Annotated in this window: 73 protein-coding genes (2 of these 73 only partly in view); 8 read left to right on the forward strand and 65 right to left on the reverse strand. The window is 64.2% G+C overall.

Annotated elements, in window-relative coordinates; all coding sequences use genetic code 11:
• From DWQ67_RS02610 to DWQ67_RS02885, 55 genes are all read right to left on the reverse strand, one after another.
• Nucleotides 1-93 carry the start of a hypothetical protein gene (locus tag DWQ67_RS02610; RefSeq protein WP_121484000.1) on the reverse strand. It extends 318 nt beyond the left edge of the window, so 93 of the gene's 411 nt are visible here — the first part of the coding sequence; it begins with the start codon at nt 91-93; its stop codon lies beyond the left edge, outside the window.
• 13 nt (nt 94-106) lie between these two features.
• Complete coding sequence (locus DWQ67_RS02615) at nt 107-1,042, reverse strand: metallophosphoesterase family protein (RefSeq protein ID WP_147433586.1); 936 nt, start codon at nt 1,040-1,042, stop codon at nt 107-109.
• Between the two features lie 53 nt (nt 1,043-1,095).
• The gene (locus tag DWQ67_RS02620; RefSeq protein ID WP_121484002.1) at nt 1,096-2,490 is read right to left on the reverse strand and encodes a hypothetical protein; all 1,395 of its coding nucleotides are present in this window, start codon (nt 2,488-2,490) and stop codon (nt 1,096-1,098) included.
• A gap of 19 nt (nt 2,491-2,509) precedes the next feature.
• The gene (locus DWQ67_RS02625; protein WP_121484003.1) at nt 2,510-3,133 is read right to left on the reverse strand and encodes a hypothetical protein; all 624 of its coding nucleotides are present in this window, start codon (nt 3,131-3,133) and stop codon (nt 2,510-2,512) included.
• A gap of 8 nt (nt 3,134-3,141) precedes the next feature.
• Entirely contained in the window at nt 3,142-3,825 is a 684-nt protein-coding gene (locus DWQ67_RS02630; protein WP_121484004.1) for a hypothetical protein, read from the reverse strand.
• Nucleotides 3,815-4,930, reverse strand: coding sequence for a hypothetical protein (locus DWQ67_RS02635; RefSeq protein ID WP_147433587.1), 1,116 nt, complete (start codon nt 4,928-4,930; stop codon nt 3,815-3,817). The genes DWQ67_RS02630 and DWQ67_RS02635 overlap by 11 nt, the downstream gene beginning before the upstream one ends.
• Nucleotides 4,930-5,952 carry a hypothetical protein gene (locus tag DWQ67_RS02640; protein ID WP_147433588.1) on the reverse strand — a complete coding sequence of 341 codons (1,023 nt, stop codon included), beginning with the start codon at nt 5,950-5,952 and terminating at the stop codon, nt 4,930-4,932. The genes DWQ67_RS02635 and DWQ67_RS02640 overlap by 1 nt, the downstream gene beginning before the upstream one ends.
• Nucleotides 5,952-6,806 (reverse strand): phage tail family protein, encoded by an 855-nt coding sequence (locus DWQ67_RS02645; RefSeq protein WP_147433589.1) that lies wholly within the window; start codon nt 6,804-6,806, stop codon nt 5,952-5,954. Before DWQ67_RS02645 ends, DWQ67_RS02640 begins: the two co-directional genes overlap by 1 nt.
• Before the next feature lie 59 nt (nt 6,807-6,865).
• The gene (locus tag DWQ67_RS13845) at nt 6,866-10,600 is read right to left on the reverse strand and encodes a tape measure protein (protein WP_199712577.1); all 3,735 of its coding nucleotides are present in this window, start codon (nt 10,598-10,600) and stop codon (nt 6,866-6,868) included.
• An 81-nt stretch (nt 10,601-10,681) separates the two neighbouring features.
• Entirely contained in the window at nt 10,682-11,080 is a 399-nt protein-coding gene (locus tag DWQ67_RS02655) for a DUF5361 domain-containing protein (protein WP_147433590.1), read from the reverse strand.
• 104 nt (nt 11,081-11,184) lie between these two features.
• On the reverse strand, nt 11,185-11,532 hold the full coding sequence (locus tag DWQ67_RS02660; protein WP_121484009.1) for a hypothetical protein: 348 nt from the start codon (nt 11,530-11,532) through the stop codon (nt 11,185-11,187).
• A 104-nt stretch (nt 11,533-11,636) separates the two neighbouring features.
• On the reverse strand, nt 11,637-12,176 hold the full coding sequence (locus DWQ67_RS02665; RefSeq protein WP_121484010.1) for a phage tail tube protein: 540 nt from the start codon (nt 12,174-12,176) through the stop codon (nt 11,637-11,639).
• 76 nt (nt 12,177-12,252) lie between these two features.
• Entirely contained in the window at nt 12,253-12,651 is a 399-nt protein-coding gene (locus DWQ67_RS02670; protein ID WP_121484011.1) for a hypothetical protein, read from the reverse strand.
• Nucleotides 12,652-12,879: 228 nt separating this feature from the next.
• Complete coding sequence (locus DWQ67_RS02680; RefSeq protein ID WP_147433591.1) at nt 12,880-13,251, reverse strand: hypothetical protein; 372 nt, start codon at nt 13,249-13,251, stop codon at nt 12,880-12,882.
• Nucleotides 13,218-13,622 (reverse strand): hypothetical protein, encoded by a 405-nt coding sequence (locus DWQ67_RS02685; RefSeq protein ID WP_121484014.1) that lies wholly within the window; start codon nt 13,620-13,622, stop codon nt 13,218-13,220. Before DWQ67_RS02685 ends, DWQ67_RS02680 begins: the two co-directional genes overlap by 34 nt.
• Before the next feature lie 2 nt (nt 13,623-13,624).
• Nucleotides 13,625-13,909, reverse strand: a complete 285-nt coding sequence (locus DWQ67_RS02690; protein WP_121484015.1) for a hypothetical protein — start codon at nt 13,907-13,909, stop codon at nt 13,625-13,627.
• A 62-nt stretch (nt 13,910-13,971) separates the two neighbouring features.
• Nucleotides 13,972-14,988: a major capsid protein gene (locus tag DWQ67_RS02695; RefSeq protein WP_121484016.1), complete on the reverse strand. Its 1,017-nt coding sequence runs from the start codon at nt 14,986-14,988 to the stop codon at nt 13,972-13,974.
• Nucleotides 14,989-15,000: 12 nt separating this feature from the next.
• Nucleotides 15,001-15,378 (reverse strand): head decoration protein, encoded by a 378-nt coding sequence (locus DWQ67_RS02700; protein ID WP_121484017.1) that lies wholly within the window; start codon nt 15,376-15,378, stop codon nt 15,001-15,003.
• Nucleotides 15,379-15,397: 19 nt separating this feature from the next.
• On the reverse strand, nt 15,398-15,922 hold the full coding sequence (locus DWQ67_RS02705; RefSeq protein ID WP_121484018.1) for a hypothetical protein: 525 nt from the start codon (nt 15,920-15,922) through the stop codon (nt 15,398-15,400).
• A 101-nt stretch (nt 15,923-16,023) separates the two neighbouring features.
• Nucleotides 16,024-16,764 (reverse strand): VG15 protein, encoded by a 741-nt coding sequence (locus tag DWQ67_RS02710; RefSeq protein WP_121484019.1) that lies wholly within the window; start codon nt 16,762-16,764, stop codon nt 16,024-16,026.
• Nucleotides 16,764-18,062 carry a phage portal protein gene (locus DWQ67_RS02715; protein ID WP_158595339.1) on the reverse strand — a complete coding sequence of 433 codons (1,299 nt, stop codon included), beginning with the start codon at nt 18,060-18,062 and terminating at the stop codon, nt 16,764-16,766. The genes DWQ67_RS02710 and DWQ67_RS02715 overlap by 1 nt, the downstream gene beginning before the upstream one ends.
• A gap of 105 nt (nt 18,063-18,167) precedes the next feature.
• The gene (locus DWQ67_RS02720; RefSeq protein WP_121484021.1) at nt 18,168-19,697 is read right to left on the reverse strand and encodes a hypothetical protein; all 1,530 of its coding nucleotides are present in this window, start codon (nt 19,695-19,697) and stop codon (nt 18,168-18,170) included.
• 11 nt (nt 19,698-19,708) lie between these two features.
• On the reverse strand, nt 19,709-20,107 hold the full coding sequence (locus tag DWQ67_RS02725) for a hypothetical protein (protein WP_121484022.1): 399 nt from the start codon (nt 20,105-20,107) through the stop codon (nt 19,709-19,711).
• A gap of 27 nt (nt 20,108-20,134) precedes the next feature.
• Nucleotides 20,135-20,527, reverse strand: coding sequence for a DNA primase (locus DWQ67_RS02730; protein ID WP_147433594.1), 393 nt, complete (start codon nt 20,525-20,527; stop codon nt 20,135-20,137).
• Between the two features lie 477 nt (nt 20,528-21,004).
• Entirely contained in the window at nt 21,005-21,313 is a 309-nt protein-coding gene (locus tag DWQ67_RS14295) for an HNH endonuclease (RefSeq protein WP_121484024.1), read from the reverse strand.
• 21 nt (nt 21,314-21,334) lie between these two features.
• Nucleotides 21,335-21,523, reverse strand: coding sequence for a hypothetical protein (locus DWQ67_RS02740; RefSeq protein WP_121484025.1), 189 nt, complete (start codon nt 21,521-21,523; stop codon nt 21,335-21,337).
• A 551-nt stretch (nt 21,524-22,074) separates the two neighbouring features.
• Nucleotides 22,075-22,707, reverse strand: coding sequence for a hypothetical protein (locus DWQ67_RS02745; RefSeq protein WP_121484026.1), 633 nt, complete (start codon nt 22,705-22,707; stop codon nt 22,075-22,077).
• A complete protein-coding gene (locus DWQ67_RS02750) occupies nt 22,704-22,925 on the reverse strand; it encodes a hypothetical protein (protein ID WP_121484027.1) in 222 nt (73 codons plus the stop codon). Before DWQ67_RS02750 ends, DWQ67_RS02745 begins: the two co-directional genes overlap by 4 nt.
• Before the next feature lie 31 nt (nt 22,926-22,956).
• Nucleotides 22,957-23,139: a hypothetical protein gene (locus DWQ67_RS02755; protein ID WP_121484028.1), complete on the reverse strand. Its 183-nt coding sequence runs from the start codon at nt 23,137-23,139 to the stop codon at nt 22,957-22,959.
• Entirely contained in the window at nt 23,136-23,495 is a 360-nt protein-coding gene (locus DWQ67_RS02760) for a hypothetical protein (RefSeq protein WP_121484029.1), read from the reverse strand. Before DWQ67_RS02760 ends, DWQ67_RS02755 begins: the two co-directional genes overlap by 4 nt.
• The gene (locus DWQ67_RS02765) at nt 23,492-23,674 is read right to left on the reverse strand and encodes a hypothetical protein (protein ID WP_121484030.1); all 183 of its coding nucleotides are present in this window, start codon (nt 23,672-23,674) and stop codon (nt 23,492-23,494) included. Before DWQ67_RS02765 ends, DWQ67_RS02760 begins: the two co-directional genes overlap by 4 nt.
• A 65-nt stretch (nt 23,675-23,739) precedes the next feature.
• Nucleotides 23,740-24,996 carry a replicative DNA helicase gene (locus DWQ67_RS02770; protein ID WP_121484031.1) on the reverse strand — a complete coding sequence of 419 codons (1,257 nt, stop codon included), beginning with the start codon at nt 24,994-24,996 and terminating at the stop codon, nt 23,740-23,742.
• 31 nt (nt 24,997-25,027) lie between these two features.
• Entirely contained in the window at nt 25,028-25,834 is an 807-nt protein-coding gene (locus DWQ67_RS02775; protein ID WP_121484032.1) for a hypothetical protein, read from the reverse strand.
• Between the two features lie 25 nt (nt 25,835-25,859).
• Nucleotides 25,860-26,567 (reverse strand): HNH endonuclease, encoded by a 708-nt coding sequence (locus DWQ67_RS02780; RefSeq protein ID WP_121484033.1) that lies wholly within the window; start codon nt 26,565-26,567, stop codon nt 25,860-25,862.
• A gap of 432 nt (nt 26,568-26,999) precedes the next feature.
• Complete coding sequence (locus tag DWQ67_RS13695) at nt 27,000-27,176, reverse strand: hypothetical protein (protein ID WP_158595340.1); 177 nt, start codon at nt 27,174-27,176, stop codon at nt 27,000-27,002.
• Complete coding sequence (locus DWQ67_RS02790; protein ID WP_147433595.1) at nt 27,173-27,544, reverse strand: hypothetical protein; 372 nt, start codon at nt 27,542-27,544, stop codon at nt 27,173-27,175. Before DWQ67_RS02790 ends, DWQ67_RS13695 begins: the two co-directional genes overlap by 4 nt.
• Entirely contained in the window at nt 27,534-27,686 is a 153-nt protein-coding gene (locus DWQ67_RS13700) for a hypothetical protein (protein ID WP_158595341.1), read from the reverse strand. The genes DWQ67_RS02790 and DWQ67_RS13700 overlap by 11 nt, the downstream gene beginning before the upstream one ends.
• Nucleotides 27,683-27,919 carry a hypothetical protein gene (locus DWQ67_RS02795; protein ID WP_121484036.1) on the reverse strand — a complete coding sequence of 79 codons (237 nt, stop codon included), beginning with the start codon at nt 27,917-27,919 and terminating at the stop codon, nt 27,683-27,685. Before DWQ67_RS02795 ends, DWQ67_RS13700 begins: the two co-directional genes overlap by 4 nt.
• 178 nt (nt 27,920-28,097) lie before the next feature.
• The gene (locus tag DWQ67_RS02800; protein WP_147433596.1) at nt 28,098-28,481 is read right to left on the reverse strand and encodes a hypothetical protein; all 384 of its coding nucleotides are present in this window, start codon (nt 28,479-28,481) and stop codon (nt 28,098-28,100) included.
• 402 nt (nt 28,482-28,883) lie between these two features.
• Nucleotides 28,884-29,489 carry an HNH endonuclease signature motif containing protein gene (locus DWQ67_RS14300; RefSeq protein WP_121484039.1) on the reverse strand — a complete coding sequence of 202 codons (606 nt, stop codon included), beginning with the start codon at nt 29,487-29,489 and terminating at the stop codon, nt 28,884-28,886.
• 266 nt (nt 29,490-29,755) lie between these two features.
• Nucleotides 29,756-29,992 (reverse strand): glutaredoxin domain-containing protein, encoded by a 237-nt coding sequence (locus DWQ67_RS02815; protein ID WP_121484040.1) that lies wholly within the window; start codon nt 29,990-29,992, stop codon nt 29,756-29,758.
• Nucleotides 29,993-30,091: 99 nt separating this feature from the next.
• Nucleotides 30,092-30,718: an HNH endonuclease signature motif containing protein gene (locus DWQ67_RS14305; protein ID WP_121484041.1), complete on the reverse strand. Its 627-nt coding sequence runs from the start codon at nt 30,716-30,718 to the stop codon at nt 30,092-30,094.
• Nucleotides 30,639-31,121 (reverse strand): single-stranded DNA-binding protein, encoded by a 483-nt coding sequence (locus DWQ67_RS02825; RefSeq protein ID WP_121484042.1) that lies wholly within the window; start codon nt 31,119-31,121, stop codon nt 30,639-30,641. The genes DWQ67_RS14305 and DWQ67_RS02825 overlap by 80 nt, the downstream gene beginning before the upstream one ends.
• A 3-nt stretch (nt 31,122-31,124) precedes the next feature.
• Nucleotides 31,125-31,856 (reverse strand): hypothetical protein, encoded by a 732-nt coding sequence (locus DWQ67_RS02830; protein WP_121484043.1) that lies wholly within the window; start codon nt 31,854-31,856, stop codon nt 31,125-31,127.
• Nucleotides 31,853-32,695, reverse strand: coding sequence for a PD-(D/E)XK nuclease-like domain-containing protein (locus DWQ67_RS02835; protein ID WP_158595343.1), 843 nt, complete (start codon nt 32,693-32,695; stop codon nt 31,853-31,855). Before DWQ67_RS02835 ends, DWQ67_RS02830 begins: the two co-directional genes overlap by 4 nt.
• Nucleotides 32,696-32,798: 103 nt before the next feature.
• Entirely contained in the window at nt 32,799-33,014 is a 216-nt protein-coding gene (locus tag DWQ67_RS02840; RefSeq protein ID WP_121484045.1) for a DUF3039 domain-containing protein, read from the reverse strand.
• The gene (locus DWQ67_RS02845) at nt 33,011-33,235 is read right to left on the reverse strand and encodes a hypothetical protein (protein ID WP_121484046.1); all 225 of its coding nucleotides are present in this window, start codon (nt 33,233-33,235) and stop codon (nt 33,011-33,013) included. Before DWQ67_RS02845 ends, DWQ67_RS02840 begins: the two co-directional genes overlap by 4 nt.
• Nucleotides 33,232-33,825 carry a hypothetical protein gene (locus DWQ67_RS02850; protein ID WP_121484047.1) on the reverse strand — a complete coding sequence of 198 codons (594 nt, stop codon included), beginning with the start codon at nt 33,823-33,825 and terminating at the stop codon, nt 33,232-33,234. Before DWQ67_RS02850 ends, DWQ67_RS02845 begins: the two co-directional genes overlap by 4 nt.
• Nucleotides 33,822-33,992 carry a hypothetical protein gene (locus DWQ67_RS13710; RefSeq protein WP_158595344.1) on the reverse strand — a complete coding sequence of 57 codons (171 nt, stop codon included), beginning with the start codon at nt 33,990-33,992 and terminating at the stop codon, nt 33,822-33,824. The genes DWQ67_RS02850 and DWQ67_RS13710 overlap by 4 nt, the downstream gene beginning before the upstream one ends.
• A 277-nt stretch (nt 33,993-34,269) precedes the next feature.
• Entirely contained in the window at nt 34,270-35,010 is a 741-nt protein-coding gene (locus tag DWQ67_RS02860; RefSeq protein ID WP_121484049.1) for a phage antirepressor, read from the reverse strand.
• On the reverse strand, nt 35,007-35,933 hold the full coding sequence (locus DWQ67_RS02865) for a hypothetical protein (protein WP_121484050.1): 927 nt from the start codon (nt 35,931-35,933) through the stop codon (nt 35,007-35,009). Before DWQ67_RS02865 ends, DWQ67_RS02860 begins: the two co-directional genes overlap by 4 nt.
• 525 nt (nt 35,934-36,458) lie before the next feature.
• Nucleotides 36,459-36,635, reverse strand: coding sequence for a hypothetical protein (locus tag DWQ67_RS13715; protein ID WP_158595345.1), 177 nt, complete (start codon nt 36,633-36,635; stop codon nt 36,459-36,461).
• Nucleotides 36,632-36,871 (reverse strand): hypothetical protein, encoded by a 240-nt coding sequence (locus DWQ67_RS02875; protein WP_121484052.1) that lies wholly within the window; start codon nt 36,869-36,871, stop codon nt 36,632-36,634. Before DWQ67_RS02875 ends, DWQ67_RS13715 begins: the two co-directional genes overlap by 4 nt.
• 132 nt (nt 36,872-37,003) lie before the next feature.
• Nucleotides 37,004-37,222, reverse strand: coding sequence for a MerR family transcriptional regulator (locus DWQ67_RS02880; protein ID WP_121484053.1), 219 nt, complete (start codon nt 37,220-37,222; stop codon nt 37,004-37,006).
• Between the two features lies 1 nt (nt 37,223).
• The gene (locus DWQ67_RS02885) at nt 37,224-37,466 is read right to left on the reverse strand and encodes a helix-turn-helix domain-containing protein (protein WP_121484054.1); all 243 of its coding nucleotides are present in this window, start codon (nt 37,464-37,466) and stop codon (nt 37,224-37,226) included.
• Between the two features lie 95 nt (nt 37,467-37,561).
• Here DWQ67_RS02885 and DWQ67_RS02890 point away from each other — a divergent pair, with 95 nt between their 5' ends.
• From DWQ67_RS02890 to DWQ67_RS02900, 4 genes are all read left to right on the forward strand, one after another.
• Nucleotides 37,562-37,801 (forward strand): helix-turn-helix domain-containing protein, encoded by a 240-nt coding sequence (locus tag DWQ67_RS02890; protein WP_158595346.1) that lies wholly within the window; start codon nt 37,562-37,564, stop codon nt 37,799-37,801.
• Between the two features lie 992 nt (nt 37,802-38,793).
• Nucleotides 38,794-39,513 (forward strand): site-specific integrase, encoded by a 720-nt coding sequence (locus DWQ67_RS02895; protein WP_147433597.1) that lies wholly within the window; start codon nt 38,794-38,796, stop codon nt 39,511-39,513.
• Between the two features lie 503 nt (nt 39,514-40,016).
• Entirely contained in the window at nt 40,017-40,193 is a 177-nt protein-coding gene (locus DWQ67_RS13720) for a hypothetical protein (RefSeq protein WP_158595347.1), read from the forward strand.
• Between the two features lie 9 nt (nt 40,194-40,202).
• Nucleotides 40,203-40,760, forward strand: coding sequence for a GNAT family N-acetyltransferase (locus tag DWQ67_RS02900; protein ID WP_121484057.1), 558 nt, complete (start codon nt 40,203-40,205; stop codon nt 40,758-40,760).
• Between the two features lie 50 nt (nt 40,761-40,810).
• Here the strand turns inward: DWQ67_RS02900 and DWQ67_RS02905 are convergent, their stop codons facing one another.
• Genes DWQ67_RS02905 through DWQ67_RS02920 form a run of 4 tightly spaced genes read right to left on the reverse strand, consistent with a single transcriptional unit; the run spans nt 40,811 to nt 43,430 of the window.
• Entirely contained in the window at nt 40,811-41,131 is a 321-nt protein-coding gene (locus tag DWQ67_RS02905) for a holin (protein ID WP_121484058.1), read from the reverse strand.
• A 9-nt stretch (nt 41,132-41,140) separates the two neighbouring features.
• Nucleotides 41,141-42,382 carry a peptidoglycan DD-metalloendopeptidase family protein gene (locus DWQ67_RS02910; RefSeq protein WP_121484059.1) on the reverse strand — a complete coding sequence of 414 codons (1,242 nt, stop codon included), beginning with the start codon at nt 42,380-42,382 and terminating at the stop codon, nt 41,141-41,143.
• On the reverse strand, nt 42,379-42,810 hold the full coding sequence (locus DWQ67_RS02915; RefSeq protein ID WP_121484060.1) for a hypothetical protein: 432 nt from the start codon (nt 42,808-42,810) through the stop codon (nt 42,379-42,381). The genes DWQ67_RS02910 and DWQ67_RS02915 overlap by 4 nt, the downstream gene beginning before the upstream one ends.
• Nucleotides 42,807-43,430, reverse strand: a complete 624-nt coding sequence (locus DWQ67_RS02920; RefSeq protein WP_121484061.1) for a hypothetical protein — start codon at nt 43,428-43,430, stop codon at nt 42,807-42,809. The genes DWQ67_RS02915 and DWQ67_RS02920 overlap by 4 nt, the downstream gene beginning before the upstream one ends.
• Before the next feature lie 294 nt (nt 43,431-43,724).
• On the opposite strand from DWQ67_RS02920, the gene DWQ67_RS13580 reads away from it, so the two are divergent.
• Together DWQ67_RS13580 and DWQ67_RS02935 are read left to right on the forward strand one after the other, a co-directional pair.
• Nucleotides 43,725-44,333, forward strand: a complete 609-nt coding sequence (locus DWQ67_RS13580) for a hypothetical protein (protein WP_147433598.1) — start codon at nt 43,725-43,727, stop codon at nt 44,331-44,333.
• A 611-nt stretch (nt 44,334-44,944) separates the two neighbouring features.
• Nucleotides 44,945-46,486, forward strand: coding sequence for an alanine/glycine:cation symporter family protein (locus DWQ67_RS02935; RefSeq protein ID WP_121484064.1), 1,542 nt, complete (start codon nt 44,945-44,947; stop codon nt 46,484-46,486).
• A 356-nt stretch (nt 46,487-46,842) separates the two neighbouring features.
• Here DWQ67_RS02935 and DWQ67_RS02940 read toward each other — a convergent pair whose 3' ends face one another.
• Genes DWQ67_RS02940 through DWQ67_RS02965 form a run of 6 tightly spaced genes read right to left on the reverse strand, consistent with a single transcriptional unit; the run spans nt 46,843 to nt 51,554 of the window.
• The gene (locus tag DWQ67_RS02940; RefSeq protein ID WP_121484065.1) at nt 46,843-47,298 is read right to left on the reverse strand and encodes a fluoride efflux transporter FluC; all 456 of its coding nucleotides are present in this window, start codon (nt 47,296-47,298) and stop codon (nt 46,843-46,845) included.
• Nucleotides 47,295-47,726, reverse strand: coding sequence for a fluoride efflux transporter FluC (locus DWQ67_RS02945; RefSeq protein ID WP_158595348.1), 432 nt, complete (start codon nt 47,724-47,726; stop codon nt 47,295-47,297). The genes DWQ67_RS02940 and DWQ67_RS02945 overlap by 4 nt, the downstream gene beginning before the upstream one ends.
• On the reverse strand, nt 47,719-48,552 hold the full coding sequence (gene hisN, locus DWQ67_RS02950) for a histidinol-phosphatase (RefSeq protein WP_121484067.1): 834 nt from the start codon (nt 48,550-48,552) through the stop codon (nt 47,719-47,721). The genes DWQ67_RS02945 and hisN overlap by 8 nt, the downstream gene beginning before the upstream one ends.
• 14 nt (nt 48,553-48,566) lie before the next feature.
• On the reverse strand, nt 48,567-49,655 hold the full coding sequence (gene rsgA, locus DWQ67_RS02955; protein WP_121484068.1) for a ribosome small subunit-dependent GTPase A: 1,089 nt from the start codon (nt 49,653-49,655) through the stop codon (nt 48,567-48,569).
• A complete protein-coding gene (gene aroA / locus DWQ67_RS02960) occupies nt 49,652-51,067 on the reverse strand; it encodes a 3-phosphoshikimate 1-carboxyvinyltransferase (RefSeq protein ID WP_121484069.1) in 1,416 nt (471 codons plus the stop codon). The genes rsgA and aroA overlap by 4 nt, the downstream gene beginning before the upstream one ends.
• A 4-nt stretch (nt 51,068-51,071) precedes the next feature.
• A complete protein-coding gene (locus DWQ67_RS02965) occupies nt 51,072-51,554 on the reverse strand; it encodes a DoxX family protein (protein ID WP_121484070.1) in 483 nt (160 codons plus the stop codon).
• A gap of 209 nt (nt 51,555-51,763) precedes the next feature.
• Between DWQ67_RS02965 and DWQ67_RS02970 the strand changes: the two genes are divergently transcribed.
• A complete protein-coding gene (locus tag DWQ67_RS02970) occupies nt 51,764-52,426 on the forward strand; it encodes a sigma-70 family RNA polymerase sigma factor (RefSeq protein WP_233555875.1) in 663 nt (220 codons plus the stop codon).
• Nucleotides 52,423-52,574, forward strand: partial view of a mycothiol system anti-sigma-R factor gene (gene rsrA, locus DWQ67_RS02975; RefSeq protein WP_121484072.1) — the 5' portion only. 133 nt of this gene lie beyond the right edge of the window; only the first 152 of its 285 coding nucleotides appear in the window; the start codon lies at nt 52,423-52,425; its stop codon lies off the right edge, out of view. The genes DWQ67_RS02970 and rsrA overlap by 4 nt, the downstream gene beginning before the upstream one ends.

Genomic DNA, 52,574 nt, shown 5'->3' on the forward strand with positions numbered 1-52,574 from the left:
CGGTCGGATCGCCCAGTTCCATCCGGAGACGATCTGCCACGCGCCGATGAGGACCAGGAGCCCCGGCAACGGGGTGCGTAGGTAGTGCTTCATGGTGTGGCTCCTCTCAGAGCGTGATGCGGCGGTATTTGCCGCCTTGTGGCTGGACCCATGTGCCGTTGTTGTGGTTGCGCCACCGCAGCGTGATGTCCGTTCCGTCGTAGCCAATGAACATCGACTTCGCGTACTCGGGCCCGAGGGTGCCGTCACCGTATTGGAGTTGCTTCGCATTCCAACCACTTCGGAGCCCCTGCGAGCTGGGTGCATTGATGGCGGTGATGGACCGCGAGCCAACATTGATTTTCGCCACCCCGTCAGCGCGGGCCGGGTCGATGTGCCAGTGCCCGGAGATCCAGCCCAAGACGTTCGGGTGAGCATCCAACACTTCCGCGATTCGACTCCACGGGCGCAGGTACTCATCCACTCCGCCAGGATTGCTAGCGAACTGGCCGAGCGGAAGCTGATGGGACATGAGCCATGTGGGTTTGGATCCCAGGGCCGTGAGTTGTTGATCCATCCACGTCAGCGTCGCCTCCGTCAGCGGGTCGGGCGGCGCATAATTTGGTGAGGCGATGTTGGGTCGGTAGGCCCACAGGTCTGAGGACACGCCCATCACTGCGATATCCGATGTGGATGCCACGGCGTTGGCTGAGCCGCGCGCCGGTACGTCACGCGCCCACTCGTCAGCGGTGCGCGCCATCCGCTCGAAGATCCCGTCAGCGGTGGTGCGCGTGTACGGGAACTTCGCGGCGTTGTTGTACGTGGTTAGGTCGTGATTGCCTGGCACGTCCAAGTAAGGCAGCCCGTCCCCGGTGAGGACATTCCGAAACGCTTTGTAGTCGGCATCTTCTGGCGTCGCCGTGTTCCATTCGATGCAGTCCCCAGCGTTGGCGCGCATCCCCACGTACGGTTTGAGCGACAACGAATCCGTGGCCGCGCGCATGTTCCAGTTCGTGGAGTGCCCAGAGAATGCGCCAAATTGATTGTCTGCGAACACCTGCACCGTCGCCGATGATCGCAGGTCCGGGACGTACTGATCAGAGAGAGCGGGAACAGTCACAGCGGCAGATACCTCACCGTCACGTAGATGGGGAACAGGTAGTAACCAGTTCCTGCAACAGAGAAGGACAGGTTCAGGCCCTCGCCCGCCGCCATTGTCTTGTTCGCCTCGGTCTGCGTCTCGCTGTCATAGGACCACGGCTTGTGCACTTCCCAGGCCGTGGCGTTGGTCCGCTTGTTCGCCACCGTTGAGAACGTCGTCCCATTGGTGCCGACCTTCCGCCAGCCCACCGCCATGAAATTTGTGGCGTCCACAGGGATAGTGGCGATGGACTGCACCAGGGTGACGGACACGATTTTCAGGGGGAAAGGCGCTGTGAAGATCGTGAAGTTTGACGCGATTGACGGCCTCACGTTGTACGCGCCGGAGACGATTGCGCCGGGCATGGAGGCGGTGGCGACGAGCATGTTGGTGGTGGCCATCGTGGCGACCTGATTGCCTACCAGCCCATCCGTGTACGTCTTGGCGGACGCGACCGCGTTGGTCTGTGCGGCGGTGACATTCGCCGTTGTCGGGGCGGCGTCCAGCTTCGCCTTGTCGGCGGCGCTGAGTAGGCCGGGCACTGACGTGGTGGCGGGAGGGACGAGGGACGCGGCGGTTGCCCATGCGGTGCCGCCGTCGGAAGCGCGGACCGGAACCTGGTTGGTGGTGCCACCCGAGGGGAGACCGCCTCCTGAACCAGTCGCACCACGGGGGAGAGTGAGATTGAGCTTGAAGTCAGGCGCCGCCCCGGTGACAGTGGCGGATGCGGGCGCACCCTCAGCGCCAGTGGTGACCGTGCCGATACCCAGGTTTGATGCCGGGCCGGGGACGGTGGACGCGGGCAAGTCGAAGGGCCCGACCGTGCGCCCGTTCTCAAGCTCCACGAGCAGGTCGCCGTCAACCTGCACCATGTCCTTGATGCCAGGTCCGGCGTCGCCCTTGTCGCCCTTGACCCACACTGTGCCGGTGGATGGGTCCACCCCGGCGGGCAGGTAGTCGGCAATGTGCGTCGTAGTGCCCGGCTCCACGGGGATGTCGAACGGTGCGACCCGCAACCGGTTCTCAGCCACTCCGGTCTGCCACGGGTACGCTGGCACGCGCAGATCAAAGCTCACCTGCCAGGTCATGCCCTCCGCCGCCGGGAGGTCAATCGTGCGCACATCAGACGGGCCGCCCGAAGAATCGGGCATCACCGCCCACCCATCCACATCCACCACAAGGGAGATCTCGTCGGGGATGACGATCACGCCAGGATCGGACGCCACGAAAGCAGTCTTACGGGGGCGTAGATACACGTACCCGGTCGGCGCAATGGTGTCGAAGAGCGGGTTCGGTGCGTTCTGGTCGTTGGTGGTGACCGCCAGGCGGCAGTCCACCTTGCCCGTGGTCACCGTGAGAATGTCGGCCATGATGCCTCCTAGTGCTGGGTCACCGCATGAACGTGCACGAGACCTGGAGGTCAGCACGGCGGGGAGTGAGCGTGGTGTCAGAGAAGAATGTGCGAGTGTCAATGGCGGCTGTGATGGACGCCGCCGTGGTGACGCCGCCCCACGCCAGGGACGCGGACGTATCCGAGTCCGAGCGTGAGCTGCGCGGCGTCGTGCAAATGTCGAGAGTCGAGCCCGAGCCGGTCAGGTATCCGCGCATCGCCCCATACACGGGGAGGTTGACGGCGGCCTGGCATGAAACAACCGTGCGAGTAGCCCACGCGGGACGAGTGACCGTAATGCTCACCGACCGGACCCACGCCGTAGACACCTCAAAAGATGTAGACGTGGTGCTCTGAAAATCAGTGAGGATCTGTCCCTTGAGTGCTGTGCCACGGACGGACCCGGCCCCAAGCACAAGGTTTCCTTGGTCCACGTACAGCGACCCGCCATCCTCTACGCGGATGGAACCGCCCCCGTAGACGCGCAGCCCGCCGTTACCGATAGCCGAGCCGGTCAGGGAACGGGCGGCCGCCCCCAGCGCCGTCAGGCGTTCCAAGACAGTTAGGCGACGCTGCATGTCAGCGGGGTCCAACGTGGTCGGGTACCCGGATTCGTCAAGCATGGGGCCTCCTACCTGTAGTGCTGTACCACCACGTAAATATCTGCCCGCGACGACGCCGTGGTCGGCATTGCGGCGGCCGAATTTGCGCGCGCCTGCAAGGCGACCGAGATGTTTTTGTTAGTGGATACGTCTACTGATCGCGCGTAAGACACGGCTCCGGTCGCCCGAAATGCTGTACCCGTGGTGGAGGTATTAACCGCCGTGAGTGACACTTCTAGTGACGTGTCCCCGGATACCTGCACCCTCACCTGACCGTTTACGTCCTGATCGGATGTGAGCGCATCGGTGCTTACAGCCAGATTCCCGACCCCGTATGCCTGGACCACAGTCGTTTTGGCCCACGATGGGGCCGTGATTGTCAGTGAGACTTTCGTGACCCAGCTCGTAGTGAGTCCCAGGTTTGAGGCCGTCGCCGTCTGGTATCCCGCCTCAAGCTGGGACGCCAGCGCGGCGCCGTCGATCTGCCCCTCACCGAGCACCAGGTTTCCGGTCTCGATGATGAGCGACCCGCCGCCCTCGATGCGGATGTTTCCGCCCTTGTTGACGCGCAGGCCACCCCGGCCGATGGCCGCCTTGGCCAAAGACCTCATCCCCGCGCCAAGTTGCACGAGCCGTTCGAGCTGGACTAGCCGCCGCCCCAGCGCGCCGAGGTCGTCGGGCTGGGACGGCATCCCTGACGGATCAACCGGCATCGTCGTCCTCGATTCCCTCGGTGTCGCCAATGCGTGCGATGACCGGCGTCCATTTACCCTCGGCGGGGCTGATGGAGTAGCCGATGATCCGCCACACCTGCGAGATGGTCAGCTGATCCGTGTCAATCTCGATCCGCGCAGAGTCGCCCAGGGTCACATCGGCAGGGGAGGGCCACTGATCCACCAGCGCGTCGAAGGAGATCACGGACTGGCCAGCGAAATAGGTTTGCGCCATGCCCTGCGCGTACTGCGCCAGCGTGTCGTCCTCGATGACGCCTTGCTTGGATTGGCGTTCCTCAAGGCGTGGCCACCCCGCGGCCTCACGGGTGCTGTCAATGATCGGCACCGAATAAGGCTTGTCCTCGCCCTGTCCGTCGCCGACCGCCTGTACCAGCGTGGCCGCGTCCCCGTCCCCCCATTGGTTCTCGTGGGAGAACGACGTCACCGGACCCTGTACGCCAGCGATCACAGAGAAAACGTGCTCCGGGTCCTCGGTGATATACCCAAGATTCGGGTACCCAGTGCGGAAGATCTTGACTACACGCGAGTGGTCCTCGTCGGCCCACTCCACATCGATAGTCCAGTCGAAGCCCTTGATGACGTTGGAGAGCTGCTGAACGCGGGTGAGCACCCGTGCGTCCTCGTCATTGAAATAGGTTCGGTCGCGCAGCACCCCAGACGCGGGCGTGTCGTAGTCCAGGCCGATGCCGATCACGTCATCACCCACCGCCTCCACCAGGGTCCGGGCGATCACAGAGGTCTGGTCCTCCTGCTCAAACTCCGCATCAGCCTGATAGCGGCGGTCCAGGTATTTCTCCACCGTCACGCAGGGGAAGCGCACCACCGGGTTCTCATCCGTGGTCCGCGCTGTGGGGATGCCCGCCCAGATGATCCGGTCATCGTCATCGCACGCCACGAAAAGGACGCGCCACGGGATTAGATCCTCACGCCACGTCCGAGCCTGCGCACCATTGAGCGCCAGGACGGGGAGCCGAAACTCGCCCGTCCCATACGTCTTCAAGCGCCGCGACAGAGCCGACGACACCTCCAACGGATACTCGTCAATTACATCGCCTGACTTGATCTCACACACGTAGACGCGCATCAGGAGGCCGTGTACCCGGACAGGCCAAAAAGCTGCACCGTGGAGACCAACGTTAGCGTGGCTGGCACGCGAATGGCGAGATCCCCGCTGGGCACAAACCCACCGCGCACAGGGGTCTCAATCGACGGGTTGGGCCACAGCACCGAGTAGTTATCGATCCAGGAACGCGGCCCAGGGATGCCAGCGGGCAGCTTGGCGATCACAGTCTCCCCAGTCGGGAAAGTGCCAGTGGCCTTGAGAATCTGCCCGCGCACGTACACGACACCTTCAAAGAGTCGCGCCTGTGGAGTCGCGCCGCCGCCCGCCACATACCCTCTGGACAGGATCAGATTCACCCACCCAGAATCCTTGAACCGCAGGTCATCGCCTGGGACAAGTGTCACCCACTTGCCAGCGCGGCGAGTGTAGATCTGCCCATCGGAGAGTGTCGTGGCCATCGTCCCCAGAGGCGGCACCCACGCATCCAGCTCAGCCTTCGTGGCAACGGGAACCATGCCGCCAGCGACCGCCGTGAACTTCCGCAGGTCCGTGACGGCAGGGGAACCAGCACCAGAGCGCGGCACATCAATACGCGCAAGATCCGCATAGACGGAAGTGCCAGGTACGGAAGGCAGCGCGGGGACAGCGGAAGGCGTACCGGTGATGATCTCCACCGACGCCTCACGCCCCGTCCCGCCACCATTTGTCGGATCATCGATACGCAGCACCACACGATCAGCGCGCGCGTTGGTCGGGTCCGCTGGCTCAAGCGTCCCCACAGTGAGCGGCACCGTCAGCGCGGCCAAATACACGCCAGCACCAGAGCCCACCGCGAAACCACCAGCAGCCGCCGACACAGCAGTACCAGCCAGCGACACCACAAACGCGCGCTGATCCAAAGCCCCCGTACGCGCCACACCAGCAGACACACCAGAGGTCAGCAACGCAGAGAACGCCGCCCGGAACGACGCCCCCGAATAAGCGGGCAGTTGTGTGTCCGGATCAGCATCAATCGCCAAAGGCGGAAGGGGAAGAACAGCCATTAGATCCAAGCCTCCTGAGTGCGCACGAGCATGCGCGCGTCTGAGTTGTAATTGGCGGCCGTGAACTCCCACACCGCGCCGGGCGTCGGGGCAATCCACTGGCCGCGACGCTTCCCACGACGGGACACGCCATTGAGTAGGACAGAGCGAGTACGCAAATCCACTGAGAGCGTCTGACCGGCCAGCAGCTCAAGGTCAAACCACAATGTGCGGCCCGTGCCGACCTCGCGCACGCCCGGATTCAGTACCGGGCCCGTGAACTCCACGACAGCGTTAGGCGTAGCCGTGCCCGCCAGGTCCAAAGTCACCTGACCCGAAGTGGTCACCGCCGTAAAAGCGGTCGGGAACGTGAACGGGAACGTCAACCCACCCGTCGTAGACGGCAGCCCCACAGGGCCAAACACCCGCCAACCCAAATCCCCACCCGGACCGGCGAGCTTGCGCGGATCCGGGGCTACCAACGAGATGTTAAAGTCCGCCACAGGCAGGTGACCGCCAGCCCACACCACCTTGGGCTGACCTGACATGCGCACCATGCAGTGCCGAGCCAGCCCATCCTCATAGACCACAAGCGGCACCAGAGGATCCACGGGGATAGCAGCCATTAGCCGCTCAATCGCGTCCCGCAGCTCCGGGCGTGACCCGGCCTCCACATGGCCTGTGATGTCGATCTGGCGGAAGGCCCGGTACGCCCGGTTGCTCCACCCGCCATCAGCGGTCAGGAATTGGGTGGTCTGCCCCGTCGAATCCGCGGCATCCCACCACCCTGTCAGCGACGTGAACCAGTACCCCGCCTCATACGGGGCCGCCAGTGGGGTGCCCGTAATGGACACCACACCGAGTAGGAGGTTCACGCCCGTCAGCTCAGGCGGCGGAGCGACCGACTTCTCTAGGATCGGACTGAATCGCGTCCTCACATCGCCCCCATATCCATCTCACGCGCCACCAGGTGAGCGGCCTCGCGCGGATCATGCGTGTACATGTTGATTTCCGTAGCCCGCCGAATCCCAGGCACTACACCAGGCGTACCCGTAGCCGGAGCCACAGACGCCGCAGTCGGCACAGACACCAGCGACGCCACCGAACGGTCAACCGCCGAGCGGCCGCCCTCCACGCCAGCGATCAAACCGGCCGGGATCATCGCCCCAATCTCGTCACGGAACACACGAGAGGGCGAGTGGATGCCGAGGGTCTTCTTCACGGCGGCCGCCATGCTGTTCGCGATCCGTGTCATCTGCGCGGTGATCTGCTTCTCCTGCGATTGGAGTCCCTTCACGAGACCCTCAGCCGCACGGATACCAGCGCCATACAGCGACTCGCCCGCTGCGGACGCGACACCCGACGCTGAGGAAGCGATCTGCTTCTGCAACGCGTTGACCTGCGTAATCGTGGACGACCCGCCAGCCAGGAGCGCCTTCGCCGTAGCCGACCCGTCCCCGACACCCGCCTGCACAATCTGATCGATTGCGCCAGCGTTCAGCCCCTTGGCCTTGAGCTGCGCGATCTGCTGCTGGAACTTGATCAGCCCATCGCGAGTCTTGGTGAGGTTCTTGAGGATCGACGCGGAGGACCGGCCCATGTCCGTGACATCACCAGACTTAGCGAGCCCCTCCATGACCTTGCCCTCATAGTCGGCACGCTGCTTCTTGAGCGCCGTCAGATTCGACTGGGCACTCTTGAGCTTCGCCGTGATCTGGTCGCGCTGCCCGGCCAGCGACGTGAGCCGATTCTGATCCGCAGTGAGCTTCGCAATCAACGCCCGCTCGGAGCCCCGTGTGAGGCTATTCGCGGACCGCCGCTCAGCCTTCGCGGCAGACAGCTGCTTGCTCAGCGTCGCCCGCTGACTCTTGAGCCGGTTATTCACCTGCGACTGGGCCGCCTTCGCCGCAACGACACCCTTCTTCGCGGCGGCAACAGACTTGAATGCCGACGCCTTGGCGGCCTTCACGGACTCGGCAGCCGCAGACTTCGCGGACGCCAGCGCCTTCCGGTTGGCGGCGGTCGGCTTCTTGCTGACCTTCGCCTGCGCCGCGGCGACCTTCTTTGCCGCCGCGCGTTGAGCGGCCACAACCTTCTTGGCCGCTTCGCCCTGCTTGCCCTTCACGTTGGACTTGGCGTCCTTCACTCGGGCGGCGGCATTCTTGGAAGCAACCTTTGTCGCATTCGCTGTAGAGGGTAGCGCCTTGATCTTGGCTTGAATCGCCGCGACCTTCTTGTTGGCCGCCGCAACCATGTCGTTACGCTTATCGAACGCATCCTTGGTTTGCTGCACCAGTTTCCCGGTGGCAGCCTTCACGGTCTTCTGAGTCCCGGTAATACCATCAGCGAAACCGACGCCCAGGAAAATACCGATCTGCTTGAACACACGAGACGGCGAATGGATACCGAGAAGTGACTTGGCCCAATCGACGGCACCGCCAACAACCGCCCCGATCTTGTCCTTCACCCACTGGCCCATGTTGCCGATACCGTTAATGAGGCCCTGCATCATCTGACCACCGATAGAAGTCAGCTTGCCGGTGAGACCTGAAATCGCCGAGACTGCTTTACCTGGTAGATCCTTGAAGAACTGTAGGACCTTCCCGATTCCAGTTGAGACGGCAGACGTGATACCGGAGAAAGCGCCACCGACGAAATTCTTGATCCCGTTCCACACTGCCGACCATATTGACTTGATGGTGTTCATCACGCCGGAGATCGTGGCCTTCACGCCATTGATTGCACCGGAAATCACGGACTTGATGCCGCCCCAAATCGCGGCGACGGTGGACTTGATCGCATTCCAGGTGACGGTCCAGGTCATCTTGATTGCGCCGATGGTGACGGCGATGGCGGTCTGCACATTTTTGATGGCATCACGCACAAACGAGGCGATGCCGTTCCAGATCCCCGAGAAGAACGAGGAAATGCCTGACCACATATTGTTCCATAGCGGACCAATGATATTCAGGACAGCGCTGATGACGGACCGCACCATATTGATACTGTTCTGCACGATTCCAACAATCAGATCCCAGACACCCTTGAAGATCCCCTTGATGCCATCCCAAGCCGCGGACCAATCGCCCGTGAGCACAGCAGTCACCGTCTTGATGACATTAACGATGATGTCCAGGACGGGTTTGATGATATTAATCAGGCCCTCAAACACCGTCTTCACCACAGGCAATAGGGCCTGAATCACCGGCATTAGCAGATTCAAGACAGCATCAATCAGCGGCGCAAGAGCCTGCACAACCTGAGCCAAAATCGGAGCGATCTGCGTAAACAAATTGATCAACGGCGGCAACAGAGTCTGCACCACCTGCGTGATCACCGGCACCAACGCGCTCTGCAAACTCACCGCGACCTGAGCCAGCGGCGGAATCATCAACGCAACAGCCTGACCAATCGCCTGGAACGCCTGAGCGAGCAACGGCATGATCGGCTGCAACGCCTGGAAGATCATCTGCACCGGAGAGAAGCCAGAGAAAATCTGACCCAGCTGCGGCAACAAGGGGGCGAACGCATCACCGATGGCCTTGATCGCAGGAGCAAACGCGGTCGTAAATGACCGCCACAGCTTCCCAGCCTCAGCACCCACAGACGCGAAAGCCGTCACCAGAGGAGACGCAAACGCCGGAGACTCACCGTCCCCAAACGACGCCTTCATTTCACCCCAGCCCTTCGCGACTTCGCGGGCCGTCTTCCCGGCGCCCGCACCAATGGCCGCGAACGCCGTCAGATAGGGCTTGTCCAGCTGCGGTGACTCGCCGTCCACCACCGACGCGCTGAACGCTTCCAGGGCCCCCTTCGTCTTCTCGATGCCACCAGCAATGCCATCGCTCAGCCCAGAGATAGCCCCAGTCAGCAGCGGCTTCATCCCGTTCAGGGCGCTCGTGAGACCGCCCGAAATCGTGGCTTGCAGGTTGCCGATCGCACCCTCAAAAGTCTCCGTAGACTTCGCAGCCTCCACCGCAACCGGCTTCGTGCCGAGCTGCATCAGAGCCTTGTTGAACTCGTCGGAGGATATCTGGCCCTTCTCCATCGCCTCGCGGAAATTGCCCGTGTACGCGCCCGCCTTCTTGAGGGCATCCATCAACGGACCGGCCGCACCAGGGATCGCATCAGAGAGCTGGTTCCAGTTCTCCGTGGTCAGCTTCCCGGCGCCCGCGGTCTGCGTCATGGTCATGGCCACAGACTTGAAAGTCTCGGCATTGCCGCCCGCGACAGCATTCAGGTTGCCTGCCGCCTTCGACAGGCCGGTGTAGTCCTTCACGCCATTGGAGGCGAGCTGAGCCATCATCGACTGGATGGTCGGCAGGTCGTAGACCGTCTGGTCGGCGTAGTCCTGAGCGGCCTTCTTCGCCTTGTCGATGGCATCGGTCTTGAGGCCCGCAAAGCTCATGGTGGACTTAAACTTGTCCGTGGCATCCGACGCACGCACGGCCTCACCAATGAAGCCGGAGAACGCACCAGAGAGCTGGGATGTCACCGACGCCGCGATGCCAGCAATAGCACCGCCAGCCAGGAAACGCTTAGCGAAACCCTGGCCGGCAGAGGTACCCGCCGACGCCCCCGCCCCGCCTAGATCGCCACGCAACTGCCGACCAAGGCCGCCCGTACTCGCCGCGACATTCACATAAATGGTTGCCAGTTCCCCAGCCATATGGCCCCCTCACGCACCCCACTCGGGGCACAGATAAGGGCCGCAACCACCAACGGATTACGGCCCTGCGAGTCGTTCGGTTTACTGGCGGCGGCGCTCGTATGCGGCAGCCTGTGCCGGGGTCACGCGCTTCACCGCGCCCGCCCTAGTCGTGTACTCCACGAGCCCGTCAGCAGCGGGCACAACAGCAGCGCGACGCTCCTGCGCCGCACGACGCCGCTTCGCCCATCGCTCCGCCTCACGCACACTCATGCGAGATCCGCGGATCGTGCCCTTCGAGTCGTCCTCGAAGCCAGGCCGCGGAATGGGCTTCGGCACGTTCTTGCCCTTCTGCCCGTCGCCGGTCTTCTGCCAAATCAGGACTTGCAGGCGGTCGGCAACCAGCGCCGCCAACTGCTCGTCCAGCAGCCACCCGCCGCCCAGAGCCCGCTTGGTCGCCGACTCCGCTGGCAAGTGCGCCGCAAGGTCGGCAACCTCCATGAGGCCCCACCCCGCTACCCGGCCGCCTACCCACCGCAGTTGGTAGTAGCGCCAAAAGTCAGCGCGCAATTGCTCGTCAAACTCCTGCCGGAGCGCAACGAGCGTCAGGAGTTTGGGGCTACAGCCTTCAAAACCTCCGACACGAACTCAGCGCCCGACTCCACGGAGACACGGCCCGTCTCAGGATCACGAAGGATCTCCATAGCACCCTTGAAATTCTCGACACCAATCAGGCGGCGCAGGACCGATGGGAGGCGCGTACCGTTGCCCTGGTCCAGCGCGTCCAGGTCGTCCAGCAACTCAAAGTCATCAAGCACTTCACCGGACACGTTGATACTCAGACCGCGAACCTCCACGGTCCGGGACCCGTCCTTGTTGGACTTCACCTTCCGGTCAGCGGGACGCTTCACATCGTCGGGGATAGCGGTCGTTTCAGTGGTGATCTCAGCCATAGCGGGACTCCTTAGAGGTCAAAAGTTTGGTGAGCGGGACTGTGGTGACCCGTGGGGCGCGGTCCCGCAACGCACGCCCCACGGGGGATTAGGTGGCCCGTCGGCTACACGCCCGAGGCGCCGTCATCCAAATACAGGTACGCCTTAACCCCGTTTTTGTCGGGGTACGCAGTGATAGTGATGTCGTACGCCACGGCCTCATCGGTCTTGTACGTGACCTCGCCGCGCTCAGTGATCTGCGCATCCGGCAGCACGATGCGGACAGTCTTCTTACCGTCGCGTACCTCAAGCACCCACGCGGAGTGCGGCGACTGCGCGCCCGTGACCTTCACCGCGGTGGCGGTGGCGGTCGGGTCCGCGTAGTAGAGCTTCAAGGTCTGACCGGTGGTCTCGATCATCTTGAAGTTCAACGTGTAGTCGTGCTGGGTCTGGATCTTGCGGACCACATCACCGTTCTGCCACGCCTTGATGTCGGTCACATCGGTCTCGATGGACTGCGTAACGCCGTCCTCGTGGATGTAGCCGGTATCAAGGAACTTGACGTCGACTGCGGTTTTCGCGTCGGTGGGGACGGTCGTGCCAAGCGGTGCGTTGTACGCGGCGCCGGTCACTCCGACCATGACGTTGCTGGCATTGAGAGCCATGCGGTGCCTCCTGGGCATAGGAAAGCCCCCGGCACCACAACGGGCGACAGGGGCTAGTGAAGTTGGGTTGTAGTGGCTACTGGATCTGCTCGCCGCGTGTGACGAACTCCCAGTTCTGCCGATATCGCGGCAAGGCCGCGTCTGGGTCGGGGACATACACGAGCCCACCGAGAGGCTTAGCCGTGTAGATGAGGACGCCGCGCACGCGGTCATTGCGCAGCGAGCCAAGATGGGCGCGGACGAGCTGTGCGAGGTCCTGAGCCTTGGCGGCAGTGGGACCCCACGAATCGACCATCATCAGCGCCCGATCATGGACCGGGCTGAGATCCGAACCACCCGAGGGCGTCAGGATCACGAACGATTCAGGCCGCGTCTTCGGAACATCCGCGAACGCCTTCACGCCCCCGAGTCGCGCGTCAAGCCAAGCTTTCACCGCGGCCACGGGGTTGCCGTAGAGGATGACTGGCTCAGCCACTACCCACCGCCTGCGATAGGGCGCCGTGACGGGCCTCAGCGAGGATCCCTTCAAACGAGTCTGCGAACACGGTCACACGGCCACGGTTCCCGCCAGGATGGGAGTCCGTAGTGAACCCCTCGCCAGCGGCCGCCGCAATAGCCTCGGCCTTGTCTTCGAGAACCTTCATGATCGCCGGGTCACTACGCAGTGCAGGAAACGCCGAGTTGTGGATAACGACCTTCGCCATCAGCCCTCCACTCGTGACAAGTTGATCCGATAGCCCGGCTGGAAAGCGAACGGGCCATGATTGAAATCGTCCGCGTAACCCTCGACCTTGAACTGCGTCCCGTTCACAACGACCAGATCGCCCGGCCCCGCAAACGGTGTAGCGCAGTACACGTCAAGGTCACGCTTCAAACCGCTCTCAAGCGCTCGGATCGCCACATCGGGAGACGGGGGAGCCCACCCATAAACCGGGGCAGGCACGGGATCGCCCCAGCCCTTCACCGGCTCACCCATCTCATCCTCACCGCCGCTCAGCAGCGGGCGATGAAGAACCACGTATGGCTCCGGGTACGCCGCCATCAGACGGCCCCACCAGACGGGATGATCGTCCATGCACGCTTATGGCCTCGCGCCGTCCGCAACAGATTCCGATCAGCCTTCGACAGGTACACGGCCCCATCCGGGTTCGAGAAATTGAGGGTCTGCGAGAACGGGCCAGCACCCTGCTGGATCGACCCCAACCCGCCCTCACCGCCCGGAGTTGCCGGTGCAGTCATCGCGCGCTTCACCATCCGGCAAACCACCAGACGCGGAATGTCCGCGTCCATGGTCCCCGCAGCGATCCGCGCGTCCACGTCCGGGTACAGCGCCCGGATCTCCACCGACGCCTCGTGAAGCTTCTGCCCCGCCTCGCCCTCACGGTCGGAGGGCAGCAGCGGCCAGTGCGCCTTTAGGCCGTCCAGGTCCGCGTAGTCCGCGGCCACGGTCAGGCTCCCTTGCGGGGACGCCCAGGGCCACGCTTCGGTGCAGGCTTCGTGAAGTCCAAACCAGACGCCGCAGCATCCGGGGCCAGGTCCGCGACAGGCTCAGCATCACCCACACGGACCACCGGCACAGCGGAGTCGCCCGCCAGCCCAGACGCCGCAGCATCCGGGAGCAGGCAGTGCGAGCCCACGCGACCCTCAGCCCAATCCGGCACCAGATCGCCAGGCTCAAACATGTGCAGCTCGCCGCCATCCCACAGGGACACGGCAGTGGCAAGAATCGCCATTCATTCCTCCTAGTGGAAGACGGCGGGCGGGCCAACCAATCATGGTCAGCCCGCCCAGCACGTCAGGCCAGAACCTTCGCGGAAAGCGTGAGGTTCGTATTCGGGGCCACCGGCAGCATGATCGCCGACGCCTTAGTCCACTGAGCCACCGGGTCCTTGTCCGAGTAGGTGCCCACGACGATGCCGGGAGCCTCGGTGGAATCGATGCCGTAGTCAGCGTCGATGGCCTCAGCCGTGGTGCCCCACAGGGTCTCACCGATCTTCTGATCAGCGCCCGGCAGGAACAGCAGCGACTTCGGGTCCAGCACATCGGCAGGATTCGGCGCGCCAGCCACCTTCGCCTCGTACACCTCAAAGGCAGGCAGGCCGTGTGCGGCCAGCAGGTCGTTGAGGTCGGTCAGCTTCACCAGACGGGTGCCCGGATTGGAGCCGTACACCGCCTCAGCCAGCGACTTGTTGCGGATGGCCGTGGACAGGATCTGGCGAGAAACCAGGATCCGGCCGGGACGCGCACCGTTCGTCGCGGCGTACACCTCGGCCCACGCCAGCAGGTCGTCAACGACGTTGCCGCCAGCGCCCCACAAGGTGGTCGCAGTCTGCGTGTGCTTGGCGGCGCGACCGAAGTCAGCCTCAAGAGTGAGGCCGTTCTCGTTCAGCGTGACCTTGCCGGTCTGCAACAGCTGCCCGCGGGCAACCTCAGCGCGAGCGCGGATCTGCTTGGCCAGAGTTACGCCGTCCGCTCGGAGCGCATCCACGATGGACTGATCGGCGTTGCGCATCTTGAGGCGCGTGTACTCATCTAGGCGGGTCTTCACCGAGATCGGCGGAAGCTCACCAGAGATCACGCGGGCAGCTCCGCGCGAGCTAATCGGGGACTCCGTGTCGTAGGCGCGGAACTTGGCCACGCGGGCCAGGCCGCCGCCGCCGACATTGGCGCGGAAATCCACGTCATCGACAGTCACGTCAGGGAGGAACGCGCTCAGCGTGAACGCATTCTCGGGCAGGTCCTCCAAAGCCGCACGGACGTAGCCCGTGAGGTCAGCGGCGGACAGGGTCTCATTATCGAGCGAAAGAGCCACGGAGACCTCCTATCAGGCGAAGATAAAGCGGGCCGGGGCAGTGCCCTGGGCCGCATCGGAAACGGGAATGGGAAGGTTGGCGGCCACCACGCGGGCGTCATCCAGGAGCGACGCGCCCACCGGACTCGTTCCGTTAGCAGGGGCGCGCACACCGGACAGCAGGAAGCCCGCAAGCTTCGTGCCGTCATCGCCAGTGAAGGGGACAAACTTGCCGTCCGTACCCTTCGCCAGCGCGATCCCGGACTTGAACCAGCCGTCCGGGAAATGCGTGACCTTCACAAACTTGGGCGTATCGAGGGTCACCGTTCGGCCCTCGTTCGTGCCGCGGGCAGAGCCGAGCCACGAAATGTCATCGCCGCCAAGGCGACGCGTATTGATGGAGAGGTCCATCAGTCCTCCTAAGAGAGAGTTACTTGGCCTTCTTCGCGGCGTACGCAGCACGACCGGCTGCGAGGCCACCAGAGGCAGGTGGGTTGTTGGAGCCCGTACCGGCGCCAGGCACCGGGTCGGGTCGGGTAGCCTTGCCCTCAGCGCGGGTGTGCAGCTCATGGATCTTCTTGGCCGACGCCTCGAAAGAGGCGGCGTCCGTACCGACCACCAGGTCTTGGTAGTCCGCGGGGACAGGGAACTTCGCGAGGGCCTCAGCGCGGGCAAGGCTCGTGCGGGACTGGGCCAGCTCCGCCTTCGCGTCGTCGCGCTCCTTGTTGGCGCGCTCGATGTCGGAGAGCTTCGCGCTCTCGGCGGCATCGACCTTCGCCTTGTACTCGGCGGCCTGCTTCTCGGCGGCGTTGGCCCGCTCGCGCTCCTTGTGGAGTGCGCTTAGGCCCGGCTCGCCAAGCGGCTCGTTCTCCTTGCCCTGCGCCCCCTGCTCACCCAGAGCACCATCCGTGGATGCGGGTGGCGTCTGTTCAGCAGCGGGATCGGTTTCAGCCATGAGGGCTCCTTGGTGTTGTGCCGCATCGCGCGGCGTATCGAACCCGGCAGGCGTCGCACCAGCGGGAAAAGGGAAACCCGCGCCATCAGGCACGGGTTGGATTAGTGGGCGTGAACGCCGTCAGTGAGGATGTCCGGGTACATCTCGCGCATGTGCGAGGCAATGTCCCGGATGTCACCCGAGCCAGACGCTTTGCGGGCCTCCATATACATGTCCAGCCAGTCATCCGGGAGGTACCCCTTGGGGTAGTCCTCCTTGGAAGCGATCCGGACTGGCTGGCAATCGCACTTCGGGTGATAAGGCTCGCCATCCGAGGCCAACCGAGCGGAGTTCTCTGAAACGTAGTCAGCGCCGCGAGATGCCAGGACGAGGCACCATGCGCACGTGATAGCGCCGCGTGGAACACGTGCCCACATGACGCCCTCGCGGTCCGCATTTTTCCGGATCGTGTCCCGGCCCTGTTGCTGAACCCACAGGCCGGTGTAGGTGGCCAGGTATCCGAGCACCCTGGAAGGGTCGCCGTCGAACAAGCCACCCGACGCGGACTCGACACTGGCCGCCATGTCCGCGGCGGACAGCGACGAGCGCGCCGGAGTAGGCGTGAACGTCCCAGCGTCACCAGACGCCGCCATGAGCTCCTGGTACCACTCCACGGCCAACTGGGCGGACACCGGGCCGAAACGCTTCACCAGTTGCGGGATGAACCGCATCAGGTCGCGCTTCGCCGCCGCAGGGTCCGACAAGTCCAAGCCGTTGAAGTGCCGAGTCAACGCCGCGTCAAGCTTCCCCTCAAGAGACGCCTGCCGCGACCGATACCGATCAATCGACTCAGCCGACGGCATCACGCACCACCTGACGGTTGCGTAGTTGCAGCGAGGAGCGCATCAATCGCAGACGAGGCGTCCACCTTTCGGGCATGTGCAAGGTTCCGCTCGATCTGATCGGGGCGGAGTCCGTAGACCTCCATCGCCACCTCGGGATCGCCGTCCGGGAACGTGCTCACGTACTTCTGGCCGGCGTCCGCACGGGCCGCCAGGGTCGGCGTTCCAGGGTCACGGAACCCGGCACGCAGCGACGTAAGGTCCTTGCTCATTGCCGGGGTCAACTCGCCGTGCTTCACGGCCAGGATCTTCCGGGCGTAGTCCACGCGCGCCGCCCCAATCGAGGGCAGCTCGTTCTCGATCATCGCAACCATGTCCGACTCAGAAGCCAGAATCGCATCGGCTGACGACGGGTTGTCATGAACAACGCCCAAGTACGCCAGCGGCATCGTCGTCTCAGAGGAGACCATCGCCGCAATCGTCCGCAGCATGTCAGAGTGCGGCTGCATGGACGCCTGCTGCAACTGCTGAATTGCAGGGCGGACAAGCTTCTGCTCGTCCTCATCGAACACGTCCGGCAAAGCCCAGATGCCACCGATGAGCGCCTTCAACGGATCAATCTTGTTGCCCTGATCGTCCTGGAAATGCTCCGGCTGAGCGCCCAGCAATGAACGCTGAGGGGCAGAGAAGAACTCCGCCTGCACCTCCTGCCGCAGCATCGTGCGCACACCGTTGTCAATGAACCCCATCAACGGGCGCGTAATCCGGGAGCGCCCCATCGGACGCTCAAGCGACGCATCCCACGGCAGCACCGAACACGGCACCAGATCCTTGATGCCTACGTACTCGTCCAGGACCATCCACGGCCCACGCACACGCTCAACACGCAACGTCAGGCCAGGCAGGTACATGAGCGTCTGCGTCGTAGAAACCATCTCCAACGCCGCTGTGACCTCACCCGTACGTGGATCAACTGTCGCCGTCGCCTTAGATGCCGGGCGCAGCGTCCTGATCGGCTCACCCTCCGGATCATCGTTAGGCGTCACGAACGCAAACGACACACCATGCTGCATCGCAGACCGTGTCCACTGACGCTCCAAAGCACGGTGAGCGTCCGTGCCCGTGATCTCGTCCAGCTCCCGCGAGAGCCCAGACTTCACCGAAGACGTGTACCCATCCGGGCGGACACGCGCCGCGGGGACCGTCACTGTCTTCTCAGCCCACCCAATCGGCGTCTGAAAATCAACCATGTGCGGCGGCACAGAAAAGCCCACCCGCTCAAGACGCTTCTTCGAATTGTGGTAATCCGAGCGCAGCATGTTCCGGCGAGTGTGAGCAACCACCTGCCCCCACAGCTTCCCGAACACGGCAGCCTCTTCCGGGGTCATCTCCCGCGGCTTCAACAGCTCCACCAATGAGGCCCCCTAAAAGACGACGGCACCCCTCGGCTTACGCGCCGAACGGGACCTGCGACGGCGAGCAAACTTGATCGCCCCGAAATACGCGTACGTGGCAGCCATGAACGGTGCCAGCGGCACGTCAAGGCTCTGTCTCACCCAGCGGAAAGCACCGGGGAAATTCTTAAGCGGCTCAGCGGCCGCATGCTCAATGGACGTGTCCAGTTGCTCTTGCGAGTAGTGGGACACCGACCGGTCAACCTCGATAGCCTGGCGGGTCAAAGCGCACGCCTGAGTGAACTCTTTGCCATCCAAGATGTAGAGGTTCTCCGTCATGCCACGCTTGCGCAGCGGCACTTCGAGGATGTCCCGCGCCGGGGAGTACGCATCCAGCACCACCGGAGTACGGCGGCCCGCATGAGACCACAACCACTCCACAAGCGCCGTCGTCCCATCCCGCGAGAACGCCGTATCAGCGGCCAGCTCAAGATGCACCCAATCGTCTGCGAACGTCGCCGCGCAGATCGTGACCTGCGTGCGCTCCGGGTTCATGTCCACACCAAACGCCGCCAACGGCCACTCAGGATCAGGCTCAACACCCTCACCCAGCGCCAGCTTGTTCCACTTCGCAATGTCCACCGCGGCACGCTGAGAGGCTTTAGGAGTCGGCCACATATTCAACCGCTCACGGGCGAACGACCGCGGCGCAAACCGCTTCGACTCACCCTCCACCGTGCGCTCCTTAATACGGCCACCCAGCGCCGGGTTAGCCTCCGCCCAGTTCTTCCGATCCCGGACAAACACCCGCAACTCCGCCTCAGTCATCTTGTCCACGTCGCCCCGAGCCGAATGCTCAACCCAAGCGCACCGATCGTCCTCACCAGTGACCGCCGCGTCACGCACACGCACAAACGGTTCGCCACGCTCCGAGATGACCGCAGGCGGCGTGCCCATGTAAATGATCACCGGATCACCAGACGGGGAAGCGGAGACCGTGGCCTCTAGCGCCTCCTGCTCATCCGGCTCATACTCCTGAGCCTCATCAACCACCAGCACGTCAAACGACGAACCACGGCCCGCGCCGCCCGTGCGCGCACCAACCTCGATGCACCCACCATTCGCCAACACGATGGCCTCCTGGCCGTTCGTCTTGCGGATCTCCACCACCAGCTTGTTGAGGGCCGGGAACTTGGCGTTAGGGTCATTGACCTGCTCACCAAAGAAATGGCGCAGACGCTTGAACGCCTTGCGCGCCGTCCCAAGGTGGTGGGCTGTGTGCAGGATCTTGAGGCCCAGCATCACCGTCAGGTAAATCTCCACGATCTCCAACGTGCCGTTCTTGCCGTTCTGGCGCGGCACCGTCAGCCCCCACGTTGACGCGCACCACAGATCGTCAGGGCCACGACGCAGCCACGACCGCACCGCGTCCGCCTGCCACTCATCCGGCACATACTCCAACGCGTCCACCAACGCCAGAGCGTCAGTGGCATCCGTGATCGTGTACCCACGCGGAGACGGGGCAGTGTTAAACCGGGGCGACTGCGAACCGAGAAGCACGCGACCACCACCTAAGCCCGCTTCATCCGACCCAAGATCGAATCCAGCGAAGAAACATTGTCCGGCAGATCAGCCGGGAGAGAGGAAGGCTTCGATTTGCCACGGGAGGCCAGCGCCTCGTACTTCGTGGCCAGGGAGACAAGCGCGGCCTGCTGGCCCTTCGCCTCCGACATGACCGCGTTGAACTTCACCTCAACAGTGAACGGGTCGCCCTCCTCAAACGGGATGTCAGTCAGCCGGAACTGCATCAGCTCCAGCACGCCCTTGCCCTGAATTATGTTGTCCAGCTCATCCAGGCGGTCCGCGGTACGGGCAACCTCTAGGGCCACCGCATCCGCCAGCGGGTCACCAGTGCGCAAGTCCGCCCACAGCACGGCGCCACGCTCACCAAGCCCAGAAGGGTCATCCATGCAACCTCCCAAGGCGGGAGGCGACGCCTACCCGGTGAAGCGGATCCCGGTCGTTCGGATGAACCGACCGAAAGAGTAATGACCACCCCAAGCACCCTGAGCCGCTTTCGACTCCGGCTCGGCGGTGAAGATGTGGAGGCCGCGCCCGGAGACGCTGACCTCGGTGAAGAGGATCGGGGCGGTGATGGTGTCGATGATCCGCCGCGCCTCGTCCGTGAGGTGCCCGTCAATCAGGCACCCGTCCAGGTCGTAGCATCCGAGGCCGCCGCCGAGCATGACGCCCATGCCGTCCCCAGCCGTCGACTCGCACACCGCGGCGTGCGATGACCACGTGCGGCGGTTCGTAGACGATGCGGCGCGGCCGGCCACCGTGACCGGACGCTTCCCGTCGGCACGCACCCAACGATCCAAGGACGTCATGGCCGCGGGGAACGCACGCCGACGACGGTGAGCAGCGACCCGGCACCGCGTGGAACAGAACCGAGCACCGGCGCGCGGCAACAGCATCCCGCCACCGCAGTTCTCACACGCCCGATCCATGCCCCAATTCTACCCCAGGGAGGGACGCCTTGTAACGGATAATCCCAGTGATTACGCGGAAGTTGGAGAGGTGCCCCAACTGGCAGAGCGCTGTACGCCCGCCTAACGGACCAGCCCAGACGCAGGGGAACTATGCCCCCACGACGCCCGCAAACGAACCACACGGCACCAGGAAGGCCACCAGCCGCGCCCCAACGACGAGACACGGGGGGATATTTCACCTAAACGGTAGGAGGTGGCGACTCTTTGGCGGGGGAGGGGATGGCCCCCACCCCAAAAAGTTCCGCGGATTCACGCAAATTATCCGTTTCAGCGGCCCGCGTTTGCGTGCCTGTGGATAACTTCGCGCGTTTCTGGCTAGGCCCATCGGCTCGACGTTTTGAGGGGTTTGGCGGCCAGAATCGTGGAAATCTTGGGTGCAGACCGTGGCCCTTTGGACTGGTTGCAGCGGCGGCAGAGGATGGTGAGGTTATCCACAGCATCGGTACCGCCTTGAGCGTGAGGCACTATGTGGTCCACTTCGGCACTGTTTGGGGTTCGACCTTTGTCGTAGTCGAGCTGCACACCGCATGCTGGGCAGTTGGTGAGCCCGTCTGCTTGGGCTTGGCGTTTGGTGTAGGTGCGGATGCGCTGCCATTGGGCTGTGCCGGTGCGGTTCGATGCCATGCGCCGCCGCCCTTCATCGGGTCACTGTGATCCGTGCTTGAGCAGTTCGACGATGATGTGTAGTGCGTCGTCGTGGGGGAACCCGGCGTCCATGAGTGACGTGAAGAGTTCGTGTAGTCCGATGGCGCCTTGGGTGATTTGTCCCATGCCTGCCTCGCCCAGGAGGTTGGGGGTGGGGGTGTGCTTGGGGGTGGGGGTGTTCTCGTTCATGTGCGCTCCCTCTCATGGTTGGTGCCGGGCAGGTGCGCCGCGCTGTCGAAAGGTGCAGCGTTTGGGGCGTCCTTCGTTGCGGTGGATGTCGCTGACGTTGACCCGGCTGTGTGCCCTGTCCGGTCGTGGTCCGGGTGGACGGCGTGACCGTCTCAGGGCTGTGAGCCGGGGCTCACGACTGACAAACTTTTGCACGGGATGTCGTGCCGCGCCCGGTCTTGCTCCGGGTCGTAGCCTTGGCTTTCGCTGTGCTCACGCGGCTGCCCGTGTCCCTGGGCTGGGGGTTTGTGCGTGGCGCGGTGATTGTGCCCGATCTACCGCGGGGGCGGGATCGTGGGCTGGTGGACGGTGTGTGTTCCGTCTGTCGCCGCGCCACGCGGTCTGTGGGGTGGGGTGGGGGTGCGCGTGCCCCGGACGCTGTTGTGAGCGTCCGGGGCTGACCATCTCACCGCTCCACCCCAGGAGCCTTGCCGTTGGGCAAGAAAAAAGACCCGGCACCGTGTGGTGTCGAGCCTGGTTTTTGGGCGCACTCTACGCGCTCAAAAGACACTTTATCTGATGGTTGCTTTTCGTGCAAGCCCTTCTCTGGCGCGGTCTTTTGCTCGCAGTACGTCGCAGGGGTCGTAGGTGGGGTGGCCGTCCTCTCCTGGGTTGCGGCGCACGATCCATCCGTTGAATGCCCAGTTGCGGATGTCTTTGCCTTTGACGGCGAGGCTCGCAAATTGCCGCATCCAGGGCACAAGCTGGCGGGTGGGCATGGGCTCTACCCCTTCCGCTGCGATGCGGGCGCGCGCTTCGGCCGTGTCGGATGGGCGGTCTTCGGCTGGCCCCCAGACTTGGTGTCTGGCTGATTCGATCCAGAGTTTTGCTTTGCGGAGGGTGTTTCCGGCGTGGGGGTCGTCGGTTGCGGCGTCGTAGGCGCGTGCTGGGAGTTCGGCAAGTTTGGTTCGGAGGATCGCGGCTTCGAGGGACAGGGGTGGTCGTGAGTCGGATTTGCCGACGGTGGATGATTCGGGGTTGCCCTTGGGGAGGGTTTTCGTGGCTTGCATGTAGGGGTCGAGGTTGACCCAGAGCCAGTCGCGATCCACGAGGTAGGAGTCGAGTTCCACGAGGTGTTCGGCGCAGAGGTAGAGGCTGGTGGGCCTGCCGCAGTCGGTGGCGGTGCAGGACTGTGTGAGGGTCACTTGGTCTCCTTGGGGGTGTGGATGACGGTGATGGGGAATGAAAACGCGAGGTCCCAGGAGCTGAACGGTTCAGGCGTCACCCTGAAGGCGCGGTACCAGTAGATGGAGCCGGATTGCCAGGCGTGCCCGTACTTGTCGAGGACGACTGAGTGGGTGGGTAGTGAGTCGAGGAGCTTTTGGGCGGCGGGCTGGTTGTTGACGTTCTTGCGCGGGCTCACGGGGTGTCTCCTGTCCAGGGGGTGATGGTGGTCATTCGTCGTCCTCCTCGGAATCGGAAACGCCGCCCAGGTGTTGGGCGGCGGTGGTGAGTCCTTGTGCGACGCCGCGCCAGTAGTCCTGGGTGTAGCGGTTGGAGTCTTGGATTTGGAGGCTCATGAGGGTGAGTTCTTTGGAGGCGCTGCGGAGGGCCTCCCTGGATGAGGCGGTGGTCACTTGGTCTCCTTGAGGATGGTGGCGAGGGTGTTGAGGGTCATGTGGACGTATTGGGAGCCGGGGTCGGTGGTGCCGTGGCGTTTGGAGACGACGACGCCGATGAGCGCTCCGAGGTTTTGGCGTTCTGTTTCGGCTTCTCGGAGCCATTGGGGGAGTGCTTGCTTGGTGACGTCTTTGACTTCGACGGCGACGCGGTGGGGTCCGAGTTTGACGCCGCGGATGTCGCCGAGGTCTTTGGCTCCGGTTTTGGTTTGTCGGTCGATTGCGTCGTCTTGGAGGCGTTCTCGGAGGTAGGTGGCGACGAGGGTTTCCATGCGGGTTCCGGCGGCTTTCGCGGATGAGCGGTTGCGGGTCATCGCTGCCTCGCGATCTTCTGTGCGTAGGTGATGGCTTGGGCGTGGGTGGGGAAGGATTCGTGCCAGCCAAGCCATGTGCCGTCCGGTATCCAGACGACCCAAGGGCGGTTGAAGGATTCCCTTTTGGGGCCGCCGTGGCCGGGGTGCCATATTCGGCGGACGCTGATGCGGTCGGTCATGGTTGTCTCCTTGGGCATGAAAAAAGCCCCGGTGTGCGGGGCTTGGGGTTGCTGGGGGGGTGTGGTTAGGCGGTGGCTTCGTCGATTCGGGAGTACCAGCCGCGGAATTCGGCGGTGAGTGATCCGGTTCGGCCGCGCCTGTTTTTGGCTACGGCCATGCCGATTTCGTATTGCTTGTCTCCGGGGAATTCGCGGTGGAGGAGCAGTACGACGTCGGCGTCTTGTTCGATTGCGCCGGATTCTCGGAGGTCACTGATTTGGGGGCGGCTGTCTTCGCGGTTGGTGGATCCTCGGTTGAGTTGGGAGAGGACGATGACAGGGACGTTCATGTCGAGGGCGAGGATTTTGAGTTCGCGGGACATGGCTGAGACGAATTCGTGGCGGGGGCGTTTGTCGCCGGTGGGTGGGTTCATGAGTTGGAGGTAGTCGACGACGACTCCGGCGAGCGGCTTCCTGCGGCTCACTGAGCGCACGAAACGCTTGATGTCGGTGATGGTTGCTCCGGGCTTGTCTAAGACCGCTAGAGGCCGCTCTGAGGCCGTTCTGAGCCATGCTGAGACTTTCTGCCAGTCGCGCTCGTCAAGTTCTCGGTTCATGAGCTTGTTCATGTTGATCTCAAGCTCGGAGGACATGAGCCGCATGTTCACGTCGTCGCGGTTCATTTCGAGGGACACGAACGCGACCGCGCCCTGGGCGACGAGAGTCTGGGCGAGCTGCACGGCCACAACGGATTTGCCGACGCCCGGCCTGGCTCCGACGACGTACACAGCGCCGGGGAGTAGCCCGGTGATGAGTTCGTTCATCGATGGCCACGGGGTGGGGATGGCGGTGACCTCGGAGTCGAGCATGTCGATGGTGCCTGGGAGGGTGTCTGCCAGGAATTCGACGGGCTGTGCGCGGGCGGACGATTGGGCGTTGTCGATGTCTTTGCGGACGACCTCAACGATCTCTGGCATGTCGCCGCCAGCGTCCACGAGCTGTTTGGCTTTCGCTCCGGCGCTGATGAGCCTGCGACCGGTGGCGGCGTCTGCGACGATGCCCGCGTAGTAGTCGGCGTTCTCCCAGACGGGGGTGTCGGTGACTGCCTGGTGGAGCATGGCGGGGTCGTAGCGTTCGCCTGCTGCGGTGAGTTCCCCCATGACTGTCACGACGTCTACTGGCTTCCCGGCGGTCTTCATGGCCTGGCAGGTTCGGTGCACGGTCTCGTAAATGGGGTGGTGGTAGTCGGCGGGGTTGAAGTCGAGCTCGTCGAGGATCTTGCCGTTGGAGAGGAGAACGGAGCCGAGCACGGAGCGTTCTGCAAGGTCGAGGTCTGTGGCCATGAGGTGGCTCCTTCGGTGTGTGGGGGTTGAGTTAGTCCCAGAGGGCGTTGCGGGCGGTGGTGGTGGTTGGTTTGGATTTCCTGAGCCATGACGAGAACGCGGCGTTCCAGGAGGCGCATCGACGGTCGTGGGTTTCTGCGTGGAGTCGGAAGCTGGTTGCTTCGTCGTCAAGGGCGAGGTTTTTTTCGGTGGCGTACTCGGAGTGCTTTTGGGTGGGTGACCAGTTGGCTGGGATGGCCGTCTCCGGCTTGCGTCGCGTCGCCTTCCTTGGAGGCTGGGAGGTGTTTCGGGTGCGTTCTGAAATCCCCCCCACACCCCCTAGACCTTCTTTAGAAGGTCTAGTAGCTGTAGCTGTAGCTGTAGGCAGGGGGAAGGCTTGGGGTAAGGCTTGGGGTAAAGCTTCCCCTAAACCTTGGGGTAAGCCTTCCCCTAAAAGTGACCCCATATCGGCCCCTTCAAGCTTCAAGATCGAGGCCACCCGCTCGACCCTGAACGCAGCCCACTCGGGGTACTCATGGGCAAGCTTTTGAAGCTCCCGGACGATGACCTTCTGGATGCCCTGGGACGCAACAGCACCGAAGCTGTTGGCCATCGACACGGACAGCTTCGGGTTCTTCAGGAGCCCATCGTGGCGGAGGAATGACCTCACCAGAACCTCGTCAGACTGCCCGTCGATGTAGATGAACCTGGCGGCCTGCAGCGCCGTCCCAGCCGCTTCAACCATGTCCGCAGTGACTCCGGTGCTCATCATGGCCAGCCGCTTCGGGTTCCAGTCGCACACGCCCGCGTACGACAGGCCGGGGTGGGTGAGTAGCAGCTCGTACAGCCACTGCTCCATTGGGCCTAGTGCACGCCAGTCCTGGCTAGACCAGATCGCCGTCTGAATGTTCGCTCTGTCCCTGGGCAAGTTCCTCCTCCTTTCGTTTTTTGTAGCCGGAGTTCCATCCCCAGCGGTAGTTCTGATCGAGTGCTTCGTCTACTTCTGCCTGCGTGAAAGTGCGCACAGTCTGCTCGGAAAGATTGTCCGGTGTGCGAATGTCATTCAGTCGTCTCCAAATAATTCCCGCCATGTAACTGAACTTGGGGTAGTCGCCCTTCAAGCCAGGCTTCACCATCGCAATCTCAATGGCCTCGTCCAACAACTCGAACGGAACGCCCATCCCATGCCAACGGCGAATAGAGGCACGCCAGTTGACAGGGCGAGGGGATGGCTCGCTCGTTGAAGGAGAAAACCAAACTTTCCAGGCGGCATCGAAGTCATCTATGTACTGAGCAGACTCCTGGAAGTTCGCCCGAAGGGTGGTCATCTTGTCAACCATTTCGAGGGCGTATGCGGCAGCTTGAGCACCCACGGCCTCTAGGATTGGCGCGTCTGCTGGCATTGAGGACTTGCCGAGGTTGCAGTCCTTGCAGGCGGCAACGAGGTTGTCTGGTTTGTTGCTGCCGCCGAGAGCGACGGGGATGAGGTGGTCAACGTGGAGTGTCACGTCAGGTGCTTTGCCGCCGCAGTATTGGCAGGTGTGCCCATCTCGGCGGAGGATTTCGAATCGGAGTCGTTTGGTGATTGCCATGGGGCTAGCTTCTCCTTCCTTTGGTGATTGCCAAAAGGCGTTATCCACAGGCCCTCTCAGGAGGTCTGATTATTCGGTTTGCAGTGAATTTCGGCTCATATCGGACGGTTTATGCATCCGTGATGCCACATATTTCGCCGTAATATTGCGGCTTTATGCGGCGAAAAACCGATATCCACAACTTCCTGGGGGTGTGGGGAAGGCCGCCCCAGTGTTGGGGCGGCCTTAGGTGGTTTTGGTGTGGGGTGCGCTCACTCCACGTCCCGGACGGTCACGAGGTCGGTGGGGTTGAGTGCGTAGCTTGTGAGGCCGAGGCGGATGGTCGTAGCTGTGTGGCTGTGTCCCACCTGGTGCAGAACGCCTCGTCCGAAGCTTTTGAGCCAAACGACGCGCCCCACGTCCGCCCCACTGAGCGTCTGTGCTTCCCTGGTCTCAGCCATGGTCGGCCTCGATCCAGAGGGACAGGTCTGCCAGCGCCTCTTGGTATCCACGGCGGCGCTCGGGGTCGTACCCGGTAGGCGCGCTCCTGCGTGATGCGGCCTCGCCTAGCGTGAAGATCCGGTCCATTATGCGATCGCGCACGGCATCGGCTTCGGTGGTTGGTGTCATGACTGATCCTCGATCCGGTAGGGGTTCAGCGGCTCGCCTGCGTGACGCCAGTGGTAGTGGGCGCCGTTGACCTCGGGTGTTGAGTGATCCCAGGCGGCCCTCGCACCCTCTTCCCACGCTTCCGCTTTCACGGCGCGGTGACGGTCGGCGATCATCTCGTCGAGCAGTTCGGGTAGGGCGGCGAGGACGGCGTCCATCACCTTGAGCGGCACGTGGGCCCGGTACGCCTCGTAGTCCGCGGTCGGGCTCTGCCATCCACAGTCGAGGCAGTAGATGCCCTCGGCGTCGTACCGAACCTCCGCACACGGCTTGTACGCGGCCACTGCGAGCACGGCCAGGCGCTCACGCATCTTCTGGTCAGGCATCATCTGCCGCCTCCCTGAGCGCCTTCGCCGCTACCTTGCGGGTGTAGGTGGTGAGCCATGCGTCCCATTCGGCGGGTGTGATGCCGTCTGGGCACTGAGTGGCTGCCAATTGCACGTCCTCGGTGCTGGGTGTCTGGTCGGTCATGGCTGGTCCTTTCGGGGATGGAGCACTGTGAATGGGGCGAGGTCGGCGATTTCACGTGCGGTGACTTCGGAGTCGTCGCCGTAGGAGCGGTACCAGTAGCCGTGTTGTTCGCCCCAGAATCGGTAGATTCCGCCCTGCTGCCACGCGTGACCGTTGCGGTCGAGGACAACTGCTCCTGCCGGCAGGCTGTCGAGGAGGGCGGCGCCCTTCTTGGCCCTGATGACCGGCTTCATCCCCGCCCCTTCCTTCCGTTGTGCAGGAGGGGGCGGTAATCCCATCCGGTCGGTGCACCTGGCACGTCGGCGTCCCACCGGCGACGTTCCACCACGGTGAGCCACCGCCAGCCGTGCGTGTGGGTGTCAACGGGGTGCCAGGCGAACCATTTGTGCCACGGACCTTTGTGGAAGATGCTCACGCCTTCCCCTCCTCGTCGAGTAGGGCGATGGTGGGGCAGGGGTAGGCGACGACCTTCCCGAAAAAGCGCCCTGCCCGGTGCTGCCAAGAGCATTCGGAGCAGATGGTGTCGCTGGGCTCAATGTCCACGGGGCGGTGCAACGCCCTGATCCCGTTTTCTAGCGCGATGACTCGTGCGGCGAGGTCGGGAGCGGCGGCGGCGAGGGCGCGGTCTTTGTCTTTCTGTGCGATGTCCGCAGCCCGTTCCTGTGGGTGGTTGTAGCCGTCGATTTTCGTGTATCCCACGAGAGCTACAACGCACGGCTCGAGTTGGCTCCATTGGTCGCTCCATGGTCCTGGTGTGGTGCCGGTGAGTAGGTTGCGGGGGTTTGGGGTGGTCATGGGGTGCGCTCCTAGTAGTCGTTGGGGTTGTAGGTGCCGTGGTAGACACATCGGGTGTCGTCTTGGCGGTGTGTGTCGCCGGGTTCCCAGCCGTAGTAGCTGTGGGTGGGCGGGCTGGTGGACCATTCGCATGTGCACCCGTCGCGCGCGCTGTCGTGGCAGTTGTCGGGGCAGTCGTGTGGTTCGTGGTCCTCGCACAGGTCGTGAGTGTCACTCATGCGGACCTGGCTTTACTGGTGATCCTGTACCGGTCGCCGCGTGCGATGGCGTGGTCTCTCTGCTCACGAGCTGCGGCCGCCATGAGCGCGGCCTCCGACGTGTGGCAGTCGCAGTCGAGCCTTTTGAAGCACATGTCGCCAAGCCCGGTCTTGCAGCACTTGGCTTTGCAATCTCGATAAGGGTTCATTTGGGCTGCACCTTCGCCATAGGGACGTGTCGCCACGTGATTCCGCGGAGTAGCTGGGACATAGGAGTTTGTGTGAGCCCATATTCATTCGCGAGTTGAGCAGAGGTGCACCCGCCTTCCGCGAACCGTGCGCGGATCTCGGACACCTGGGCTTCGGTTAGCTTGGCTGCCCGGTGCTTGGAGCCGCGTGCGCTGCGGCCGCGCCTAACCATGTCTCCCACGTTCTCTGCGTCCGTTCCCGGTTGGAGGTGTGATGGGTTCACGCATGGAGGGTTGTCGCAGGAGTGCCTAAGGACCTTTCCTGCTGGGATCTCTCCGACGAGGTACTCATAGACGACCCGATGGGCTCGCGACGGATGGCCGCGGTGGGAGACTTTGCCGTAGCCTTGCCGATCGCGAAATCCTTGCCATATCCAGCACTGATCTAGCGGGCGGTCAGGGACATTCCGGCGGAGGATCTCTTCGTCGCTCCGAGGCACTGCCTTCGGGAGTACGGTATGGGGGCTGCCGTGGCGTTTAATCCGCGTGTGATGCATCCTGCATAAACCTTGGGTGTATGCGGGTTTAGCGCAGGCGTCAATTTTGCATGGGCGATCGGCCATCAGTGATTCCTAGAGACAAGGAGGGGCCCACCAGTCGGCGGGCCCCTCGGGGTTTGTTAGCGGTTGTGTTTGCGGCGGGCCAGGTAGGCGTACACGGCGAGTGCGAGGCAGGTGAGTGCTGCGGTGGCCTCAAACATTCTTGAGGTCGTCCCGTACCGCCCACCCGGCTTTGTGCCCGAACCACAGCACGTAGATTTCTTCGGTGGTGACGGTTTCCACGACGCCATCCCACCCTTCGAGGAGGTGGGTTACCTTGTCGCCGCGCCTCACACGAGGCCTTTGATGCGGGTGGGGTCGAAACCGGACCATGACTCGACTTGCCCGCCGCGCTCTACGACGACGACGGGCGCGGACATGTGACCCAATGCTTTCGCGGCTTCGAGGTTCGCGCCGGTCAGTAGCGCCGTCGTGTACGGCGTGCCCTGACGGTCGAGGGCCTTCTTCGTCATGTCGCACTGGACGCACGGCGGGCCCGGCGGTTTGACGTACACGGTGACGGTCATGTGTTGCTCCTTGGGAAATGCGAAAGCCCCGGCGGTTGCCGAGGCTTGGGATGCCTATCGAAAGCCGATAGGCCGGGCTAGGTTCTTGTAGGTTTCGACTCAGGTGAGAATGCGGCTGGCGCTGCCATTACGCTGGGGCTTCTCGCGAGCCAGCAGAAGATCGAAAGGCATTGGCTTGCCGGAGTTTCGCTTTCTCCACAAGTAGCGAGCGCGGGAAAGGCTCACACATTTCGAGCATCTGTGGCCGATCCTCTGATTTCCCATCTTGTCGCGACGGTGAGGATCTTCCACTAGGAATCTGTCTGGGTGGCCGTTGGCACAGACGCCCAGCGGCCAGTCAAGACCGCCAGTCCTGCGCGCATTCTCGAAGTTGGTCAGCACGCGCAGGTGGACAGGATTCACGCACGTCCTGTTCTTGCAGAGATGGTCGAGGGTGTGCCCGACAGGCACAGGTCCATTCAGCAGTTCCCAGGATGCGCGATGGGCGAGCACTACATGGCGCTCATCCTTGTTCTGCCACCCGATCTGCGCATACCCATGAGAAGCGACGGAGTAGGAGCTGATCCAGCATTCGCCGTCTGGGACCCACTTTGAATGCGCTCGCTCGCGTACACGGATTGGGATTAGGATCGCATTCCACGGCCTCCTAGAAGGGCACATCTGATGCCCCTGCCGCTCCACCCCAGCCACCGTTGCCACCGCTAGCAGGCTGACGCCACGCGTCATTGCCCTGCTGCTGCGGCTGGGACTGCTGGCCACCAAAGCCACCACCCTGGTTGCCGCCACCGTTGCCCTGCTTCTGGGTCTTCTCAAGCTTCCGCAACTGCCGCAGGACCAGGTATGGCTTGGAGCGCTTCTGTCCATCCTGCTCCCAATGCTGGGTCTCTAGGCGGCCTTCCACGTACACCTGATCGCCCTGGCGCAGCTCGGCGCCACGCTCGGCTAGATGCTCCCACCCGGCAGCGTCCACGAAAAACGTCTTCGTGGTCTCCCACTGCCCGTTGTTGTACTTGGAATCGTTGAAGGCGAGCCGGAAATTCGTCACCGACTTGTTCTCGTTGCCGATTCCGTGTCGCGTCTCGGGGTCGCCAGTGAGTCCGGCGATACCGGAAATTGTGGGGATAGGCATGGGTCAGTTCTCCTTGTTCGTGGTCGCCAGCGCCTTGATGCTGTCGAGTTCTTCGGTGGTGGCGCCAGCGTTCTGCCGGGCGGTGTAGTGGGTGCGCAACCCGTCAACGGACATCGTTGCGAGCTGCTCAGGGGGGAGCGCGGGGTCATCGTCAGGCGCTTCCTCGATCACGTCCTCTTCAAGGAGCGCCGCAGCGGCAGCGGGTGCCGGGGTATCCGTCCGCGTCCCGCGAACCTTCCCCCAAGCGGACTCGTCGCCGAACTCTTCCGGCGTGTACACCACACCGTTGAGCGCGTCGGATGCGCCTTGCCTTGCAACCTCACTGATCGCACGAGAGCGGAGCATTGCCGCGGGGTACGACTTCCACGTCGGGGTGTTAAGCCCGGCCTTCCGGGCCTTGTCCATGTCCCAGCGCGCCTTGAACTCAAAGTCCGGGTCATCGGCCCGGATCAGCGTCGCCTCCGCGTATGTGTCGTCACCGACAACGCGCAGCTTGTGGCCGGCCCGGCGAATCAGCGTGGCCATGAGGTCGGCGGACGCGGTGGGCTTCCCGTTGATGACATGGATGCTGGTGATCGCGTTGATCGGTGGGATGCCAAGCGCTTCGGCGTACTCAATGGCGAACAGCAGGTTGTTGGGATTGCGTTGGTATGCCTTGGGGAGCAGGTTGGAGCCTGCCATGTTCTCGGCGTAGGCGAGCTTGTCGCTGACGCCCATGCGTACTAGGTCGGTCATGAGTCCTCCAATTGGGATTGTTCTTGGCGTGCCAGCCACGGGGGCAGGCTGATACGGGATGAGGTGGGGTATCCGGGCCACAGGCCAGTTCGTTCGGATTCGGCAAGCCTGGCGAGTGCGAGGGCGTTGAGGGCGCGTCCTCGGTCGATGTCGTCGCGTCCGTCCTCGTCCAGCATGTTCGGGTCAAACTCGATCCATGAGACGAGGTGCGGGTATTCCTTCTCGACGACGACGAATGCGAACGGCAGGGTCTCGCCGGTTACCGCTTTGATGCCGTCGATGTAGTGGGCGGCTTGCTGGTGGTAGCGGAACTTCCCGGCGTCTCGTCCCCACTCGTTCGGTTCGGCGGTGTTCGCGGTTTTGAGGTCCACGATGAGGCCGGGCCTGAGCGCGTCGGGTCGGCATTTGAGCATCCGCCCGGTTTCGTGCTCCCAGAAGATGGAGCGTTCGGGTGTGTGTCCGGTGAATGCCTTGGCCGCCAGGGGGTGATTCATGACCGCGTCTTGCATGGCCTGCACTGCGGCGAACTCGTGCGGGAGCAAGGGCGTCTTGTCTTCCGCGTAGGCCGCATTGCGGGCCTCTTTGGCTGCTTTGGTCAGGTAGTTCTCTGCGTCGATGATGGCCAGCCCGGTGAGGTCGCCTTCAAGGATGAGGGAGTGCGCGGCGGTGCCGAGGTCGAACGCCGTCTTGTGCTCTTGGGGGCGTTCTTGGGCGGCCTTGAACTTTGCTTGTCCGCCTGGCTTGGCGAGCGTCTTGAGCGACGTGGAGCCGAGTGCGGGGTCTGCGTGGTAGTCGGCATTTCGGATGCCGTCATAGGCGCCTGGAATGAAGCTGCTCATCGTCCGATCTCCTTGATTTTGTCGCATGTGGGGCACCACCAGGCGGTGACGGAGGGGTAGTGGGTGTCGCGGAGTTCGGTGCCGCATTCGATGCAGGTGACGGTCATTTCATGGCCTCCCAGATGGTTTTGCAGGCGGGGCAGAGTGGGAACCGGCCGGGGTCGGCGGAGGGCACCCACTGTTTGCCGCAGAGGGCGGTGAGTGGGGTGCCGAATACGTGGGCGTCGGTCATTTTGGTCTTGCTGACGTAGTGCTTGAACTTGTCGTGGTCGCCCGCGTCGGTGGGGGTGAGGGTTGGCGCTTCGAGGACGTCGCTCATGGTGTGTCTCCAATGAGTGAGGCCCCCGATTGTTCGGGGGCCTCGTCGGTTTTGTGGATGATGTCGTGGTCGTGGATGCGGGCCCTAGTGGTGGTGTCGCCGCGTTTGTTGGTGAGCTGGATTGGGCGGTCAAACCACCACCAATCGCCGTTCTTGGTGGCCAGCACGTCCACTTGGTTGCGCATCAGCCCACACGCCACCTCGTGGATGTGCGCCCTCACGCGAGCACCTCGAAACGGTCCCAGCCGATGCCGCACTGTCCGGCCAGCTCGACGCGCGTAACCTCCATGCCATCACCATCAGGCCATTCACCGCGCCAGTACCCGTCAGCGCCCAGGTTGACGCGCATCCACTCCTCGCCCAGCCAGAGCTTGATGACGGCCCCCGGCGTGGTCGGCAGCTCCGGCTCGGGCTCGGGCTCCGGGCGGGACAGGATCGTGATGGTGTCACCGAAGTTAGGACCGAACAGGAGCTCGCGCGTAGGTGTGTACCAGCCACTTGACAGGAGATCATCCGCCACGCCGGTTCGGACCACTGTGATGTCGTTCTGCGTGTACTCCACTCGCACCAGGTCACCCTTGCGAATGTCCTCGAACTTGGCGTCACGCTTGAACGGCTCCGGCTCGATGGTCAGGCCCACATGCTCAGCCAGGCGGCGGGCAAGGTCCGCTATGGCCTCGGGGGTGACCCATGCGGAGCCGGTCCAATTACCTTCTCTTTCCGTCATGAAGCTGAGGCGATCCATATCGCGCTCTACTACATGCAGGGAATCTCGGCTGTCGATGGTGCAGGTGTACTTGATCCCGTTCACAGGGTTACTCCTAGGTTGATGGCCCACGCGATGAGCGGGACGGTGATGGGTGAGGTGAGGGCGAGGACGCCCACGATGATGGCGGGGCGCGGATGGCGATCCAGCCAGTCCTCAACCGGGTCCAGGGCGTCCAAGGGTGCCGGGGCTTCCGGGGCGATGGGGTTCATCGGTACAAGCTCCCGGTCCGGTCTTCGGTGCATCTCCCACAAGGGCAGTCAGGGAATGCGGCGATCCGGCACGCCTTGCAGCGGCGCCGGCCATCCGAGGTGGCGGGGTGGAACACGTAGGTCATGAGCACCGCCATGTCCGGCGTCTCCGTGGACAGGCAGTCAGCGCACTGCAACGTGAGGCGCAGGCGGCCGTCCACACTGCGCTCCTCGGCGACGATCCCAGACACCCGGTTCGGGAGCGTCGGCAACGGTGCGGGAATTAGGGCCGGGACACTCATGCGGACAGCTCCAACGCCGGGGTCAGAGACGCACGCAACGCCTCCAAGCCCTTCACGGTGATGCGGATCGTCGGATCTGGGACTTCCATCTCACCCGTACGCTGATTCAGGAAAGCCGCTGACATCCGCTGCACTAGCCGCCCGTTGTCCACCTGCGACTGATACGCGTGCCAGCGGTTCCTAGCGCCATGCCTGTAAATCCAGCCGCGCTCAGCCATGTGCGTGAACAGCCGCGCGCGCCCCACCGTGATGTTTGGGTCACGGCTCAGGATCTTTGCCGCCTCATCCACCGCATAATCGCCATGCGCGCCAGCCATCGTGTCCCACGCCGACGCCCTCGGAGTGAGAGCAGCGACCTCCGCGTGCAGATCCTGGATCAGCTCCACCGACCGCTCCGCCAACGTCTTCGGCTGCTGGTATGAACCGGTCTTACGGATCGTCGGCAGGACCTCATGCGTGACCCAGCGCTTGAAGTCGCGGGCCTCTGGTTTGCGGCTCATGAACACGGCCTCATACATGCCCGCCTCGGTTACGGTGCGCGCGGACTGTGCTCGACCCATGCCGTCGATGACCTCAGCAGTGCTTAGGGCATCGGCGTCGAGGCGCTGAGCGACCATGCTCGGGTTGCTCAGGTCGAGCACCTTGCACAGGTCGGCAAGGACGAACCAGGGTTCGCCGTCTACGTCCAGGACGCGCACCGGGGTGTCGGCGTACGTGAACAGGGTGGGGGTGGTCATGCGGTTTCACTTTCTAGTTGGGTGTTCGGGACTGCTCGGAGTGCGTGGACCTTCTCGACGTGCCGCAGTGGTGCACCTTCTGGGCCCTTGATATGTCCAGGAATCCACTTGGGCCGGTGCACGTTCCGGCTCGGATACCACTGGTTTCGCCAGTGACCCGAGACCACCCAGCGATGATCGGTGGTGCGGCGCGGATCGCCAGACTTCGTGTGAGGCGTCGGCTCATACCGGCGCATGTCGATGACCGACACCAGTGCAGTGCGCTGCTCGCGAGGCTTCTTCGGGTGCGGCACGCGCACCTTCGTAGGTTTCACCGTCGTCAACTCGTTTTGCTGCATGAACAAGAACGCGGTCAGTAGCACGGTGGCGATCGCCCTCGGTGCGCCGTCCGCTGAAACTAAGTCGATAGGCTGGCCCTCAATTTTCACGGCGATTTCATCGTTGTGGACTAGGGGCAAGACCTTCGCATAGGACTCTTGTCCGCTAGGTAATTCGTCGAGTCCTTGCATGACGAGCCAGAGGCTGTCCGATGTGTCAATTCCCCTGGCGGTAAACCATGTGATGACACGAATGCCGCCGAAAAATCCTCGTGTCTCGGAGTCCTGCGAGGTCTGAGGTATCGCTGAGGAGAGCGCCAACATGCCCGATTCGGAAGGCAAATCAGACAAATGAAAGCCGCCCCCGGCGAGAGTTTTGGATGCCTCCATCACATTGCTTGTCGCCTCCGAGCCAAGCACGAAGAGCTTTGCTCTCTTCAAGGCCAGGCGCTCCATATCTGCCGCGAACCCTGCCTGTTCCGATCCGAAACCCTTGATCCCCGCCCACGAGGTTTCTCGAATAACCCGGCTCCTGACATCCCAGAGCGTCGTGCTCGACAGCATGCGGTCGCGGATCAGAGGTAGCGTCGATTGAGAGACCCTCATGAGGTCATCGGCCTGTTGAGTGCAGTATCGACCGCGCCTGCCATGAACCCGACGCCGTATTGCGCCCCCACCGTCTGGCCTAGTAGATATGCCTGCTCCGGTGTGATGTCAGACGGGAGGGGGTTGCGGGGCGGCCTGGCCAAACCAGGTGGCAGGAATCCATCAGTCTGGGACTCTGCTGTTAGCGCCCGAAGCTGCTTGCTCAGATCGCTGCTGGGGGTGGTCATGCGGTGCTCCTTGTTAGGTGACGATGTTGTGTCGCGAGTCGTGCGCGGCGGGATGCGAGGAAATCAGAGAGGGCAAGAACGTTGTGTTCGTCCGTGTGAGGTGCGCCGCGACCGGCGAGGGTGACAGACTCGGCGCCTGCCCGTTGCGCTTTGGTGGTGCTGTCCGGGTGCGCCTCACGCCAGTAGCACGTCGTACAGATTCCGCGCCCGTGAGGCGCAACCGTCCCCGGGAACTCAGCCACACGGGTTCCCTTACGACGCATCGGACGGGCGCAGTCGACGCAGACACGGAAGGCGCTCATGCGTGGGCCCTCGCGTCCTCGATGATGGCGAGCGCCTGACGCAGCGCGGCAGCGTAGTGGGCAGAAAACTCCGCCGCCTCCACATCACCGGCAGCACGCTGGGCCACCTCGTCCGCCTCAACCGACTCGGCCAGATCCTCGATCCGCTGCGCCGCCCTGCCGTAGCCGCTCATGCTCCGGCCTCCACGATCGCCACAGCATCACGGGCGGTGGTGTCAGCGTGGATGCCGAGGATCCGCAGCTGGTTCTCAAACCATGCGGACTCGCCCATCTCCTGGATGCGCGCCCGCTCAGCAGCGATCCCCGAGGCGGCACGCTTGGCAATGCGGTTGGCGAGGCGCTGCACCTTGCCCTTGCGGAGGCCCGGGTTAGCCTGAGCGATCCGCCTCTCATAGTCGGTAGTAGTCATGTCTCCTGCTCTCCCCAGGGCACGACTGATGGCCCTGGTGTCTGCGTCAGTGGCGAACCTCTGAGCGGTGGGGTGGGGTGTTTTTGGGTGCACAATGCCCGGCGACCGTAAGGTCGGGGGAGTGCGGTGGGGTTAGAAGTAGTCGATCTCTTCGCCGGGTGACGGTTCTGCTGGCTTGGCTTGCTGCTCTTTGATCCAGCTGTTCATGGCGTCAAGGTTGCCCTCGTCGAAGGCGATCCGGTTGCGTTCGAGGCGGGTGCAGATTCCGGTGATCCGGGCGAGCCGCTTGATTGTGGTCTTGGGGATGCCCAGTTCACGCGCCGCCTGCTCAGGGGTCAGGAAGCGCGGCATGTCAGGCGGCCGCCCTCACGTGCATCGGCACGTTGTCGGGAACGAACTCATCTAGGCCGACACCCAGGGCCACAGCGATGGCGATCAGTTCGCCCATGTAGAAGTCGGTGCGGCCGTTGATCTTCCGGTTGAACGTGGTCTTGGGGATGCCGACGGCTTCGGCAACGGAGGCGAGGGAGCGGTCATTGCGGGCGATAGCAGAGGCAACCTTGTCGGAGATCTGCTTGGTGTTGATGTGGTCCATGCGTTCCACTTTACGGCCCATATGGTCCGGTGTCAACCCGGATATCGTGCCAAGGGTGTCACTTTGCGGACCAAAATGGTGCTAACATGGACCGTATGGACCAGAGAACAGCAGCGCTGCAACAAGCCGCGCTAGAGCAGCTCCGTATCGAACGAGCGGCGAACAACCTCTCCTACATGGAGATCGCCCGCCGCGTGGAAGTCAGCGAAAAAACGGTGCGCCGTTACTTCGCAGGCGAGCGCGACATTCCAATGCCGACACTCTTGCAGATGCTGGAAGCCATGGGTGTATCAGTCCAGGCCTTCTGGGAGAGGTCGGTGGCACGAATCGCATAGTCGGGGGCTAAGTCCCAGCATGGCAACGAGGGCCGCTGCCTCGGTCAACATGACCGGGCGGCGGCCCTCAAGCTTCGCCCGTGCAGTGGCAGCAGTGACGCCCCAAAGTGTCGCGCACCCGTCGGCACCCAGTTGGATCGCCATTGCCATGTAGTCCTTCAATCTAACCCCTTCGTTCGAATACGTGTTCGAACAGTATGGCCCGTGGGGGTGTCAGTTTGCCAGGGCCGGGAGGACCTCAGAGCCCCCCATGGACAGGCCGTCCCGAGCCCTGAAAATCGCCCCCGAACTTGTTGGCCTCGCCAACACAGGTCAGATACGGGTCCGGTTTGTACCAAGGCAATTCCAGACACTTTCTCGGTTTTTGCGGACCGATTTGGTACAAAATAGGGGTAGATGGGCCTTTCAATTCCCCCCATCTCCACATCCCGTAGTGCAAAGGCCCCGGGGTCCGCTCGTTTGAGTGGATCCCGGGGCCTTTCGCTGTTCTACCCCGGAATCCTGCGGATAGTCAGGGGGCGCCGCTACGGTCCCAAGTGGACGTAGAAGGACACGGCACCCCAGAAAATTAGGGCCAATGTAGGGCCGCGGTTTCATGGCCCTCGGATCACGTAGGAGAGCACCATTGCAAGAGAGGCCAAACTGCCCCCGCGGCGTAACACCGGGCGCAGGGACCGTTACTGGCCGCGTGCTAATTTTAAGGGGCGCCAAGTTGAGCTGGGCGACTATTACTCAGTCCCAGACGCAGAGATTGCTCCAGCTATTGCGCGGGGAAAGCTCGCTTCCAACACCTTCGTGCCACCGACTGATGCGCGCAAAGCCGCCCGGCAGGAAGCGGCGCGGGCCGCCGCCTCGGCTACGCCAGACGCATACACGGTGGCGGGCCTCTAAGCGGACTGGATGGAATGGGGGCGCCGACGCGGCCTTAAGGAGGGTCGCTGTATTCGATGCGGTCGCGCTGGGACTCGAGGAGCCAGGAACGTTTCGCGGCTGTGGCTGTGCGCGACGTGACAGCTTCCATGGTGCGCGAGCGGCACGACAAGATCGCGGCGGAAGGCAAGCCGGGGTCGGCACGGGAGTCGCTGGCCGCCCTCTCTCAGATGTTCGCGTACGCCGCGGGAACGGCATGGCCGCTTCCGGCCGGCCATCGGGCGAGCGTCGACGAGAACCCGTGCCGGATTACTGCGCCGGGCCGGGGTAAGCCAGTGTGGGCGCCGCACCGTGAGGTGGCGACGCCTGAGGAGGTGGCGGACCTGGCGGGCCGAATGCCGCAAGGGGAGCGCCTGTCTGTATTGCTGGCCGCGTGGTGTGGAGTGCGCATTGGTGAGGTGCTCGGGTTGCGGCGCCGTGATCTCTGGACGGCCCCGTCGGTGCGCGATGGGGAGAATGAGGCGACGTTCTTGCGTATTGAGCGACAGGTGCAGTCCAAGGGTGGACTGAGGGAAGAAGCGCCCAAATCGCATGCGGGCACGCTCGACGTGCCTGTGCCTGCGGCGCTGGTTCCGGTCGTGCTTGCCCCCCTGTTGCACTGGGCCGGGAGGGGTGATGATGGGTTGCTGTTCCCGGCTGTGCGGCGCGGGACGCGTTGGTTCCACCCCAACACGCTGCGGAAGCGCTTCAACGCGGCGCGGGACGCGCACAACGTGGCGCAGGCGGGGGCTGAGCGCCCTCAGATGACCGGGTGTTCCACGATCTGCGCAAGACGGCACTGACGGCGGTGGGTTGGGCGGGGCGACGGGTGCGGAGCAGAGGCGTTTCGGTGGGCATGCGGACCTAGGGACCGTCCAGGTGTACCAGCGCGCCGGTCTTGATCGCTTGGCCCGCCTTGCTGATCTGATCAACGGGGCCGTGGAGCTTCCGGGGCAGGGTTTGGTGACGCCGATCCGGTGGGGGGCGTAGGCAAGCGCCGCGCTAGGACGGCCCCCGGGACGCACGAAACCGCCCCACCCGGGAAGGGCTGGGACGGGGGCGATGTCAGGCCGTGCGCGCTGGCACAGTTCCGCGTTTTTTCTTAGGATCCAGCCGAATCACCAGATTTTTCCTGTGACTAGTGTGATCTGTGCGTCCTGGCTTATTGAAATAAGTGGAAGCCGTGTAAGTTGGGAGAAGTACACGCAAGTACCAGACGGCACTGGCTGGTACAGGACAGTACCGCCCAAGGTGGCGGGACGAGCGAAGGGCCGGCTCAGAGGATAGGCCGCGAAGGAGGCAAACCATGGCGAAGCTTGAAGTTGTCCCCAAGACCACCTCCACCGTTGAACAGGACGGGCGATTCGTTGTTCCCGCACACGATGCGGAGATCGCACGCGTGATCAGGGAGCGTCGCAAGCAAGTTCTGACCCCTAGCCTCATCGAGAAGATCGAGCGGATGAAGCCCTCGTTCACCTTCTAGTCCACAACCATGGATCTAGCGTGGGTTGATGCAGAGGCGCGTCACCGTGAACAGCTGCAAGGGTTCACGTGCGCCGAAGAAGGGCGCAGATATCTGAAGAAGCGAGTCAAGCACTCGCCAGATGTGGTGGATGTCCCTGGGTACCCTGCCGCTGAGGTTCAGGGCTCACTGCGCGACATGCTGCCGCCCTATCATGAGCCGTGGCATCTGCGCCTGGGAGAGGCATACGGGTACTTACCCGGGGCCGCGTCATTCTTCGAGACAGAAGCCAAGATCGAATGGGTAGCGGTCAAACCGGATACCATGCTGGCTCATCTGCTGTGGATCGGTGTCGATCAGAACTTCCAGAGTCTCGGACATGGTCGTGTACTGCTGAATGACGCGATCCGTCGCGCAGGCGCCGTCGCACGACAGCGGGGACATGTGTCCATGGCCATCTACGCCAGCGTTCATCCTCAGAATGAAGCGGCAAGAAGCTTGTTCGAGAGCAGTGGTTGGGAACTCCATGAGGGAGACCCAGGCAGTGCCTATGTTGCCTACGTGCTCAAGGGTGAGCTCGCACGCTGACCCGAAACGACAGAAAGCGCCCCACCCGGTGAAAGGTGGGGCGCTTTGCGTTAGGCGGGGTGCTTGGCCGGGACGTCGTCGGCCGGGGCTACCTCGACAGGGTCAGGCTCGGTGACCTCGGCCTCGATCTCGGTGCCGGTGTCGCCGATCTGCTCGATGCCGATCCCCTGGTCCGTGCCCGCCGTGAAGGTGGGGTTGACGATGGAGGTCAGCACGGAGGCGAGGGCGGTGAGGCCCGCGGCGGAGAGGGACACTCGCCAGTCGATGTCTCCGAAGGTGAGGCCGGTGACGGAGACGACGGCAAGCAGCGCCTGGGCGAAGCTCTTGGCGGCGCGCTCGGCGGCGCCCGTGAGGAATGCAATGGTGAACATGGTGGTCCTTTACTTGAGGTTGGTCTTGCGCTGGCTGTTGAGGAAGGCGATCTCTGCGGCGCGCAACATGGGCCCGGCCACGGAGTCGATGACGCCGTGGTAGTAGCCGCGCTTGGCGAGGGTCTGCTGTAGGGCCTTGGTGGTCAGGCGGCCCCACTTGCCGTCAAGGGCGCCCTTGTAGGTGCCTTGGGCTTTGAGCCAGCGCTGGCGGCGCTGTGTGGCGGAGCGGTCCCGGTATCCGGCGACGGCCATGAGGGCATACCAGGCATCCGCGATTTGGGCTTTCGTGGCCTTGGCGGACAGGTTGGCGTCGGGCCACTTCTTGCCCGGGCTGGGCTTGGATGGCTTGGGTTTGGTGGCGGGCTTGGACGCACCGCCGCCGCCGCCTGCGGGCGCGGATCCCACGCTGATGCCGAAGCGCCGGAAGGCGCGGGCTGGGTCGTAGTGCGAGGATGCGTTACGCCAATCGGCCCACGTCTCAAAGTGCAGGTGCGGCGCGGTCTGATTGCCGCTGCGGTCGTTGTAGCCGATGACCTGCCCGGCGGTGACCTTCTGCCCGGCTCGCACGGTCGGGGTGACGTGGTTGTATCCCTGGGCTTCCCCGTCGGTGTTGCGGATCAGCACGCCGTTGCCGGTGCGGCCCGGCGCCCACGTGGAGCGGCGGTTGCCGGGGCGGACTCCGCGTGCGGTGCGCACGACGGTGCCCGCGAACATGGCCCTGACCGGCTTGCCTGTCTGCCCCGGGGAGGGTGGTGCGACGTCGATCCCGGCGTGACCGGTGTACCCGCCGGCGGATCCGTGCTTTTGGGTGTAGCGGCCCGTGAAGGGCGATACGGCGTGGGGCATGGTGTGTCCTTTCGTGGGGACGGCTGGCCACGGCCTCTCATCGTCACCAGCGGCGCCGGAGATGACGGAAACGTGGACGTGCTTTTGGTGGGGATTGGCGCCCATGTACGGGGTCCAGGCACCGTTTTCGACGCTGATCCGCCCGGCGCTAATGACGTATTTCACGCGGGGATCACGGGCGGCCACGAGCCGGTCCGCGAACGCGTGCGCGTCAAACACTCCCGGGTCATGGGTGAAATCGCGGGCGCGGACCACCCCGGACGCGTCGGGGTTGTGGTCCGAGGTCCGCGCCGCGTGCGCGCTGTCGCCCTTACCTCCGTCGCTGGCCGTGGACCTGGTCGGGTAGTAGGTGCGGATCTGCCCGAGCAGCTGCTCGAGCGCTAGTGCCATGCGCCATGCGGTCATGGTGTACCCCTGTCCTGTTGCAGTCGGAGGGTGGCGGCGTGGTCGGAGAGCTCGGCGTGTGCGCGGATGCGCCACGTCGCCACGGGCGGCGGGGCGGGTGCTGTTGGTGAGCCCCAGACGATCAGTCCGGCGCTGTACTGGTACAGGTCGTCGATGAGCTCTTGGCGGTCGCGGAGCGTGTCGTCGGCTTCGCGGGCCTGCCGGACGGCTTCGTCGCGCTCGGTGTTGGCGCGCTTCAGCTTGGCCTCGAGGGAAGTGACTTTTTCTTCCACGGTTTGGAGTCGGGTGAGCAGCCCGTCCAGGAGGGTTTTGGTGCTGGTGGTGTCTTTGTCGGCTTTGGTCTTGAAGCGTGCGCCCATCCAGCTCAGGAGGGCGGCGGCGATGACGCCTGCGGTGGTGAGGATGACGGGTAGGGAGTCGGGGGTCATAGGTCACCGCCAGGGTCTTCGGTGTGGTCTCGGGCCGTCGCGTAGGCCACCCAGAGGACTGCGAGGGAGTGGGTGGCGTACGAGTACACGGTCTGCAATCTGTCGGGGTTCCCGGTCTCCACAGCGGCGCCGATGAAGGGGGCGGAGCAGAGGATTGGGACGCAGATCGCGGCGACGGTGGCGAGGGTGCCGAGCCAGCGGACTCGGTGGAGGATTCCGCCCGCGCGGGTCCATTCGGACACTGAGCCGTTGTCGTTGGCGATGGCGATGTTCAGGGAGGGGTTGGAGGTGATGCGGTTGCGGATGGCGCGGCCGTTGCGGTTGGCGAGGTTCTGCGCGTAGGACGCGGTGACGATGCGGCAGTCTGGGTTTTGGGTGAGCACCCATACGGGGAAGTCGTTTGCGGCGCGCACGCTCTTGCCCTCCTGTGGGGGCATGCTGATGATGAGCCGCGAGTCGGGGGTGTTGAATGCCCGGACTAGGGCCGCGTCGATGAGGTCGAGTGCTGGGGTTTGCACGGTTTTGGGGTTGAGTTGGCGGGCCAGTGCGCCGGGGGTGTCCCATTTGGGGGCGGGCTTCTCGAACGCTTGGGCGGCGAGTTCGAATGCGGAGACGGCCATCGTGCGCCTCCGAGCATTGTTATCTGGCTGTGACGCTTGACCGTGTTTAGCAAGCTAAGATCAAACTAGTTACAGCGAGAGGGGTATGCATGACAGGGCAAGTGAAAAGAGCCGTGTGGGGTGTTTTGTTCGGGGCCGCAGTAGCCCTGGCCATCCTGTTGCTCCGTCAGGCACTGGGCGACGCACAATCAATTCAGAGCGGCATAATTTTCGCCGCTGGCATGGCGCTTGTAGGTGGAGTATGCGCAGGACTAGCCGGTCGGCGTCGATCCGATCGTTGAGTAAGGGGAAAGAATGTTCGCTATTAATCGCAAACTGACGGCATTGGCCACCGCGGGCCTACTGGCCGCCTCGCTTCAATGTGTCGCGCTTGCTCCCGCGTCAGCGGCTCCGGTCATGGCGCCAAACGCGGAGGTCGCCGCAGCCGCGGCCCGCCCTTCAGTGGCGGTGTCTGCCGTGCGAGACAAGAAGGGATCGCAACTATATTTCTTGTACAAGTTGAAGAACGCCACGGCCAAGAAAAACTCCAACGGGACGCTAACGATCCGAAACTCCGCCGGGAAAAGCATGGGTACAGCGGCCATCTCGGATTACAACTCCAAGCTAAAGCAGAGAATTACCGTGCGTTATGTGGTTGCATCTGGCGGTAAGAGTTTTAAGGCCTACGTAACGAAGATGCCGGTTTATGGCCGCCATGATCCTCGGCCGGTTGAGGTGGATCCCCTGGGCTCATCTTCGGCTCTGGTTGCACCGACTGCGGATTCGGGGTGTGCGCTGAGCAATTTGCTCTGGGGCCTCGGTGGCGGAGCCGTCTCGGGCATTCCTGGAGGCCCATTCGGGATCGCTGGCGGAATGGTCTTTGGGGCAATGTGGTCTGGCATTCAAAGCGCCAACACCTGTTAGGCGGCGCGGCGGCGGTCCTGGGGGCCGGCCACGGGTGTGCTCCTAGTCGATTTTGACGACCGCGCCGCATTCGGCGAGACGTCCGTGTGCGGCGGTGGCGAGTTCGGCACCGGCCTCGTGCTGGATGAGGACGAGATCGTGGCGCCCAACGGTATGTTGCCTGGCCAGGAGAGTGCCAGGTGGTGGGGCACGTTGCAGTGGCGCGTGATGTCGGCGGCAACCGATTCACACCACACGCGACGCTGGCCTGCGATGAGGAATCGCATGGATGGCTCCTTGTAGTAGTGCCACCCATCTCCACATCCCGTAGTGCAAAGGCCCCGGGGTCCGCTCGTTTGAGTGGATCCCGGGGCCTTCGTGCGTCCTGGGGCGTGTTGGCTCGGGGCCGCGGGGGTCGCGGGGTCGGGTGAGGGCGGACAGGGCGGGGAAGCGGCCTTATCGACGAAGAGCGGCCTTGAGGGGTGCTTCCGGGCGATATGCCCGCTTGGTCGGACGCGCCGCGTGTTCGTGTACTGTCCTTCCCGGGGGCAAGGTGACGCGCATCACATAGGCGCACTGTTTCTGAGGGCCCACCGCGCACCACTCACACTCCTTTGGAAGAGGCCGACACCATGAGCGATGCATTAACCGCGATCAACAGCGTGATCTGGAGCGACTGGCTGGTCTATCTCTGTCTAGGCACCGGCATCTATTTCTCTGTCCGCACGCGATTCCTGCAGCTGCGGCACGTCAAGGAAATGTTCCGCTTGCTTGTTGGGGGTGAGAAATCCCCTGACGGCGTCTCGTCCTTCCAGGCGCTTGCCATGTCCTTGTCCGGCCGCGTTGGCACGGGCAATGTTGCGGGCGTCGCCACTGCGATCGCCTTCGGTGGCCCCGGCGCGCTGTTCTGGATGTGGACTGTCGCCTTCTTGGGTGCCTCCACCTCCTTCATCGAGTCCACCTTGGGCCAGATGTACAAGACCCGGGACTCGCTGTCAGGCGAGTACCGCGGTGGTCCGGCCTACTATCTCTCCCGTGCACTGGCTCACACCAAGGGTGCGCCGTTCTTCAAGGTGTACGGCTACGTCTTTGCGGCCGTCACCGTCCTGGCCTGCGGCGTGCTGATGCCGGGCGTGCAGGCAAACTCGTTGGCCACCGCGATCGACGGCGCCTGGACGGTGCCTGCCTGGGCCGTGGCCGTCGGTACGGTCATTGTTCTGGCCTTCGTGATCATCGGTGGCGTCAAGCGCATTGCTGTTGTGGCCTCGGTCGTGGTGCCGTTCATGGCGATTGCCTACATCCTTGCGGCACTGGTCATTGTCATCCTCAATGCTTCTGAGTTGCCTTCCACTATTGCCCTGGTGTTCGGAAGCGCCTTCGGTTTGAATTCTGCACTGGGTGCCGTTGTGGGCCTGGCCGTGATGTGGGGCGTCAAGCGCGGCGTCTACTCGAACGAGGCGGGGCAGGGTACCGGCCCTCACTCGGCGGCTGCAGCCGAGGTGTCGCACCCGGCCAAGCAGGGCCTAGTCCAGGCCTTCGCCGTGTACGTGGACACCCTCTTCGTTTGCTCTGCTACCGGATTCTTGATCATCTCAACTGGTGCTTATCGAGTGTTCTCCGGTGGGACCGAGGACGGCGAGGTGCTCGTGGAAGGCGGTCTCCTGTCCGCGACAGCGGTCGTCGGCCCGCAATATGTGCAGGCCGGCTTCGACTCCGAATTCCCCGGGATCGGCGCCGCGTTCATCGCGATCACGCTGTTCTTCTTCTGCCTGACCACGATCATCGCTTACTACTACATGGCAGAGACGAACCTCCGTTTCCTCCTGGGCAAGACCTCCGCGAAGATCATCCCCGGCATCCGGACCAGCATCGGACGCGTCATGACGGTGGCGCTGCAGGCACTGATTCTGGTTGCGGTGGCCTACGGGTGCGTGAACACGGCGACCGACGCGTGGACCATGGGTGACATCGGCGTGGGGCTCATGGCTTGGTTGAACATCATCGGGATTCTCATCTTGCAACAGCCGGCGCTCAAGGCCTTGCGTGACTACGAGGCCCAAAAGAAGCAAGGCTTGGACCCTGTCTTTAATCCGACTCCGTTGAACATCAAGGGAGCCACGTTCTGGGAGAGCTACGTTCCTCAGCGGAAGAAGGCCGAGGCCAAGGAACGCTGAGGCACGGCACGGGCTTGGCGACCTTTTTGTAGCCCGCCTTCCGCCGTGTGGGTCATCCGGTGCGCGCTCGCGTCTTTCATGACGTGGGTGCGCACCGGCTTTTCGTGCAAGAGCCGGCGGGCGGCGTGTGGAAGGCTCGCAGGCAGCGTCGAGCGAGAGGTCGAAGCGGGCCTATCGACGAGGAGCGGGCGTGAAGGGTGCTTGGGAGCGATAGTCCCGCTTGTCCGACGGCGGCGGACAGGGAGGCGGCGGACAGGGGGGAGAGGCGGCGGACGCGGGGGAGGCGGTGAGCGCCGACGGCCGGCGGAGGGGAGGTCCTGTGCCCGACGACGCTTGGTCGCCTGGCCTGTCTCGGCTTAGGCGCCCAGCGCGAGGCCGGCCCACGCAGCGAGTCCGCCAAGGAGGAGATGGGACAAGAACACGCTCATGGCGGTGCCCCAGCGGCGCTCACGCACGGCACCGGCGATCGCCACCGCCCACGTGGACAGCGTCGTGAGCCCGCCGCAGAATCCGGCTCCCAACACTGCCGCCCAGTCCGGGTGGCTCAGGTGCAGCCCCCAGGCGAGGCCCAAGACAAAGGCGCCAACCACGTTGACAACCAGCAGCGCCCACGGCCATCCGGCAGCACGCCCGGCCGCGGGCCCCGCCGCACGCCCTGCACGCCCCGCACGAGCACCTCGGGCGGCAGGCGCATCAGGAGCGTCGGCGCGCCGGGCCCGCCAAGCCGTCCACGCGTCGTCGAGCAGGACACGCCCCAGCGCGCCAAGGGCACCGGCGCCGCCCACGGCCACCGCTAGCCAGAGCCCGTTCATGCGGTCTCACCCCGCGGTGCGAAGCGCCGGCCCCACATCAAGCCAATCCAGGCCACGCCCACGCCCACCACCACCTGGGCCAGCACCTCCAGCGGCCGGAAGGGATGCACCAGCGTGAGGGCCAGCGCGGAGAAGGTCGTGAACGCGCCAAGGAATCCGGGGCCAAGGCCAGCCCGGACCCAAGCCCGCCGCGAGCCCGGACCACGCCCCACGGCCCACCATCCCGACAGCACGCCCAGAGCCAGGGCGCCGGCGGTATTGACCCCGGCGGTGATCCATTCGCCCGCACTGAGCCCGGCCGTAGTCCCCGAGCCGCCGTCCACCAGAAGGCCAAGGCCGTAGCGGCCCAGCGTCCCAAGGAAGGCGCCCACGAGCACGGCGGCATAGCGCTGCCAGCGGGTCCAGCGCGACCAGGAGTGGCTAGGCACCCGAGCCGGCACCGGGAAGCGGCGTCGGGGTGCGCTGGGATCCCAGGGTGCCCAGCGCGTCAAGCGCCTGCTCGTGCAGCAGCGAGTTACTTGCGATCGCGTTGCCGCCGAACGGCCCGTCCTCGCCCTGCAGGGACGTAAACCGCCCGCCGGCCTCGGTCACGATGGGCACCAGCGCCGCCATGTCGTAGAGGTTCAGCTCCGGCTCGGCGGCCAAATCCACGGCGCCCTCAGCAACCATGGCGTAGGACCAGAAATCGCCGTAGGCGCGCGAACGCCACAGCTTCTGTTGCAGGTCCAACATGCCGTCCATCCATCCGCGCTCTCGCCAACCGGTCAGGGAGGAGTAAGAGAGGGAGGCGTCGGACAGCTTGGACACGCGGGAGACCTGCAGCCGGCGGGCCTGCGAGAGCGAGCGGCCGGTGTAGGAGCCGCCGCCCTTGGCCGCCCACCAGCGCCGATTCAGCGCGGGCGCGGACACCATGCCCACCACCACCTCGCCGTCCTCCACCAGGCCAATGAGCGTGGCCCACACGGGGACCCCGCGCACAAAGTTCTTGGTGCCATCGATGGGATCGATGACCCAGTGCCGATCCCCGGAGCCGGTGGAGCCAAACTCCTCGCCGTACACCGCATCGCGCGGCCTGGCGCGGGAGAGATGCCCGCGGATGGACTCCTCAGCGCGCTTGTCTGCGTCCGTCACTGGGGTCAGATCCGGCTTGGTCTCCACCTGCAGATCCGCGGCCCGGAAGCGGGAGAGCGTGAGCTCATCCACGGCCTCTGCCATGAGGTGGGCCAGGTGGAGGTCGTCGGAGAGGCGCGTCATGGCCTCCAGCTTACTCAGGCGCCGCCGTCGCCCAGTTCTTTGACGTCCTCTACGGCGTCGGAGCGGGAGGCCAGCAGGCGTCGCATCGAGGCTAGGCGGTCCGCGCCGTGCGGTCCGGCGTGACCGTCCGCCACCCAGGCGTCCAGGGCGCAGCCGGCGGCGTCCACGGCGTGTGTGCACCCGCGGGAGCACTGGGCAGTGGCCGGCACCAGGTCCTCAAACGCGTCCACCACGGCCTGCGGGTCCACGTGGGCCAGCCCAAAGGAGCGCACCCCAGGGGTGTCGATGATCCAGGTGCCCGGTTCTGAATCCAGCATGCGCAAGGCAATGGCCGACGACGAGGTGTGCCTACCGCGGCCCGTCACCTCATTCACGTGGCCGGTGGCGCGCTGGGAACCGGTGAGCGCGTTGACGAGCGTGGACTTGCCCACGCCGGAGTGCCCCAGCGTGGTGCTGATGCGCCCATTGAGCACGCGGCGCAGCTCCGCCAGCGCCTCCAAGTCCACCAGCAACGAGCCATGCGCGTCGTTGCCGCCAGTGCTTGAGCGGGAGACGATCACCTCCATGCCAAGCGGCCGGTACGTGGACACCAGGTCCACCGGTTCGCGCAGATCCGCCTTGGTGATGACCAGGACGGGCTCAATCCCGGCATCATGTGCCGCCACCATGGTGCGGTCAATGAAGCCGGGGCGCGGCTCGGGATCCGCAGCGGCCACGACGATGACCACCTGGTCCACGTTGGCGACCACCACGCGCTCCACGGGGTCGGTGTCATCCGCGCTGCGGCGCAACAGGGTGGTGCGCTCCTCGATGCGTACCAGCCGTGCCAGCGCGTCCGGGCCGCCGCTGGTGTCTCCCACCAGGCTGACCAGGTCGCCCGGCACGATGGGCTGGCGGCGCAGCTCGCGAGCGCGCATGGCCATCACCGTGTGCTCGTCCGGCTGGGCCTCGTTCACGACCGCGGTGTAGCGGCCGCGATCAACCCCGATCACCCGGCCGCGCACGGCGTCATCATGCTTGGGGCGATCCTTGGTTCGCGGGCGTGAGCCCTTCTTATTGGGGCGAACCCGGACATCTGATTCGTCCCACTCGCGCTGGCTCACGCGGGGACACCCGCGGGCTGGGCCGCGCCGGCGTGGGAGGCCAGCATGCCCTCCCACATCCCGACAAAGCCGGGCAAGGTCTTAGCGGTGGTCGCCACGTCAACGACCTGCACGCCCGGCACTGCCAGGCCCATCAGGGCGCCGGCCGTGGCAATGCGGTGATCCTCGTAGCTCTCCCAGACGGCGCCGTGGGCGGCGCCAGGCTCTGGGGAGATTTCCAGCCCGTCCGGCAGCTCGCGGGCGGCGACGTTGACCCGCCCCAGCTCAGTCACGAGCGCCGCGAGGCGGTCCGTCTCGTGCCCGCGCAGGTGCGCAAGGCCGGTCAGGCGGCTGGTTCCTTGAGCAAGCGCACAGAGCGCCGCGAGCGTGGGTGCCAGCTCGCCCGTGTCCGCGGCGTCCACCGCGGTGAGGTGGCCGGTGCCGGTCACCTCAAGCGTGCCGTCCTGGGTGAGGTGCACCTGCGCGCCCATGCGGGGCAGCAGCTGCGTCCAGAGGGCGCCGATTTGGGTGGTCTTGGCTGGCCAACGCGGAACCCGAACCGTGCCGCCACACACCAGCGCTGCGCCAAGGAAAGGCCCGGCATTGGACAGATCCGGTTCCACCGTGACATCCCCGGGGGAGGGCACGCCGGGCTCCACGCGCCACCCCAACCCATCGGGGTCGGTGCTGGCGCGCAGGCCGGCGCCACGCAGCGTGACCATGGTCATCTCAATGTGCTGGGGGGAGGGCAACACGGCGCCAGTGTGGCGCACGTGGATGCCCTCCGGGAAGCGGGAACCCGCCAAGAGCAGCGCGGAGACGAACTGGCTTGAGCCGCTCGCATCCACCTCGATGCGCCCCCCGCGCACGGCAGCGGAGCCGGTCACGGTGAACGGCAGGTGGCCGTCCTCGCCGCCGTGAACCTCGACGCCGAGCGCCTTGAGGGCCTGGATGACGGGGCCCATGGGCCGACGCCGAGCGGCTGGGTCCCCGTCAAGGCGCACCGGACGCTGCGTCAGGGCGGCGACGGCAGGCACAAAACGCATGACGGTGCCGGCCAAGCCGCAATCGATCTCTACGGGCGCGGGCGAACCCACACCTTGAACCGAACCCTCACCAGGCGACCCGGCCGCCAGAGGCGACCCAGCGGCGTCGGGCAGGGTGAACGGCGTGACGGTCCACACCGGGACGCCGTCCGAGTCCGTCCCTTGCTTGATCCGTGCGCCCAGCTGCTCCAGCGCCCGCACCATGAGGCGCGTATCGCGAGAATCCAGCGGTGCCACCACCTGGCTTGGCGCGCCCGCGAGGGCGGCCAACACCAGGTGACGGTTAGTGAGCGACTTTGAACCCGGAAGGTTCACGGTGGCGTTCAGCGGCCCGGGGGAGACGGGCGCCGGCCAGGGATCAAGCGGGACGGAACTCACGGACGTCATCGACTCAGGCCAGGGCCTTCTTTGCGGCACGGGCCTCGCGCTTGACGACGCGCTTGCCACGGCGGCCGGCATCATGTGCGCGCCAGGCCAGGGAGGGCTTGCCCGCCGTGTCAACGGCAGCCAGCAGCGCGCCGCCGGTCAGGCCGACCTGCGTGGCCAGCGTGGCGACCTTGTTGCCGGAGTCCTCCGACTGCGTGTCGGCGGCGATCGTGAGGGCCTGTGAGGCCACGATCAGGGTCGAGGAGAGGCGCGGTGCCTTGCCGAGGGCCAGCAGAGCGCCGGCACCAATCTGCACGCCACCAAGGACGCGGGCCAGCAGTTCCGGGCGGTCAGCCAGCGAGCTGAGCTGGGGCAGCGAGCGGGACGCGCGGTTCAGGACCGGGCGCAGCTGCGAGGCCGTGGCCTCGGGGGCACGCAAGCGGGAGATGCCGCCCAAAACAAACGGCGCGGCGAGCATCGGACGGGCCAGTGCACGAACGAGAGACATGCTTCCTCCAAAAGATTGAGCCTTCCCTGTGGTGCAGGGAACGGATGTCAGTGCCATCCTCCCACGATCCGCGCCATGGCTCGAAGACCCGCGCAGACGCCGCCCGGGAATAGGGCGCCGCCCCGACTCGTTGACGTGGGTGCAAGCGAGAGAAAGGGGCACGGATGCCAACGGCCACGCTGGAGCGCAGACAAGTAGACTGGCGCTCGATGACGACCAATAGCACCGACGAGTCCGTCGTGGACCTGTCCACCGAGACCGAAGATCAGCGCCGCGCTCGATTTGAGCGGGACGCCATGCAGTATGTGGACCAGCTGTATTCGGCCGCATTGCGCATGGCCCGTCAGCCCTCAGACGCCGAGGATCTGGTGCAGGAAGCGTTCGCCAAGGCCTACGCTTCCTTCCACCAGTACACCCCCGGCACCAACCTGAAGGCCTGGCTGTACCGCATCCTGACCAACACGTACATCAACCTGTACCGCAAGCGTCAGCGCGAGCCCAAGCGTTCCAGCACCGAGCAGGTGGAGGATTGGCAGTTGGGCGGCGCCCTGGGACACCAGGAACCCGCACTGCGCTCCGCCGAGGCCCAAGCGCTGGATCACCTTCCCGACTCTGACGTGAAGCGCGCCCTGCAGTCCATCCCGGAGGAGTTCCGACTCGCCGTCTACTTCGTGGACGTGGAGGGCTTCCCGTACAAGGAAGCCGCGGAGATCCTCGGTGTCCCCATTGGCACCGTGATGTCTCGCTTGCACCGTGGCCGAAAGCAACTGCGAGGGATGCTCTCCGAGTACGCGGCGGAGCGTGGCGTTGACGTCAACGCCCGCGCACGCACCGCGGACAAGAGCGCCCGAGCGAAGGAGCAGGAAAAATGAACGAGGACTGCCTCAAGCTCGGTGATTGCACCGACACGCGCTTGGAACGCATCTACGAGTACCTGGACGGCGCGCTGAGCCGCTCCGACCTGCAGACCGTGCAAGAACACCTCAGTACCTGCGAGGAGTGCAGCGCCCAGTATGACCT

The organism is Galactobacter caseinivorans (genome assembly GCF_003640665.1).
Taxonomy (GTDB): Bacteria; Actinomycetota; Actinomycetes; order Actinomycetales; family Micrococcaceae; genus Galactobacter; species Galactobacter caseinivorans.

Bases quoted from the DNA above. Each gene is read 5' to 3' on its own strand.
- DWQ67_RS02825 (WP_121484042.1), bottom strand. From the start codon at position 31,121: ATGCCTATCCCCACAATTTCCGGTATCGCCGGACTCACTGGCGACCCC.
- DWQ67_RS02840 (WP_121484045.1), bottom strand. From the start codon at position 33,014: ATGAGCGACGTCCTCGAAGCGCCAACCCTCACCCCCACCGACGCGGGC.
- DWQ67_RS13580 (WP_147433598.1), top strand. From the start codon at position 43,725: ATGTTCGCTATTAATCGCAAACTGACGGCATTGGCCACCGCGGGCCTA.
- DWQ67_RS13720 (WP_158595347.1), top strand. From the start codon at position 40,017: ATGGCGAAGCTTGAAGTTGTCCCCAAGACCACCTCCACCGTTGAACAG.
- DWQ67_RS13710 (WP_158595344.1), bottom strand. From the start codon at position 33,992: ATGAACCCCATCGCCCCGGAAGCCCCGGCACCCTTGGACGCCCTGGAC.
- DWQ67_RS02920 (WP_121484061.1), bottom strand. From the start codon at position 43,430: ATGGCCGTCTCCGCATTCGAACTCGCCGCCCAAGCGTTCGAGAAGCCC.
- DWQ67_RS02885 (WP_121484054.1), bottom strand. From the start codon at position 37,466: ATGGACCACATCAACACCAAGCAGATCTCCGACAAGGTTGCCTCTGCT.
- DWQ67_RS02910 (WP_121484059.1), bottom strand. From the start codon at position 42,382: ATGACCGCATGGCGCATGGCACTAGCGCTCGAGCAGCTGCTCGGGCAG.
- DWQ67_RS02715 (WP_158595339.1), bottom strand. From the start codon at position 18,062: ATGCTGCGCTCGGATTACCACAATTCGAAGAAGCGTCTTGAGCGGGTG.
- DWQ67_RS02775 (WP_121484032.1), bottom strand. From the start codon at position 25,834: ATGGAGCAGTGGCTGTACGAGCTGCTACTCACCCACCCCGGCCTGTCG.
- DWQ67_RS02970 (WP_233555875.1), top strand. From the start codon at position 51,764: ATGACGACCAATAGCACCGACGAGTCCGTCGTGGACCTGTCCACCGAG.
- DWQ67_RS13715 (WP_158595345.1), bottom strand. From the start codon at position 36,635: ATGAGCGGCTACGGCAGGGCGGCGCAGCGGATCGAGGATCTGGCCGAG.
- DWQ67_RS02940 (WP_121484065.1), bottom strand. From the start codon at position 47,298: ATGAACGGGCTCTGGCTAGCGGTGGCCGTGGGCGGCGCCGGTGCCCTT.
- DWQ67_RS02860 (WP_121484049.1), bottom strand. From the start codon at position 35,010: ATGACCACCCCCACCCTGTTCACGTACGCCGACACCCCGGTGCGCGTC.
- DWQ67_RS02710 (WP_121484019.1), bottom strand. From the start codon at position 16,764: ATGCCGTCGGCTGAGTCGATTGATCGGTATCGGTCGCGGCAGGCGTCT.
- DWQ67_RS02795 (WP_121484036.1), bottom strand. From the start codon at position 27,919: ATGAAGCCGGTCATCAGGGCCAAGAAGGGCGCCGCCCTCCTCGACAGC.
- DWQ67_RS02835 (WP_158595343.1), bottom strand. From the start codon at position 32,695: ATGAGCAGCTTCATTCCAGGCGCCTATGACGGCATCCGAAATGCCGAC.
- DWQ67_RS02865 (WP_121484050.1), bottom strand. From the start codon at position 35,933: ATGAGGGTCTCTCAATCGACGCTACCTCTGATCCGCGACCGCATGCTG.
- DWQ67_RS02640 (WP_147433588.1), bottom strand. From the start codon at position 5,952: ATGGCTGTTCTTCCCCTTCCGCCTTTGGCGATTGATGCTGATCCGGAC.
- DWQ67_RS02765 (WP_121484030.1), bottom strand. From the start codon at position 23,674: ATGACCGACCGCATCAGCGTCCGCCGAATATGGCACCCCGGCCACGGC.
- DWQ67_RS14305 (WP_121484041.1), bottom strand. From the start codon at position 30,718: ATGACGCGTGGCGTCAGCCTGCTAGCGGTGGCAACGGTGGCTGGGGTG.
- DWQ67_RS02665 (WP_121484010.1), bottom strand. From the start codon at position 12,176: ATGGCTCTCAATGCCAGCAACGTCATGGTCGGAGTGACCGGCGCCGCG.
- DWQ67_RS02625 (WP_121484003.1), bottom strand. From the start codon at position 3,133: ATGCTTGACGAATCCGGGTACCCGACCACGTTGGACCCCGCTGACATG.
- DWQ67_RS02790 (WP_147433595.1), bottom strand. From the start codon at position 27,544: ATGATGCCTGACCAGAAGATGCGTGAGCGCCTGGCCGTGCTCGCAGTG.
- DWQ67_RS02740 (WP_121484025.1), bottom strand. From the start codon at position 21,523: ATGAACGAGAACACCCCCACCCCCAAGCACACCCCCACCCCCAACCTC.
- DWQ67_RS13700 (WP_158595341.1), bottom strand. From the start codon at position 27,686: ATGACCGACCAGACACCCAGCACCGAGGACGTGCAATTGGCAGCCACT.
- DWQ67_RS02635 (WP_147433587.1), bottom strand. From the start codon at position 4,930: ATGCGCGTCTACGTGTGTGAGATCAAGTCAGGCGATGTAATTGACGAG.
- DWQ67_RS02890 (WP_158595346.1), top strand. From the start codon at position 37,562: ATGGACCAGAGAACAGCAGCGCTGCAACAAGCCGCGCTAGAGCAGCTC.
- aroA (WP_121484069.1), bottom strand. From the start codon at position 51,067: ATGACGTCCGTGAGTTCCGTCCCGCTTGATCCCTGGCCGGCGCCCGTC.
- DWQ67_RS02680 (WP_147433591.1), bottom strand. From the start codon at position 13,251: ATGGACGATCATCCCGTCTGGTGGGGCCGTCTGATGGCGGCGTACCCG.
- DWQ67_RS02660 (WP_121484009.1), bottom strand. From the start codon at position 11,532: ATGGCTGAGATCACCACTGAAACGACCGCTATCCCCGACGATGTGAAG.
- DWQ67_RS02880 (WP_121484053.1), bottom strand. From the start codon at position 37,222: ATGCCGCGCTTCCTGACCCCTGAGCAGGCGGCGCGTGAACTGGGCATC.
- DWQ67_RS02830 (WP_121484043.1), bottom strand. From the start codon at position 31,856: ATGACCGACCTAGTACGCATGGGCGTCAGCGACAAGCTCGCCTACGCC.
- DWQ67_RS02760 (WP_121484029.1), bottom strand. From the start codon at position 23,495: ATGACCCGCAACCGCTCATCCGCGAAAGCCGCCGGAACCCGCATGGAA.
- DWQ67_RS02800 (WP_147433596.1), bottom strand. From the start codon at position 28,481: ATGACCACCCCAAACCCCCGCAACCTACTCACCGGCACCACACCAGGA.
- DWQ67_RS13845 (WP_199712577.1), bottom strand. From the start codon at position 10,600: ATGGCTGGGGAACTGGCAACCATTTATGTGAATGTCGCGGCGAGTACG.
- DWQ67_RS13695 (WP_158595340.1), bottom strand. From the start codon at position 27,176: ATGACACCAACCACCGAAGCCGATGCCGTGCGCGATCGCATAATGGAC.
- DWQ67_RS02905 (WP_121484058.1), bottom strand. From the start codon at position 41,131: ATGTTCACCATTGCATTCCTCACGGGCGCCGCCGAGCGCGCCGCCAAG.
- DWQ67_RS02770 (WP_121484031.1), bottom strand. From the start codon at position 24,996: ATGGCCACAGACCTCGACCTTGCAGAACGCTCCGTGCTCGGCTCCGTT.
- DWQ67_RS02690 (WP_121484015.1), bottom strand. From the start codon at position 13,909: ATGGCGATTCTTGCCACTGCCGTGTCCCTGTGGGATGGCGGCGAGCTG.
- DWQ67_RS02725 (WP_121484022.1), bottom strand. From the start codon at position 20,107: ATGGATGACCCTTCTGGGCTTGGTGAGCGTGGCGCCGTGCTGTGGGCG.
- DWQ67_RS02655 (WP_147433590.1), bottom strand. From the start codon at position 11,080: ATGGAGGTTGCCGACCTTGCGGCGCACTTGCCAGCGGAGTCGGCGACC.
- DWQ67_RS14300 (WP_121484039.1), bottom strand. From the start codon at position 29,489: ATGGCCGATCGCCCATGCAAAATTGACGCCTGCGCTAAACCCGCATAC.
- DWQ67_RS02730 (WP_147433594.1), bottom strand. From the start codon at position 20,527: ATGACGTCCTTGGATCGTTGGGTGCGTGCCGACGGGAAGCGTCCGGTC.
- DWQ67_RS02700 (WP_121484017.1), bottom strand. From the start codon at position 15,378: ATGGACCTCTCCATCAATACGCGTCGCCTTGGCGGCGATGACATTTCG.
- DWQ67_RS02620 (WP_121484002.1), bottom strand. From the start codon at position 2,490: ATGGCCGACATTCTCACGGTGACCACGGGCAAGGTGGACTGCCGCCTG.
- DWQ67_RS02915 (WP_121484060.1), bottom strand. From the start codon at position 42,810: ATGACCCCCGACTCCCTACCCGTCATCCTCACCACCGCAGGCGTCATC.
- DWQ67_RS02780 (WP_121484033.1), bottom strand. From the start codon at position 26,567: ATGGCAATCACCAAACGACTCCGATTCGAAATCCTCCGCCGAGATGGG.
- DWQ67_RS02630 (WP_121484004.1), bottom strand. From the start codon at position 3,825: ATGCCGGTTGATCCGTCAGGGATGCCGTCCCAGCCCGACGACCTCGGC.
- DWQ67_RS02935 (WP_121484064.1), top strand. From the start codon at position 44,945: ATGAGCGATGCATTAACCGCGATCAACAGCGTGATCTGGAGCGACTGG.
- DWQ67_RS02815 (WP_121484040.1), bottom strand. From the start codon at position 29,992: ATGACCGTCACCGTGTACGTCAAACCGCCGGGCCCGCCGTGCGTCCAG.
- DWQ67_RS02705 (WP_121484018.1), bottom strand. From the start codon at position 15,922: ATGGCTGAAACCGATCCCGCTGCTGAACAGACGCCACCCGCATCCACG.
- DWQ67_RS02900 (WP_121484057.1), top strand. From the start codon at position 40,203: ATGGATCTAGCGTGGGTTGATGCAGAGGCGCGTCACCGTGAACAGCTG.
- DWQ67_RS02875 (WP_121484052.1), bottom strand. From the start codon at position 36,871: ATGACTACTACCGACTATGAGAGGCGGATCGCTCAGGCTAACCCGGGC.
- DWQ67_RS14295 (WP_121484024.1), bottom strand. From the start codon at position 21,313: ATGGCATCGAACCGCACCGGCACAGCCCAATGGCAGCGCATCCGCACC.
- DWQ67_RS02965 (WP_121484070.1), bottom strand. From the start codon at position 51,554: ATGTCTCTCGTTCGTGCACTGGCCCGTCCGATGCTCGCCGCGCCGTTT.
- hisN (WP_121484067.1), bottom strand. From the start codon at position 48,552: ATGACGCGCCTCTCCGACGACCTCCACCTGGCCCACCTCATGGCAGAG.